Source organism: Streptomyces sp. NPDC002403 (assembly GCF_053593015.1).
Window position 1 is genome coordinate 171,708 of sequence record NZ_JBSFBQ010000008.1, and the last position, 57,416, is coordinate 229,123.

Below are 57,416 nucleotides of genomic sequence, written 5' to 3' on the forward strand. Positions count from 1 at the left end.
TTGCCGAGGATACGGGCGAGGGCGACGCGGTCGTCCTCGGCCTGGGCCAGGGGATAGCCGGTCTCCAGGAAGTACCGCATGGCTTCCGTGGTGCCGTTGTCCAGGGCTTCGTTGGCCTCCCGGATGACCCCCTTGCCGCTGTCCTCGTCCGCCAGGATGCGCAGGATGGCCATCCTGAGCTCGTCGTCGGACATCTCACCGACCGGTGTGCCGGAGCCGTCGGCCGCCGGTGCCGCGGACACGGTGGTGGACGGGGAAGCATTCCCGGCGGCGAAGGCCGGACCGGTCAGCAGAAGCGCCGGGGCCAGAGCGGTGGCCGCGACGGTCAGGGCGGCGCGGGTCAGTCTCATCTGTGGACCTGCCTCAAGGACGTAGTGATCTCGGCGGATCCGGCAGCCGCACGGAGCGTGCCGGGTGCGGGAATCATCTCGTCCGTCCCGGTCGCGGATCACTGTCCGGTTCCGGCAGTTGTCACGACTCTTCGCTGCCGACTGCGTACAGCAGGTCGCGGCCGCGGCCATGCGGTGCGGCACTCGCACCGTGACGACCCCATGGCGACACCCGTGGGCGCTCCATGGGGCCGGGCACGCGGGAGGGGCTTCCCCGCGCGAACGCGGAGAAGCCCCTCGGGCGGAGTCAGGAGGCGTCAGCCGCCGAACTCCTCAAGACCCTTCAGAGCCTGGTCCAGCAGTGCCTGCCGGCCCTCGAGCTCCTTGGCCAGCTTGTCGGCACGGGCGTTGTTGCCCGAGGCGCGGGCCGTGTCGATCTGCGTGCGCAGCTTGTCCACGGCCGCCTGGAGCTGACCGGTCAGACCCGCGGCGCGTGCCCGCGCCTCGGGGTTGGTCCGGCGCCACTCCGACTCCTCGGCCTCCTGGAGCGCCCGCTCCACCGCGTGCATCCGCCCCTCGACCTTCGGGCGGGCGTCACGCGGTACGTGGCCGATGGCCTCCCAGCGCTCGTTGATGGCCCGGAACGCGGCCCTGGCCGCCTTCAGGTCCTTCACCGGCACCAGTCGCTCGGCCTCGACGGCGAGCTCCTCCTTGAGCTTGAGGTTCTCGCCCTGCTCCGCGTCCCGCTCGGCGAAGACCTCGCTGCGGGCGGCGAAGAAGACGTCCTGGGCGCCGCGGAAGCGGTTCCACAGATCGTCCTCGGCCTCGCGCTGGGCGCGGCCCGCCGCCTTCCACTCCGTCATCAGGTCGCGGTAGCGGGCGGCCGTGGTCCCCCAGTCCGTGGAACCGGAGAGCGACTCCGCCTCGACGACCAGCTTCTCCTTGGCCTTGCGGGCCTCCTCGCGCTGGGCGTCCAGCGATGCGAAGTGGGCCTTGCGGCGCTTGGAGAACGCCGAGCGGGCGTGCGAGAAGCGGTGCCACAACTCGTCGTCGGACTTGCGGTCGAGCCGCGGCAGGCCCTTCCACGTGTCGACGAGCGCACGGAGCCGCTCGCCCGCGGAGCGCCACTGCTCGCTCTGCGCCAGCTCCTCGGCCTCGGCGACCAGGGCCTCCTTGGCGTGCTTCGCCTCGTCGGTCTGCTTCGCCTTCTGGGCCTTGCGCTCCTCGCGCCGCGAGTCGACCGTCGCGACGAGCGCGTCGAGCCGCTTGCGCAGCGCGTCGAGGTCACCGACGGCGTGATGCTCGTCCACCTGCAGACGCAGATGCTCGATGGCGGTCGTCGCGTCCTTCGCCGACAGGTCGGTGGTCTTCACCCGCCGTTCGAGGAGGCCGATCTCGACCACAATGCCCTCGTACTTGCGCTCGAAGTAGGCCAGAGCCTCCTCGGGGGAACCCGCCTGCCACGATCCGACGACCTGCTCGCCGTCGGCTGTCCGCACGTACACGGTGCCGGTCTCATCGACACGGCCCCACGGGTCGCTGCTCACAGCGCCTCCTCCACCTGATGCCCGCGAGAGGGTTCGCCCCCCTGGCATCGTCCACAGTTTCCTGGGGCGGGCAGCGCCCGCCCTGCACAACGCCAATCTAGGCGACCGGCCGCCCGGCTGTCCGCACTCGGCGCCGCCGAAAAAAATCCGGCCCGCGCCCGTCGTCACCGCTCGGCCCGGTCCGGCCGCCCTGAGCCGGTCACGACTTGTCGACGGCGGCCTTCGAGATGTTCACGGCCTTCTTCGGCGCACCGTCGGGGGCGCCGCCCTCCGCGCCCGCCGCACCGATGTCCTTGACGGCCTTCAGCGAGGCGTCGTCCATCGTGCCGAACGGGGTGTAGGTGGGCGGCAGCTTGCTGTCCTTGTACACCAGGAAGAACTGGCTGCCACCGGTGTGCGCCTGGCCGGTGTTCGCCATCGCCACCGTACCCGCCGGGTAGGTGACCGTGCCGTCCTTGCCGGCCTTGCCCAGCGCGGTCAGGTTCTCGTCCGGGATCGTGTAGCCGGGGCCGCCGGTGCCGTCGCCCTTGGGGTCGCCGCACTGCAGGACGTAGATGTTCTGCGTGGTCAGCCGGTGACACTTGGTGCCGTCGAAGAAGCCCTTGTCGGCCAGCGACTTGAAGGAGTTCGTGGTGTGCGGGGTCTTCGCCGCGTCCATCGTGAACGCGATGTCGCCCTGGCTCGTCTTGAGCGACATCGCGTACTCGGCCTTCTTGTCGATCTTCATCGCGGGCTCGGGCGCCTCGCTCTCCTTCGGCGACGCGCTGTCCGAAGGGCTCGCACTCGCGGCGGCGTCCGCCTTGTCCTTCTTGCCGTCGTCGTCGAGTGCGAGATACGAGCCCACACCGATGACCGCCACCACGGCCACCGCGGACGCGATGACGACCGTCAGCCGCCTCGTCCTGCGGCGGGCCTCCTCCCGGCGCTGCTGCTGCCGCTCGAACTTCTCCCTGGCGAGCTGCCGCCGCCGCTGATCGCTGCTGACCACCGGGTGATCTCCTTGTAGGTCGTGTGATGGGGCCTTGGCTGCCCCGTACCGTATATGGGTTAGCTGTGGAATGAGGAGCGCCGGTAGGCTCTGAACTGCCGCGACCTCCTCAGTCGCGATCCGCCGTCGGACGACCAATAAGGACGATCGTGCTCATTGCCGGGTTCCCCGCAGGGGCCTGGGGGACCAACTGTTATCTGGTCGCCCCGGCCGCAGGCGAGGAGTGCGTGATCATCGACCCGGGCCACCAGGCCGCGGCCGGAGTCGAGGAAGCGCTGAAGAAGCATCGGCTGAAGCCCGTCGCCGTCGTACTGACCCACGGCCACATCGACCATGTCGCCTCGGTCGTCCCGGTGTGCGGCGCGCACGACGTCCCCGCCTGGATCCACCCGGAGGACCGGTACATGATGAGCGACCCGGAGAAGGCCCTCGGCCGCTCCATCGGGATGCCGCTCATGGGCGAGCTGACGATCGGGGAGCCGGACGACGTCAAGGAGCTGAGCGACGGCGCCCGGCTGAAGCTGGCAGGTCTGGAGTTCGGTGTCGCGCATGCGCCCGGCCATACCAAGGGGTCGGTGACGTTCAGGATGCCCGAGGCCGCGGATGTTCCGCAGATCCTCTTCTCGGGCGACCTGCTCTTCGCCGGCTCCGTCGGACGCACCGACCTGCCGGGCGGCGACCACGCCGAGCTGCTCGAGTCGCTGGCCCGTGTGTGCCTGCCGCTCGACGACTCGACCGTGGTGCTGTCCGGCCACGGCCCCCAGACGACCATCGGCCGCGAGCGCGCCTCGAATCCGTATCTGCACGGCATGGACGCGCCCCGACGAGGAATGTGACGAGAGACATCCCGTGAGCACTTTCAAGGCCCCCAAGGGCACGTACGACCTGACCCCGCCCGACTCCGCCAAGTACCTCGCGGTGCGCGAGGCCATCGCCGCACCCCTGAAGAACTCCGGCTACGGCTACATCGAGACCCCCGGCTTCGAGGACGTCGCGCTCTTCTCGCGCGGTGTCGGTGAGTCCACCGACATCGTGACCAAGGAGATGTACACCCTCACCACCAAGGGCGGCTCCCAGCTGGCGCTGCGCCCCGAGGGCACGGCCTCCGTGCTCCGCGCCGCACTGGAGGCCAACCTCCACAAGCTCGGCAACCTGCCGGTGAAGCTCTGGTACTCCGGCTCGTACTACCGCTACGAGCGCCCGCAGAAGGGCCGTTACCGGCACTTCTCGCAGGTCGGTGCCGAGGCGATCGGTGCCGAGGACCCGGCGCTGGACGCCGAGCTGATCATCCTGGCCGACCAGGCGTACCGCGCGCTGGGCCTGCGGAACTTCCGCATCCTGCTCAACTCGCTGGGCGACAAGGAGTGCCGCCCCGTCTACCGGGACGCGCTCCAGGGCTTCCTGCGCGAGCTCGACCTGGACGAGGAGACCCGCCGCCGCATCGAGATCAACCCGCTCCGGGTCCTCGACGACAAGCGGCCCGAGGTGCAGAAGCAGCTGACCGGTGCCCCGGTGCTGCGCGACTACCTCTGCGACGCCTGCAAGGCGTACCACGAGGAGGTGCGCGACCTGCTCTCGGCGGCGGGCGTGGTGTACGAGGACGACGAGAAGCTCGTGCGCGGCCTCGACTACTACACCCGCACCACCTTCGAGTTCGTCCACGACGGGCTCGGCTCGCAGTCCGCGGTGGGCGGCGGCGGCCGCTACGACGGTCTGTCCGAGATGATCGGCGGACCGGCGCTCCCGTCGGTCGGCTGGGCGCTCGGTGTGGACCGTACGGTGCTCGCGCTGGAGGCGGAGGGGATCGAGCTCGAACTGCCCGCCGCCACCAGTGTCTTCGCGGTGCCGCTGGGCGAGGAGGCCCGCCGGGTGCTCTTCGGCGTCGTCACGCAGCTGCGCCGCGAGGGCGTGGCGGCGGACTTCGCGTACGGGAACCGCGGCCTCAAGGGCGCGATGAAGAGCGCGAACCGGTCGGGAGCCCGCTTCACGGTCGTCGCGGGCGAGCGGGACCTGGCCGAGGGCGTCGTCCAGCTCAAGGACATGGAGTCCGGCGAGCAGACGCCCGTGCCCCTGGCCGACGTGGCCGGGACGATTCGCGAGCGTCTGGTTCAGGCCTAGGACCGTTCGGTCCGTGGTGGCCGGCGGGCGGATTCCCGTTCGCCGGCCACCTGGACAGCCGTCGCGTCAACTCGGCGGCTGCTGATTCATCCGGCCGGACGATGTCGGCCGGGAATGTCGACGGCGGTCGGCGCGGACCGGCTCGACGCCGACCATCGGCACGGTCCCCCTCGTCATGGCTGGCGCGGTGGTGCTCCACGCCCCGACCGGCGCCTGGACACTGACGCCTTCACCCTGCCGGATCCCAGGTCCGGACCGCCGGCGGCGGTCGGTCGGCCCCGGTACTTCCCCGGGCCCCGTACCTCCGCCGCGCGTCCGGCCGTCGCACAGGGTCTCTTCCGGACACCTCAGATCCGTGCCTGCCGTGCGCGGACCTCGGTACACCTTTATGTCCATCGAACAGAGGACCGGTGCCCCGGTGCGGCACAATGACCGTGCCCAGCAGGCCACTCACTGATGGAACGGCGATATGACGACTGCAGCGGTTGACCATCCCTCCTCCGCACAGGACGAGGACGGCGGCAAGAAGACCATCGGCGGCAGCCGGGCGTTCGCACTGCTGCTGGTGATCACCGGCGCCGCCGGACTCCTCGCCGCCTGGGTCATCACGATCGACAAGTTCAAGCTGCTGGAGGACCCCAACTTCACACCGGGGTGCAGCCTCAACCCCGTTGTCGCGTGCGGCAACATCATGAAGAGCGAGCAGGCGGCCGCCTTCGGCTTCCCGAACCCGATGCTCGGCATGGCCACCTACCCCGTGATCATCGGGATCGGGCTGGCACTGCTCGCGGGCGCCCGCTTCCGCAGCTGGTACTGGCTCGGCATGAACGCGGGCACACTGTTCGGCGTCGGCTTCTGCACCTGGCTCCAGTACCAGTCGCTCTACAACATCAACTCGCTCTGCCTCTGGTGCTGCCTGGCCTGGGTCGCCACGATCTTCATGTTCTGCTACATCACCAAGCACAACATCGAGCACCGGATCATTCCCGCGCCGAAGTGGCTGCGCAACGGGCTGACGGAGTTCCACTGGGTGCCGCCCGTCCTGTGGGTCGGCATCATCGGCATGCTGATCCTGACCCGCTGGTGGGACTTCTGGACCAGCTGACCGGATCGCCCGTCCCTCCGGGGCCACCGGGCCCGGAGGGATGTCAGTGCGGTGACATAGGCTTCAAAACGTGGAGCCCGACCTCTTTACCGCAGCCGCCGAAGACCGCCAGGAGAAGGACCCGTCCAGCAGCCCACTGGCTGTCCGGATGCGCCCGCGCACCCTCGACGAGGTCGTCGGCCAGCAGCATCTGCTCAAGCCGGGCTCGCCGCTGCGCCGCCTCGTCGGCGAGGGGAACGGCGGGCCGGCGGGCCCGTCCTCGGTCATCCTCTGGGGCCCGCCCGGCATCGGGAAGACGACCCTGGCGTACGTGGTCAGCAAGGCCACCAACAAGCGCTTCGTCGAGCTCTCCGCCATCACCGCCGGCGTCAAGGAGGTCCGCGCCGTCATCGAGGGCGCCCGCCGCGCCACCGGTGGCTACGGCAAGGAGACCGTCCTCTTCCTCGACGAGATCCACCGCTTCTCCAAGGCGCAGCAGGACTCCCTGCTCCCGGCAGTGGAGAACCGCTGGGTGACGCTGATCGCGGCGACCACCGAGAATCCGTATTTCTCGATCATCTCGCCCCTGCTCTCGCGCTCGCTGCTGCTCACCCTGGAATCGCTCACCGACGACGATCTGCGCGGACTGCTCGGGCGCGCCCTGGCCGACGAGCGCGGGCTCGGCGGCGCGGTGACGCTGCCGGAGGAGGCCGAGGCGCATCTGCTGCGGATCGCGGGCGGCGACGCCCGCCGGGCGCTGACGGCGCTGGAGGCCGCGGCGGGTGCCGCGCTGTCCAAGCAGGAGAAGGAGATCAGCCTCCTGACCCTGGAGGAGACCGTCGACCGCGCGGCCGTCACGTACGACCGGGACGGCGACCAGCACTACGACGTGGCGAGCGCGCTCATCAAGTCCATCCGCGGCTCCGACGTGGATGCCGCACTGCACTATCTGGCCCGGATGATCGAGGCGGGGGAGGACCCCCGGTTCATCGCCCGGCGGCTGATGATCTCGGCCAGCGAGGACATCGGGCTCGCCGACCCCACGGCACTGCCCACCGCCGTCGCGGCCGCCCAGGCGGTCGCCATGATCGGTTTTCCCGAGGCGGCGCTGACCCTGAGCCACGCCACCATCGCGCTGGCCCTCGCCCCCAAGTCCAACGCGGCGACGCTCGCGATCTTCGCCGCCCAGGAGGACGTGCGGAAGGGGCTCGCGGGCCCGGTCCCGGCCCATCTGCGCGACGGCCACTACAAGGGCGCGGCCAAGCTGGGCCACGCCCAGGGCTATGTGTATCCGCACGACGTCCCCGGCGGGATCGCCGCCCAGCAGTACGCACCGGACGCGGTCCGCGACAAGCACTACTACCGGCCCACCCGCTACGGCGCGGAGGCGCGCTACGCCGATGTGGTGGAGCGGGTCCGCGAGCGGCTCGGCCACACGGCCGGCGACGGCGGCTCCGGACCGTCCGAGGGCTGAGGGCGGGCGGCGGCCGCCTCTGCGTTCAGAGCTCCGCCGCCTCGAAGAGCGCGTACATGGCCTGGCGTAGTTCGACCACGTCCCGCACCGGAGCGGGGAACTCGAAGCGCGCGTCGTAGCACCGCCCCCCGGCCTCGCACAGCCGCAGCCGCAGCCCGTACCGGTCCAGTGCGAGCGGCACCACGGACGGCAGATGGGCCGGGCAGCGACCGGCCGCCCGCTCGCCCAGCAGCCCGCACAGCGAAGCCAGCTGCTCGCCGTGGCCCGCGTGCAGATGCTGCAGCAGCTCCGTCTCGTACCCGGCCAGCGGATCGGGTTCCGCGTCCCGCAATTCCTCCGGCCCGACCTCCTGCGCGCCCCACAGATCGTCGACGTACGCCTCGCCCGTCTCCAGCCGGAGCATCATCCGGCCGGGCCCGGACATGCCGGGTACGGTGGTGAGCCGGCCCGAGACCCACGCGCGACCGCGGATCCGGTGCGGGACGGAGACCGGGGCGACGTCCGTGATCTCCAGCACGGCGCTCGGCCCGTCGTCCTCGGCGTGCGCTGCGGCCCGTACGACCGGGGAGTCGGCGGGGAGTTCCAGGAACAGATCCCCGTCCGGACCCACGCTTCTGGACACCGGCATCAGCCGGTCCGAGTCGGCCACGTCCAGCCCGGGGACGAGCAGCACCGACGAGCAGGTACTCTGTACGAGAGTTCGTGTGCGCTCGGCTGCTGACGGCATCCGAGTGTTTTCAAGCCCGCTGGGACGCGGCTGACCACGATCTGATCGGTCCTCCGTCGTATCGGCACCCCGAGGGGTGTCGACGCTGTCAGTGCTGTCCGTGATGTGACTGGTGTTCCCCGGGCGAGACATGCGATCTCCTCAAGTAAGGTGAGCCTAACCTAACCTACAACGGAGGTCTGGAGAACGTGCCTAACCAGTCGCGTCCCAAGGTCAAGAAGAGCCGCGCGCTCGGCATCGCACTGACGCCGAAGGCCGTCAAGTACTTCGAGGCCCGCCCCTACCCGCCGGGCGAGCACGGCCGGGGTCGCAAGCAGAACTCGGACTACAAGGTCCGTCTGCTGGAGAAGCAGCGTCTGCGTGCCCAGTACGACATCAGCGAGCGCCAGATGGCGCGCGCGTACGACCGCGCCAAGAAGGCCGAGGGCAAGACGGGCGAGGCGCTGGTCGTCGAGCTCGAGCGCCGTCTCGACGCGCTGGTCCTGCGTTCGGGCATCGCCCGCACCATCTACCAGGCCCGTCAGATGGTCGTGCACGGTCACATCGAGGTCAACGGTGGCAAGGTCGACAAGCCGTCGTTCCGCGTCCGTCCCGACGACATCGTGATGGTCCGCGAGCGCAGCCGCGACAAGCACCCCTTCCAGGTGGCCCGCGAGGGTGGCTACGCCCCCGACGGCGAGACCCCGCGCTACCTGCAGGTGAACCTGAAGGCCCTGGCCTTCCGCCTTGACCGGGACCCGAACCGCAAGGAAATCCCCGTCATCTGCGACGAGCAGCTCGTCGTCGAGTACTACGCCCGCTGATCCAGGCGTAGCCGCTCTCACCAGCGCTCAGGCCCGCCCCTCCCGGATGTACGGGAGGCGGCGGGCCTCCGCGTTCTCCCGGGGGCCCGGCGGTGTTCCCGGCCGTCGCTCCGGAGTCTCCCGGCGGTCCGCCGGGCCGCTCGCCAGGGCCCTGGCCACCACCGCGTCCGGATCCAGCAGGCCGCCCGTGCGCAGCCCCGACTCGTAGCGGGCGTCGCCCAGCTCCTTGCGGGCCAGCTCCTCGCAGTGGGCCCGGGGCTGCCCGTAGTGCGCCGATCCGAACAGCGGCAGCCCCACCGACGGCCAGATCCGGTCGGCGGCCCCCTGGAGCACGGCAGCCTCCGCCGCATCGCCCTCGACGGCCGTGACCAGCGCCAGCAGCTCCAGCGCGAGCACCGACCCGAGCAGATCGTGGAAGGTGTGGCTGATCGCCAGCGACTGGCAGAGCAGTTCCCGGGCCCGGTCCGGACGGCCGCTCTGCAACGCCGCGAAGGCCAGCACGTACAGTGCGTACGACAGCGCCCACCGCTCCCCGCGGTCCTCGCAGATCTCCCTGACCTCTTCGCAGATGGCGGCCGCCCCGTCCAGGTCCCCGTGGAATCCGACCGCCATCGCGAGCTCGATCTGGGCCATCAGCACATTGCTGTTCAGCTCGCCGAGCTCCCGGTAGCGGCGCAGCGCGTCGCCCAGGAGCTCCTGCGCCCGCGCCATGTCGTCGGTGACCAGCGCCAGACATCCCATCCGGTGCACCGCGTACGCGAGCGCAGTGGAGTCGTCGGCCCGCTCCGCCTCGTCCTGGCACTCCTGCAGCGCGGAGACCGCACCGACCGGGTCGCCCTGGAGCACGGCCACGTACCCCAGCACCCACAGCGCCTTCAGCCGCGAGGAGTCGTACGGGGTCTCCTCCTCCAGTACGTGTTCCAGCCAGTGCCGGCCCTCCGAGAGCCGCCCGCAGCCCACCCAGAGGAACCACAGGGAGCCCGCCAGGTACTGCGCGAGATGCGCCTCGCCCGGAATCTCCAGCGAACACTCCATGGCCCGCCGCAGGTTCGGCAGCTCGCTCTCGGCCCTGGCCGCCACCTCGGCCTGGCGCGGGCTGAACCAGTCGAGCTCGCACCACGTCGCGAGCCCCAGGTACCAGTCCCGGTGCCGGCGCCTCAGCCGGTCCGTGTCATCGGTGGCCGCCAGCCACTCCGCGCCGTACTCCCGGACCGTGTCCAGCATCCGGTAGCGGGTGCCGTGCGCCGTGTCCTCGCGCAGCACGACGGACTGCGCCAGCAGGCCGGAGAGCACATCGAGCACCGACTCGGCCGGCAGATCGGCGCCGCTGCAGATGTACTCGACGGCCTCCAGGTCGAACTGCCCGGCGAACACCGAGAGCCGAGCCCAGAGCAGCCGCTGCTCCGGGGCGCAGAGTTCATGGCTCCAGCCGATGGCCGTACGCAGGGTCTGGTGGCGAGCCGGCGCGCTGCGGCTCGAACCGGTCAGCAGCCGGAAGCGGTCGTCCAGGCGTTGCAGAACCTGGGCCGCGGACAGGGCGCGCAGCCGCCCGGCGGCCAGTTCCAGGGCGAGCGGGATTCCGTCCAGGCGGCGGCAGAGCTCGTGGATCGTCGCCCGGTTGTCGTCGGTCAGCTGGAAGCCGGGCCGTACGGTGACGGCCCGCTCGGTGAAGAGAAGCATCGCGTCCTCGTCCGTCATCGGCGCGAGCGGGAGGAGGAGCTCCCCGTCCAGCTCCAGCGGCAGCCGCCCGACGGCCAGCACCCGCAGTTCCGGGGCCCGGCGCAGCAGCTCCCGCACCAGTCCGGCGCAGGCGTCCACGAGGTGCTCGAAGCCGTCGACCACCAGCAGGAGCCGGCGCCCGGCCAGATGCTCGACGAGGGTCGTGCGGGGCGGTCTGCTGGTGTGATCGGTCAGCCCCAGGGCGTCGACCAGGGCGTGTTCCAGCAGTTCGGGGTCGTGGATGTCGGAGAGCTCAGCCATCCGGACACCGTCGCAGTACCGTTTCTCCAGAAGTGTGGCGACCCTGACGGCGCAGCGCGTCTTGCCCACGCCGCCCACGCCGACCATGGTGACGAGCCTGGACTCGTCCAGTAGCTGGGCGAGACGGACGAGTTCGTTCTCGCGTCCCACGAATCTGTTCAGTTCCGCCGGGAGGGTTCCGAGGGTGGGGATGCTCGGACCGTGGGGGGACGGAACGGTGCGCTGGGGGCGTCGCATGAAACACGCAGAGTACTGGTAAGGAAGCTCTCCGTACAATCTCCTTGTGGCAACGTCCGCCTTTCCCGTCGGTAATGCGGTACGGGGCGCGACCACCGGCGCGATAGGCTCAAGGGACGACGATCGGCTGTTGCGGCGGCCGTCGCCGGACCGAGCAGAGACAGTACAGAGACAGCGACAAGCTAGAGAGCGGTGCACTGTGTCCGGTGGAGAGGTGGCCGGGATCCTGGTGGCCGTCTTCTGGGCGATCCTGGTTTCGTTCCTCGCCGTCGTGCTGGTGAGGCTCGCCCAGACGCTCAGGGCGACCACCAAGCTCGTGGCGGACGTGACCGAGCAGGCCGTCCCGCTGCTCGCCGACGCCTCCGCCACCGTGCGGTCCGCGCAGACCCAGCTCGACAAGGTCGACGCGATCGCCTCGGACGTCCAGGAAGTCACCTCGAACGCCTCCGCGCTCTCCACCACTGTCGCCTCGACCTTCGGCGGCCCGCTCGTGAAGGTCGCCGCGTTCGGCTACGGGGTGCGGCGGGCGATCGGCCGCAAGGCCGCCCCCGAACCGGAACCCGCCCGCCGTTCGGTGCTCGTCGGCCGCACCGTGCCGTCCGCACGCGGCAGGAAGCGCAACGGCAGAAGCTCCCGCGGATCGAAGGACTGACGCAGCCATGTTCCGCCGTACGTTCTGGTTCACCGCCGGCGCCGCCGCCGGTGTCTGGGCCACCACGAAGGTCAACCGGAAGCTCAAGCAGCTGACCCCCGAGAGCCTCGCGGCGCAGGCCGCCGACAAGGCGATCGAGACAGGGCACAAGCTCAAGGACTTCGCCCTGGACGTCCGTGAGTCCATGGCCCGCCGCGAAGCCGAACTGGGCGAGGCGCTGGGCCTGGCGGCACCGGTCGACCAGGACCTCCCGGTCCGCCCGCACTTCGTCGTCGAGGCGTCCGGGCCCGTCGGACCCGACCGGTCCATCGAGACCACCAAGTACCGCAAACTCCCCTACACGTCGTACAACCGGAATGAGGACCACTGATGGAGTCGGCTGAAATTCGTCGCCGCTGGCTGAGCTTCTTCGAGGAGCGCGGTCACACCGTCGTCCCTTCGGCGTCGCTCATCGCGGACGACCCGACTCTGCTGCTCGTCAACGCGGGCATGGTCCCCTTCAAGCCGTACTTCCTCGGTGAGACGAAGCCGCCCGCCCCGCGCGCCACCAGCGTGCAGAAGTGCGTGCGTACGCCGGACATCGAAGAGGTCGGCAAGACCACCCGGCACGGCACGTTCTTCCAGATGTGCGGCAACTTCTCCTTCGGTGACTACTTCAAGGAAGGGGCCATCGGCTACGCCTGGGAGCTGCTCACCAACTCCGTGGCGGACGGCGGCTACGGCCTCGACCCCGAGCGGCTGTGGATCACGGTCTACCTCGACGACGACGAGGCCGAGCAGATCTGGCGCGAGAAGATCGGCGTTCCCGCCGAGCGCATCCAGCGCCTGGGCAAGAAGGACAACTTCTGGTCCATGGGCGTCCCCGGCCCCTGCGGCCCCTGCTCCGAGATCAACTACGACCGCGGCCCCGAGTTCGGCGTCGAGGGCGGCCCGGCCGTCAACGACGAGCGGTACGTGGAGATCTGGAACCTGGTCTTCATGCAGTTCGAGCGGGGCGCCGGTGACGGCAAGGAGGACTTCCCGATCCTCGGCGACCTGCCGTCGAAGAACATCGACACGGGTCTGGGCCTGGAGCGCCTCGCCATGATCCTGCAGGGCGTACGGAACATGTACGAGACCGACACCCTGCGCGTCGTCATGGACAAGGCCACCGAGCTGACCGGTGTCCGCTACGGCGACAAGCACGACTCCGACGTCTCGATGCGCGTGGTCGCCGACCACATCCGCACCTCCGTGATGCTCATCGGCGACGGCGTGACGCCGGGCAACGAGGGCCGCGGGTACGTGCTGCGCCGCATCATGCGCCGTGCCGTCCGCAACATGCGCCTGATGGGTGCCGAGGGACCGGTCGTCAAGGCCCTGGTCGACGTCGTGATCGAGACGATGGGGCAGCAGTACCCGGAGCTGATCACCGACCGCAAGCGGATCGAGACCGTCGCCCTCGCCGAGGAGGCCGCCTTCCTCAAGGCGCTCAAGGGCGGCACCAACATCCTCGACACCGCCGTCACCGAGACCAAGGCCGCCGGCGGCAAGGTCCTCGCCGGCGACAAGGCGTTCCTGCTCCACGACACCTGGGGCTTCCCGATCGACCTCACCCTGGAGATGGCCGCCGAACAGGGCCTCTCGGTGGACGAGGACGGCTTCCGCCGCCTGATGAAGGAGCAGCGGGACCGTGCCAAGGCGGACGCCCGCGCCAAGAAGACCGGTCACGCCGACCTGTCCGCCTACCGCGAGGTCGCCGACAGCTCCGGCACCACCGACTTCACCGGCTACACCGCCACCGAGGGGGAGTCGACCATCGTCGGCCTCCTCGTCGACGGGGTGTCCTCCCCGGCCGCGTCCGAGGGCGACGAGGTCGAGGTCGTCCTCGACCGCACCCCGTTCTACGCCGAGGGCGGCGGCCAGATCGCCGACCAGGGCCGGATCAGGCTCGACACCGGCGCCGTCATCGAGGTCCGCGACGTCCAGAAGCCGGTCCCCGGCGTCCACGTCCACAAGGGCGTCGTCCAGGTCGGTGAGGTCACCGTCGGCGCTCCGGTCCTCGCCTCGATCGACGTCAAGCGCCGCCGCGCCATCGCCCGCGCCCACTCCGCCACCCACCTCACGCACCAGGCCCTGCGCGACGCACTCGGCCCGACGGCCGCCCAGGCCGGTTCCGAGAACCAGCCCGGCCGCTTCCGCTTCGACTTCGGCTCGCCGAACGCCGTTCCCGGCTCGGTCATGACCGACGTCGAGCAGAAGATCAACGACGTGCTCTCGCGCGAACTCGACGTCCAGGCCGAGGTCATGTCGATCGACGAGGCCAAGAAGCAGGGCGCGATCGCCGAGTTCGGCGAGAAGTACGGGGAGCGGGTCCGGGTCGTCACCATCGGGGACTTCTCCAAGGAACTGTGCGGCGGTACGCACGTCCACAACACCGCCCAGCTGGGCCTGGTGAAGCTGCTCGGCGAGTCGTCCATCGGTTCCGGTGTGCGGCGTATCGAGGCCCTCGTCGGCGTCGACGCGTACAACTTCCTCGCCAAGGAGCACACGGTCGTCGCCCAGCTCCAGGAGCTGGTCAAGGGGCGTCCGGAGGAGCTCCCGGAGAAGATCGCCGGAATGCTCGGCAAGCTGAAGGACGCCGAGAAGGAGATCGAGAAGTTCCGCGCGGAGAAGGTCCTCCAGGCCGCCGCCGGACTGGCCGAGTCCGCCAAGGACGTACGCGGCGTCGCCCTGGTCACCGGCCAGGTACCCGACGGCACGACGGCCGACGACCTGCGCAGGCTCGTCCTCGACGTCCGTGGCCGCATCCAGGGCGGCCGCCCGGCCGTCGTGGCCCTGTTCACCACGGCGAACGGCCGCCCGCTGACCGTCATCGCCACCAACGAGGCCGCCCGTGAGCGCGGTCTCAAGGCAGGTGACCTGGTCCGCACCGCGGCCAAGACCCTCGGCGGCGGTGGCGGCGGCAAGCCGGACGTCGCCCAGGGCGGCGGCCAGGACCCGGAGGCCATCGGCGCCGCCGTGTCCGCCGTCGAACGCCTCGTCACCGAGACGGCGTGACGACGGGAATGACGCAGATGCGCCGCGGTCGTCGTCTCGCGATCGATGTCGGGGACGCCCGGATCGGGGTCGCCTCGTGCGACCCCGACGGGATCCTCGCCACGCCGGTGGAGACCGTTCCGGGACGTGATGTCCCGGCGGCCCACCGGCGGCTCGGTCAGATCGTCGAGGAGTACGAGCCGATCGAGATCATCATCGGCCTGCCGCGGTCCCTCGGCGGCGGTGAAGGACCCGCCGCCGCCAAGATCCGGCTCTTCGCGCAGGAGGTCGCCCGCTCCGTCGCACCCATCCCGGTGCGGTTGGTGGACGAGAGGATGACCACAGTGACGGCCAGTCAAGGGCTGCGCGCTTCGGGCGTGAAGTCCAAGAAAGGCCGATCCGTCATCGACCAAGCTGCCGCTGTGGTGATCCTTCAGAACGCTCTGGAGTCCGAACGGGCGTCGGGCCGGGCCCCCGGCGAAGGCGTCGAAGTGGTTGTCTGATCGCGATACGGTAACGTTCCGCGCGATGCGGCGGTGCTTCGAACAGGCACCGCACAGCAAAGAGACGGAAGGTCGTCTCGCGGCTCTAGGGGATCGATGACTGAGTATGGCCGGGGCCCCGGCTCCGAACCGTGGCATCCCGAGGACCCCTTGTACGGGGACCAGGGATGGGGAGGACAGCAGTCCGCCCACGGCCAGAGCCAGTACGGCGGCCAGCAGCAGCCCTACGATCCGTACGCTCAGCAGCAGCAGCAGCAGCCGCACGACCCGTACGCCCAGCAGCAGTATCAGCAGCAGCCCGGCTACGGGGTCCCGCAGGACCCGTACGCGCAGCAGCCCCAGCAACCCCAGCAGCCGCAGTACGACAACGGCGGCTGGGACACCGGGCAGCAGTCGGCCGCGATGCCGTACGACCCCCAGTCGGCCGCCGACCCGTACGGCGGCGGGCAGGGCGGCTACGGCGAGACGTACGACCACTACGGCACACCGGAGGCCTACCCGCCGCCGCAGCCCCCGGGCCGTCGTGAGGCCGCTCCCCAGCAGGCCCCGACGCAGACCCCGGACTGGGACCCCGAGGTCCAGCCGGAGGAGACCCATCCCTTCTTCACGGGCGCCGACGACAACGCCGGCGACAAGGACGACGAGTACGACGACGACCCGCGGGAGACACGTCGCGGCAGCCGGGGCGGCAACGAACGCCGTGGCAAGGGCAAGAAGAAGAGCCGCAGTGGCACCGCCTGTCTGGTCGTCGCGGTGGTCCTGGTCGGCGGCCTCGGCGGGGTGGGCTACTTCGGTTACTCGTACTGGCAGGACAAGTTCGGAGCGGCGCCCGACTACGCGGGCAGCGGCTCCGGGTCGGTCGAGGTGGAGATCCCCAAGGGTGCCTTCGGCTACGACATCGCCAACATCCTGAAGAAGAAGGGTGTCGTCAAGAGCGTCGACGCGTTCGTCTCCGCGCAGAACGAGAACCCCAAGGGGAAGTCGATCCAGGCCGGCGTCTATCTCCTTCACGAGAAGATGTCGGCGGCCGAGGCCGTGAAGTTGATGGTCGACCCGAACAGCCAGAACCTCCTGGTGATTCCCGAAGGACGCCGCAACGTCCAGATCTACGAGCTGATCGACAAGAAGCTGGACCTCAAGGCGGGCACGACCAAGGGCATCGCCAAGTCCGACGCGTCCGAACTCGGCCTGCCCGGCTGGGCGGTCAACGGCAAGGACGTCAAGGACCCGCTGGAAGGGTTCCTGTACCCGGCGGCCTATCCGGTCACCAAGGAGACCAAGCCGGAGACCCTGCTGAAGAAGATGGTCTCCCGCGCCAACGAGGAGTACGACAAGCTCGACCTGGAAGGAGCCGCCAAGAAGTACAAGCTGGACGGCCCCTGGCAGGTCCTCACGGTCGCCAGCCTCGTCCAGGCGGAAGGGCTCACGCACGACGACTTCCGCAAGATGGCCGAAGTCGCCTACAACCGCCTGAAGCCCGACAACGTCGCGACCAACCGCAAGCTCGAATTCGACTCCGCGTTCAATTACCTCAAGAACCAGAGCAAGATCAAGATCGGGTCGAACGAGATCCGGACCAACCCGGACCCGTACAACACCTATTACCACCCGGGCCTTCCGCCGGGCCCGATCAGCAATCCGGGCGACGAAGCCCTGCGGGCCACGCTCAACCCCACCAGCGACGGGTGGATGTTCTTCATCTCGCTCGACGGCAAGAAGACCCAGTTCACCAAGACGGCCGCCGAGCACGAGAAGCTCAATGACAAGTTCAAGGAACAGCATGGCCTCGGCTGACCGGCGCCACCGGGCGGCCGTCCTCGGTTCGCCCATCGCGCACTCGCTCTCGCCGGTGCTGCACCGGGCCGCGTACGCCGAACTCGGCCTCACCCACTGGACGTACGACCGGTTCGAGGTCGACGAGGCCGCGCTCCCCGGCTTCGTCGAGGGGCTCGACTCCACCTGGGCCGGGCTCTCGCTGACCATGCCGTTGAAGCGGGCGGTCATTCCGCTGCTGGACTCCGTCAGCGAGACCGCGGCGTCGGTGGAGGCCGTCAACACCGTCGTCCTCACCGAGGACGGCCGGCGCCGGGGCGACAACACCGACATCCCCGGCATGATCGCCGCCCTGCGCGAACGCGGGGTGGAGAAGACCGAGTCCGCCGCAGTCCTCGGCGCTGGTGCGACCGCCTCGTCGGCGCTCGCCGCGCTGTCCGAGATCTGCACGGGACCGGTCACGGCCTACGTCCGCAGCCGGGAGCGGGGCCAGGAGATGCGCGGCTGGGGCGAACGCCTCGGCGTGGACGTCCGGATCGCCGACTGGGCGGAGGCCGAGCAGGCGCTGCGCGCCCCGCTGGTCGTCGCCACCACTCCGGCCGGTGCCACGGACGCCCTGGCCGCCGCCGTACCGGAACGGCCCGGCACGCTCTTCGATGTGCTGTACGAGCCCTGGCCCACCCGTCTGGCCGCCGCCTGGACGACCCGGAACGGCGCAGTGGTCGGAGGTCTCGACCTCCTGGTGCACCAGGCCGTCCTCCAGGTCGAGCAGATGACCGGCCACGCCCCCGCGCCGCTCGCGGCCATGCGGCGGGCCGGCGAAGAGGCGCTCGCCACCCGCTGACCCCTCGGGCCCGGCCGCGTGATCCGTCCGTCTGCTGGACCGGCGACCGGTTCGGGCTCCCGGTCGTGGGAGGATCGAGGGCGGCGGGCCAGGGCCGCGCACCCGGTCGCGCCGTCGCAGTTCCAGGCGCGAGCATGAGGAGCACCGTTGAGCAGGTTGCGCTGGCTGACCGCGGGGGAGTCGCACGGCCCCGCACTCGTGGCGACGCTGGAGGGTCTTCCCGCCGGCGTCCCGATCACCACGGAGATGGTGGCGGACGCACTCGCCCGGCGGCGGCTCGGTTATGGCCGCGGTGCGCGGATGAAGTTCGAGAAGGACGAGGTCACCTTCCTCGGCGGGGTGCGCCACGGCCTCACCATGGGCTCGCCGGTCGCCGTGATGGTGGGCAACACCGAGTGGCCCAAGTGGGAGCAGGTCATGTCGGCCGACCCGGTCGACCCCGAGGAGCTGGCCGCGCTGGCCCGCAACGCCCCGCTGACCCGCCCGAGGCCCGGCCACGCCGACCTCGCGGGCATGCAGAAGTACGGCTTCGACGAGGCACGGCCGATCCTGGAGCGCGCCAGCGCCCGGGAGACGGCGGCCCGCGTCGCGCTCGGCGCCGTCGCCCGGTCCTACCTCAAGGAGACCGCCGGCATCGAGATCGTCAGCCATGTCGTCGAGCTGGCCGCGGCCAAGGCGCCCTACGGCGTCTACCCGACGCCCGCCGACGTCGAGCGGCTCGACGCCGACCCGGTGCGCTGCCTGGACGCCGACGCGAGCAAGGAGATGGTCGCGGAGATCGACCAGGCCCACAAGGACGGCGACACCCTCGGCGGCGTCGTCGAGGTGCTGGCGTACGGGGTGCCCGTCGGACTCGGCTCGCACGTCCACTGGGACCGCCGTCTCGACGCCCGGCTCGCCGCCGCCCTCATGGGCATCCAGGCCATCAAGGGGGTCGAGGTCGGTGACGGTTTCGACCTGGCCCGGGTCCCCGGCTCCAAGGCGCACGACGAGATCCTGGTCACCGAGGACGGCATCAAGCGCGCCTCCGGCCGCTCCGGCGGCACCGAGGGCGGCCTGACCACCGGCGAGCTGCTGCGGGTCCGTGCCGCGATGAAGCCCATCGCCACCGTGCCGCGCGCACTCGCCACCGTCGACGTCGTCACCGGCGAACCCGCCAAGGCCCACCACCAGCGCTCCGATGTCTGCGCCGTTCCGGCCGCGGGCATCGTCGCCGAGGCGATGGTCGCGCTGGTCCTGGCCGACGCCGTCGCGGAGAAGTTCGGCGGCGACAGCGTCGCCGAGACCCACCGCAACGTGCAGTCGTACCTCGACCACCTCCAGATCCGATGAGCGGCCCGCTGATCGTCCTCGTCGGCCCGATGGGCGTCGGCAAGTCCACGGTCGGTGAGCTGCTCGCCGGCCGGCTCGGCACCGGCTACCGGGACACCGACGCGGACGTCGTGGCCACGGCCGGCAAGCCGATCGCGGAGATCTTCTACGACGAGGGCGAGGAGCACTTCCGGGAGCTGGAGCGACAGGCGGTGCACACAGCCGTCGCCGAGCACACCGGTGTCCTCTCCCTCGGCGGCGGCGCGGTGCTCGACGACACGACCCGCGCCCTGCTCGCCGGCCGCCCCGTCGTCTATCTCTCGATGGATGTCGAGGAGGCGGTCAGGCGGGTCGGCCTGAACACCGCCCGCCCGCTCCTGGCGGTCAACCCGCGCCGGCAGTGGCGCGAGCTGATGGACGCCCGCCGCCACCTGTACACCGAGGTGGCCCGGGTGACCGTCGCCACCGACGAGCGCACCCCCGAAGAGGTCGCCCAGGCGATCCTCGACGCACTGGAACTGCCGGAGGACGGCCCCGTCGCCCCCGGCCGGGAGAACACACCATGACCGAGCAGGGCCCCACCCGCATCCGGATCGCAGGCAGCGCGGGCACCGACCCGTACGAGGTACTGGTCGGCCGTCAGCTGCTGGGCGAGCTGCCCGCGCTCATCGGCGACCGTGCCAAGCGCGTCGCGGTGCTGCACCCCGAGGCACTCGCCGAGACCGGTGAGGCGGTCCGCCAGGACCTCGCCGAGCAGGGCTACGAGGCCATCGCGATCCAGCTGCCGAACGCCGAGGAGGCCAAGACCGTCGAGGTCGCGGCGTACTGCTGGAAGGCGCTCGGCCAGACCGGCTTCACCCGCACCGACGTGATCGTCGGCGTCGGCGGCGGAGCCACCACCGACGTGGCCGGATTCGTCGCGGCGAGCTGGCTGCGCGGGGTGCGCTGGATCGCCGTGCCGACGACCGTGCTCGGCATGGTCGACGCGGCCGTCGGAGGCAAGACCGGCATCAACACCGCCGAGGGCAAGAACCTCGTCGGCGCCTTCCACCCGCCGGCCGGGGTCCTCTGCGACCTCGCGGCGCTGGACTCGCTGCCCGTCCACGACTACGTCAGCGGCATGGCCGAGGTCATCAAGGCCGGTTTCATCGCCGACCCGGCCATCCTCGACCTCGTCGAGGCGGACCCGGAGGGCGCCCGCACGCCGACCGGACCGCACACCGCCGAGCTGATCGAACGCGCCATCCGGGTCAAGGCCGAGGTCGTCTCCAGCGACCTGAAGGAATCCGGACTGCGGGAGATCCTCAACTACGGCCACACCCTGGCCCACGCCATCGAGAAGAACGAGCGCTACAAGTGGCGGCACGGCGCCGCCGTCTCGGTCGGCATGGTCTTCGCCGCCGAGCTGGGCCGGCTGGCCGGACGTCTCGACGACGCCACCGCCGACCGGCACCGCGCCGTCCTGGAGTCCGTCGGACTGCCGCTCACCTACCGTGGCGACCAGTGGCCCAAGCTGCTGGAGAACATGAAGGTCGACAAGAAGTCCCGCGGCGACCTGCTGCGCTTCATCGTCCTCGACGGCCTCGGCAAGCCCACCGTCCTGGAGGGCCCCGACCCGGCCGTGCTGCTCGCCGCCTACGGGGAGGTGTCGGCATGACCCGCCGGGTACTCGTCCTCAACGGCCCGAACCTCGGCCGGCTCGGCTCCCGCGAGCCGGACGTGTACGGCGCCACGTCCTACGCCGGACTCGTCGAGACCTGCCAGGCGCTCGGCAAGGAGCTCGGCTTCGACGTCGACGTCCGCGAGACCAACGACGAGGGCGAGATGATCCGCTGGCTCCACGAAGCCGCGGACGGTTCAATTCCGGTCGTTCTCAACCCGGGTGCGTTCACCCACTACTCGTACGGGATGCGGGACGCGGCGGCCCAGCGCACCGCCCCGCTGATCGAGGTGCACATCTCGAACCCCTACGCGCGGGAGGAGTTCCGCCACAACTCCGTGGTCGCGCCGGTCGCCACGGGGACCGTGGCCGGATTCGGCATCGGTTCCTACCGCCTCGCGCTGCGCGCCCTCGCGGACGAGCAGACCGACTGACGGACCGGAGTTTCCCGGCCGACCGGGCACCGTGGCGCGTCCCCGACCGTTGTTCCAGCGGCGGCCGGGGACGGTACGGTTGCCGTTCCACCAGCGCCAGTTGCCTGTACGAGACGGAGTGGCACCGGATGCAGCACGCAGTGGGGGCCCCGCTGCCGCCGCCCCAAGGCCCCGGAAACGGACCTGTCGGCTGGTCGCACCAGGCCCAGCACCCCGGCCACCCCGGTCCGCCGGGGCCGCCGCCCACCACCCCGCCCACGCCCGGCGGGTGGAGCGGGCCGGCCCCGCACCACGCCCCGGGGCCTCCCACGAGGGAGACCACGGGACACGTCCAGCTGCCGCCCGGCGGCCCCGTCCCGCTGCCCGCACCGCCCGCCGAGCCCGGCACCGGCAGCGCGACCCTCGCCGTCCTCCTGATCGGTCCGGCGGGCGCCGGCAAGACCACCGTGGCCAAGCTCTGGGCCAGCCGCCGCCGGGTGCCCACCGCCCATGTCAGCCTCGACGACGTCCGTGAATGGGTCTGCTCCGGCTTCGCCGACCCGCAGTCCGGGTGGAACGACCACTCCGAGGCCCAGTACCGCCTGGCCCGCCGCACCTGCGGCTTCGCCGCCCGGAACTTCCTCGCCAACGGCATCTCCTGCATCCTCGACGACGCGGTCTTCCCCGACCGGCCGGTCGTCGGCCTCGGCGGCTGGAAGCGCCATGTCGGCCCCGGACTCCTGCCCGTCGTCCTGCTGCCCGGCCTGGAGATCGTGCTGGAGCGCAACGCCGCCCGCAGTGGCAACCGCCGCCTGTCGGACGAGGAGGTCGCCAGGATCCACGGCAGGATGGCCGGCTGGTACGGCTCAGGCCTGCCGATCATCGACAACTCGACGTACGACGTGGAGACCACCGCCCGCGTCCTGGACGACATACTCGCCCGCTCCATAGCCAGCCCCCCGGCCTGGTGAACCACTGCCGGACGGCGCTCCCGGCCGGCGGCCGCCCCCCCGGTCGGGTGCGCTGACCGAGCAGGCCCGCGCCACCGCTCGTAGGCTCGTGACATGTCAGAGGTGTACGCCGTCCGCCGCGGGCTGCTCCGCGACCGGTGCGCCGCCGTCGGATCCGCGGCCGCTCTGGTCTCCCGCCCCGCCAACGTCCGCTATCTCGCGGGCGGGGCGCCCCCGGGGGCCGTGCTGCTGCTCGGACCCGGCGGGGACGTCCTGCTCACCCCCCGCGCCCCGAGCGGTGATCCCGCCGACGGCCGCACCGACGAACAGCTGCGGCTGTCGCTGCTGCCGGGCTCCGACGGCGATCCGGTGGTCGCGGCCGCCGATCTTGCCGCCTCCTCGGGCGCGGAGTCCCTCGCCGTCGAGGAGCACCATCTGACGGTCTCCCGCCACCGGGCCATGGGCTCGGTCGCCCCCCGCCTGAGGCTGGCCGACCTAGGTGCCACCGTCGAGCAGCTGCGGGTGGTCAAGGACGAGGAGGAGATCGCCTGTCTGCGGATCGCCGCCGAGATCACCGACCAGGCCCTGGGCGAACTCCTGGAATCCATCCTGGTGGGCCGCACCGAACGGCATCTCGCCCTGGAGCTGGAGCGCCGGCTGGTGGACCACGGCGCGGACGGTCCCGCCTTCGCCACCTCTGTCGCCACCGGCCCCAACTCCGGGCAGGGCCGCCACCGCCCCTCGGACCGCCGGGTCGAGGAGGGAGATTTCCTCTCCGTCTGCCTGGGCGCGAACTACCGTGGCTACCGCTGCGAGATCGGCCGCACCTTCGTCATCGGGACGACGCCCGCCGACTGGCAGATCGAGCTCTACGACCTGGTTTTCGCCGCTCAGCGGGCCGGGCGCGAGGCTCTCGTGCCGGGCGCCGCCTACCGCGACGTGGACCGCGCGGCCCGGTATCTCCTGGACTCCGCGGGGCACGGCGGGGGCCTGGCGCCCTGGACCGGGCACGGGGTGGGACTCGAAATCGACGAGGACCCGCAGTTGGCACCTGCGGCCATGGGTAAACTGGACGCTTGTGTGCCGGTCACCGTCGAACCGGGGGTCCACCTCCCGGGCCGGGGCGGGGTCCGGATCGATGACACGCTCGTCGTGCGCCCCGAGGCGGACGGCGGACCCGAGCTACTCACCATTACGACCAAGGAGCTGCTCGCGCTCTAGCGCGCATCCTCGGTCGTTCCACCAGCTTCAGTCCAGGAGATTCCGCAACCGTGGCTTCCACGAACGACCTCAAGAACGGCATGGTGCTCAAGCTCGACGGAGGCCAGCTCTGGTCCGTCGTCGAGTTCCAGCACGTCAAGCCCGGCAAGGGCCCGGCCTTCGTGCGCACCAAGCTCAAGAACGTGCTCTCCGGCAAGGTCGTCGACAAGACGTTCAACGCCGGTGTGAAGGTCGAAACGGCCACCATCGACCGTCGCGACATGCAGTTCTCGTACATGGACGGCGAGTACTTCGTCTTCATGGACATGGACACCTACGACCAGCTCATGGTCGACCGCAAGTCCGTCGGTGACGCCGCCAACTTCCTGATCGAGGGCTTCACCGCCTCCGTGGCGCAGCACGAGGGCGAGGTGCTCTACGTCGAGCTCCCGGCCGCCGTCGAGCTCGTCATCCAGGAGACCGAGCCGGGCGTCCAGGGCGACCGCTCCACCGGTGGCACCAAGCCCGCCACCCTGGAGACCGGCTACCAGATCCAGGTACCGCTCTTCATCACCACCGGTGAGAAGGTCAAGGTCGACACCCGCACCAGCGACTACCTCGGCCGGGTGAACAGCTAACCGTGGCTGCCCGGAACAAGGCCCGCAAGCGCGCCTTCCAGATCCTCTTCGAGGCCGACCAGCGCGGCGAATCCGTGCAGACGGTCCTCGCGGACTGGGTGCGGCACTCGCGGGCCGACAACCGTCAGCCGCCGGTCACCGAGTACACGATGGAGCTCGTCGAGGGGTACGCGCAGTACGCGGACCGGATCGACGACCTCATCGTGACCTACGCGGTGGACTGGGAGATCGACCGCATGCCGGTCGTCGACCGGAACATCCTGCGGCTCGGTGCGTACGAGCTGATCTGGGTGGACGGCACCCCGGACGCGGTGGTGATCGACGAGGCGGTCCAGCTCGCCAAGGAGTTCTCCACCGACGACTCCCCGTCCTTCGTGAACGGGCTGCTGGCCCGCTTCAAGGACCTCAAGCCGAACCTCCGCCGCGAGCAGTAGCCGACGGCGGCGTTCAGCCGACGAAGGGCCCATGGTCTGCGGACCGTGGGCCCTTCGGCATGCGGCGGACCGGCACGCACGGACCGTCGCACATCAGCCGGCGCACACGAAAAAGCCGTGCCGGCGCGGTCACCCGAAGGAGTGAACCCGCGCCGAACACGGCGGTACGTTTCTTCAGTGGGGCCTCAGCCCTCTTCGTGGGCCACGGCACGACGCGCGTCGGCGTCCAGCACGCCCCAGCTGATCAGCTGCTCCGTGAGCACCGACGGCGACTGGTCGTAGATCACGGCCAGTGTGCGCAGGTCGTCCTGGCGGATCGAGAGCACCTTGCCGTTGTAGTCACCGCGCTGGCTCTGGATCGTCGCCGCGTAGCGCTGCAGCGGACCGGCCTTCTCCGGCGGGACGTGGGCGAGGCGCTCCAGGTCCAGGACCAGCTTCGGCGGCGGCTCGGCGGCCCCTCCGGGCGTCGTGCCGGGCAGGAGCTCCTGCACCGGGACCCCGTAGAAGTCCGCGAGCTCGGCCAGGCGCTGCACGGTCACGGCGCGGTCGCCGCGCTCGTACGAACCGACGACGACGGCCTTCCAGCGGCCCTGGGACTTCTCCTCCACGCCATGGAGGGAGAGGCCCTGCTGGGTGCGGATGGCACGGAGTTTGGCCCCGAGCTGTTTTGCGTATTCGCTGGACATAAGGCTCCCCGGACGCTGGGACATTTCGCGGCTCCGCCGCGTTGCTGGTAACTCACTGTGAGGTTACGCAGCGTTACTTGGATGCGTCAAGCCGAATGGTCCGGACCGGCCCTTCCCGGGGGTGGGATCGGAGGCCGGCGCAAGCCCTGGTAACGTGGTTGACGCAATTTCGACGTCCTTTAAGGTCCGTCCCGTGAGGCGGAGAAGGAGGTCCGTTTCTTATGGACGCACAGCACGAAGCCACCGGCAATGCGGCACGCCCCGTTCTGGAGGCTCCCGACATCGCCCGGGTACTGACCCGGATCGCCCACGAGATCGTCGAACGTGCCAAGGGCGCCGACGACGTGGTGCTCCTCGGCATTCCGACGCGGGGCGTCTTCCTCGCCCGCCGGCTCGCCGAGAAACTCGAAGAGATCACCGGCGGAAAGATGCCGGTCGGCTCCCTCGACATCACCATGTACCGCGACGACCTGCGGCTGCGCCCGGCGCGCGCCCTGGCCCGCACCGACATCCCCGGCGAGGGCATCGAAGGCCGCCTGGTCGTCCTCGTCGACGACGTCCTCTTCTCGGGCCGCACGATCCGTGCCGCGCTCGACGCCCTGGGCGACATCGGCCGGCCCCGCGCGGTGCAGCTCGCGGTCCTCGTCGACCGCGGTCACCGCGAACTCCCGATCCGTGCCGACTACGTCGGCAAGAACCTCCCCACGTCGCTGCGGGAGACGGTCAAGGTCCAGCTCGCCGAGGAGGACGGCCGGGACGCCGTGCTGCTCGGTGTCGAGCGGACCGCCCCGACGGGCGAGCAGTAGCCGCACCGCACCCGTACGGCCCGGCCACGAGCCGTACGGCCGCTTCCGCACGCCCGCATGCCTGAACCCCTCCAGCCCCCGGAGAACACCCAGATGAAGCGCCACCTCATCTCGGCCGCCGATCTCACCCGCGACGACGCCGTCCTGATCCTCGACACCGCCGAGGAGATGGCCAGGGTCGCGGACCGGCCGATCAAGAAGCTCCCCACCCTGCGCGGCCGTACCGTCGTCAACCTCTTCTTCGAGGACTCGACCCGTACCCGCATCTCCTTCGAGGCAGCCGCCAAGCGCCTGTCCGCCGACGTCATCAACTTCTCCGCGAAGGGCTCGTCCGTCTCCAAGGGCGAGTCGCTCAAGGACACCGCGCTGACCCTGGAGGCGATGGGCGCCGACGCCGTCGTCATCCGGCACGGCGCCTCCGGGGCCCCGTACCGCCTCGCCACCTCCGGCTGGATCGACGGCGCCGTCGTCAACGCCGGTGACGGCACCCACGAGCACCCCACCCAGGCCCTCCTGGACGCCTTCACGATGCGCCGCCGCCTGGTCGGCGCCGACAGCGGACTGGGCCGGGACCTCGAAGGCCGCCGGATCACCATCGTCGGCGACATCCTGCACAGCCGGGTGGCCCGCTCCAACGTCCACCTGCTGAACACGCTCGGCGCCCACGTCACCCTGGTGGCCCCGCCGACCCTCGTCCCCGTCGGCGTCGAGCAGTGGCCCTGCGAGGTCAGCTACGGCCTCGACGAGGTGCTGCCGAAGTCCGACGCGGTGATGATGCTGCGTGTGCAGCGTGAACGGATGAACGCCGCGTACTTCCCGACCGAGCGCGAGTACTCCCGCCGCTACGGCCTGAACGGCGACCGGATGGCGAAGATGCCCGCGCACGCCGTCGTCATGCACCCCGGCCCGATGGTGCGTGGCATGGAGATCACCGCCGAGGTCGCCGACTCCGACCGGTGCACGGCCGTCGAGCAGGTCGCCAACGGCGTCTCGATCCGCATGGCCGTCCTGTACCTGCTGCTGGGCGGGTACGAATCCGCCGCCCCGTTCCGTACCGAGGAGAACAAGTAACCATGAGCAAGATCCTTATCCGCGGCGCGAAGATCCTCGGCGGCGAACCCCAGGACGTCCTCATCGACGGCGAGACCATCGCCGAGGTCGGCACGGACATCGAGGCCGGTGACGCACGCGTCGTCGAGGCCGGGGGCCAGATCCTGCTGCCCGGCCTGGTCGACCTCCACACCCACCTGCGCGAGCCGGGCCGGGAGGACTCCGAGACCGTCCTCACCGGCACCAAGGCGGCGGCCGTCGGCGGCTTCACCGCCGTGCACGCCATGGCCAACACCTTCCCGGTCGCCGACACCGCCGGTGTCGTGGAGCAGGTCTGGCGGCTCGGCAAGGAGTCCGGCTACTGCGACGTGCAGCCGATCGGCGCCGTGACGGTGGGCCTGGAGGGCAAGAAGCTCGCCGAGCTCGGCGCCATGCACGACTCGGCCGCCGGGGTGAAGGTCTTCTCCGACGACGGCAAGTGCGTCGACGACGCGGTGATCATGCGCCGCGCGCTGGAGTACGTGAAGGCCTTCGGCGGCGTCGTCGCCCAGCACGCCCAGGAGCCCCGTCTCACCGAGGGCGCCCAGATGAACGAGGGCGTCGTCTCCGCGGAACTCGGTCTCGGCGGCTGGCCCGCCGTCGCCGAGGAGTCGATCATCGCCCGCGACGTCCTGCTCGCCGCCCACGTCGGCTCCCGGGTGCACATCTGCCACCTGTCGACCGCCGGCTCCGTCGAGATCGTCCGCTGGGCCAAGTCCAAGGGCTGGAGCGTCACCGCCGAGGTGACCCCGCACCACCTGCTCCTCACCGACGAGCTCGTACGCTCCTACAACCCGGTCTACAAGGTGAACCCGCCGCTGCGCACCGAGGCCGACGTCATGGCCCTGCGCGAGGCGCTCGCCGACGGCACCATCGACTGCGTCGCCACCGACCACGCCCCGCACCCGCACGAGGACAAGGACTGCGAGTGGGCCGCCGCCGCCATGGGAATGGTGGGCCTGGAGACCGCGCTGTCCGTGGTCCAGCAGACGATGGTCGACACCGGGCTCATCGACTGGGCGGGTGTCGCCGACCGGATGTCGTTCCGCCCGGCCGCCATCGGACGGCTCGACGGGCACGGCCGGCCCGTCTCGGCGGGCGAACCCGCCAACCTCACGCTCGTCGATCCGGCTTACCGTGGTGTCGTGGACCCCGCGGGCTTCGCCTCCCGCAGCCGCAACACTCCGTACGAGGGGCGTGAGCTGCCGGGCCGAGTGACCCACACCTTCCTGCGGGGCCGTGCAACGGTCGTCGACGGGAAGCTCGCGTGACATCACTCATCCCCCTGTACCACCTCGCCGCCGAGCAGAAGTCGGCCGAGGTGACCGACTGGTCCGCCCGGATCAGCTGGGTCGTCGGACTGCTCGTCCTGATCGCCTTCGTCTACTGGCTGATGCGCCAGGGATGGAAGTGGCGGGGCAGCCTCCAGTCCGACCTGCCGGAACTCCACTCCACCCCCGAAGGGTTCGCGGACGGCGAGAAGCTGCTCACGCTGACCGGCCGGTACCACGCCTCGACCACCGCCGGGCAGTGGCTCGACCGGATCGTGGCCCACGGCCTCGGCACCCGCAGCCGCGTCGAGCTGACCCTGACCGATCAGGGCCTCGACGTCGTACGCCCCGGCGCGGCCGACTTCTTCGTGCCGGCCGCCGCACTGCGCGGGGCCCGGCTCGACAAGGGCATCGCGGGCAAGGTCCTCCCCGAGGGCGGCCTGCTGATCATCACCTGGGCCCACGGCGACAAGCTGATCGACTCCGGCTTCCGCTCCGACCGCTCGGCCGAGCACCCGGCCTGGGTCGAGGCCATCGACCAACTCACCAGAACTACGGAAGGCACCGCACGATGACGATCTCCACCCGGGGAGCCGCCAAAGCTCCCGCCGTACTCGTCCTGGAGGACGGCCGCGCCTTCCGCGGCCGCGCCTACGGGGCCGTGGGGGAGACCTTCGGCGAGGCGGTTTTCTCCACCGGCATGACCGGCTACCAGGAGACGCTGACCGACCCCTCGTACCACCGCCAGGTCGTCGTGATGACCGCCCCGCACGTCGGGAACACCGGGGTGAACGACGAGGACCCCGAGTCCGGACGGATCTGGGTCTCCGGCTACGTCGTCCGCGACCCCGCCCGGGTGCCCTCCAACTGGCGCTCGCGGCGCTCGCTGGACGAGGAGCTGGAGCGCCAGGGCGTCGTCGGCATCAGCGGCATCGACACCCGCGCCCTCACCCGCCACCTGCGCGAGCGCGGCGCCATGCGCGTCGGCATCTTCTCCGGCGACGCGATCGCCGACGAGGCCACGCTGCTGGCGCGGGTCCAGCAGGCCCCCGAGATGGTGGGCGCCGACCTCTCCGCCGAGGTCGCCACCAAGGAGACGTACGTCGTCCCCGCGATCGGCACCAAGAAGTTCACCGTCGCCGCGATCGACCTCGGCATCAAGGGCATGACCCCGCACCGGATGGCCGAACGCGGCATCGAGGTGCATGTGCTGCCCGCCACCGCCACCCTGGAGGAGGTGTACGCGGTCGAGCCCGACGGCGTGTTCTTCTCCAACGGCCCCGGCGACCCGGCCACCGCCGACCACCCGGTCTCCGTCATGCAGGGCGTCCTGGAGCGGAGGACCCCGCTCTTCGGCATCTGCTTCGGCAACCAGATCCTGGGCCGCGCCCTCGGCTTCGGCACCTACAAGCTGAAGTACGGCCACCGCGGCATCAACCAGCCCGTGCAGGACCGCACGACCGGCAAGGTCGAGGTCACCGCGCACAACCACGGCTTCGCCGTCGACGCCCCGCTCGACAAGGTGTCCGAGACGAAGTTCGGCCGCGCCGAGGTCTCCCACGTCTGCCTGAACGACCAGGTCGTCGAGGGGCTCCAGCTCCTGGACCAGCCGGCCTTCAGCGTCCAGTACCACCCCGAAGCAGCCGCCGGCCCGCACGACGCCGCGTACCTCTTCGACCGTTTCGTATCCCTGATGGAGGGCCAGCGTGCCTAAGCGCTCCGATATCCAGTCCGTCCTGGTCATCGGCTCCGGCCCGATCGTCATCGGCCAGGCCGCCGAGTTCGACTACTCCGGAACCCAGGCCTGCCGCGTCCTCAAGTCCGAGGGCCTGCGCGTCATCCTGGTGAACTCCAACCCGGCGACGATCATGACCGACCCGGAGATCGCCGACGCCACGTACGTCGAGCCGATCACCCCCGAGTTCGTCGAGAAGATCATCGCCAAGGAGCGCCCCGACGCGCTGCTCCCGACCCTGGGCGGCCAGACCGCGCTCAACACCGCGATCTCCATGCACGAGAACGGTGTCCTGGAGAAGTACGGCGTCGAGCTCATCGGCGCCAACGTCGAGGCCATCAACAAGGGCGAGGACCGCGACCTCTTCAAGGGCGTCGTCGAGGCCGTCAACGCCAAGATCGGCCACGGCGAGTCCGCCCGCTCGGTCATCTGCCACTCCATGGACGACGTCCTCGCGGGCGTCGAGACGCTCGGCGGCTACCCCGTCGTCGTCCGCCCGTCCTTCACCATGGGCGGCGCCGGCTCCGGCTTCGCGCACGACGAGGACGAGCTGCGCCGCATCGCCGGACAGGGCCTGACGCTCTCGCCGACCACCGAGGTGCTCCTGGAGGAGTCCATCCTCGGCTGGAAGGAGTACGAGCTGGAGCTGATGCGCGACAAGAACGACAACGTCGTGGTCGTCTGCTCCATCGAGAACTTCGACCCGATGGGTGTCCACACCGGTGACTCGATCACCGTCGCCCCGGCGATGACGCTCACCGACCGCGAGTACCAGCGGCTGCGCGACATCGGCATCGCGATCATCCGCGAGGTCGGCGTCGACACCGGCGGCTGCAACATCCAGTTCGCCATCGACCCCGCCGACGGCCGGGTCATCGTGATCGAGATGAACCCGCGCGTCTCCCGCTCCTCGGCGCTCGCCTCGAAGGCCACCGGCTTCCCGATCGCCAAGATCGCCGCCAAGCTGGCCGTCGGCTACACGCTCGACGAGATCCCCAACGACATCACCGAGAAGACCCCGGCCTCCTTCGAGCCGACCCTCGACTACGTCGTCGTCAAGGCGCCCCGGTTCGCCTTCGAGAAGTTCCCCTCCGCCGACTCCACCCTCACCACCACCATGAAGTCGGTGGGCGAGGCCATGGCGATCGGCCGCAACTTCACCGAGGCCCTCCAGAAGGCGCTGCGCTCGCTGGAGAAGAAGGGCTCGCAGTTCGCCTTCACCGGTGAGCCCGGCGACAAGGCCGAGCTGCTGGCCGAGGCGGTCCGCCCGACCGACGGCCGGATCAACACCGTCATGCAGGCGATCCGGGCCGGCGCCACCCAGGAAGAGGTCTTCGACGCCACGAAGATCGACCCCTGGTTCGTCGACCAGCTCTTCCTGATCAAGGAGATCGCCGACGAGCTCGCCGCCGCCGACAAGCTCGGCCCCGAGCTGCTCGCCGAGGCCAAGCGGCACGGCTTCTCCGACGCGCAGATCGCCGACATCCGCAGCCTGCGCGAGGACGTCGTGCGCGAGGTGCGGCACGCGCTGGGCATCCGCCCGGTCTACAAGACGGTCGACACCTGCGCCGCCGAGTTCGCCGCGAAGACGCCGTACTTCTACTCCAGTTACGACGAGGAGAGCGAGGTCGCGCCCCGCACCAAGCCGGCGGTGATCATCCTCGGCTCCGGCCCCAACCGCATCGGCCAGGGCATCGAGTTCGACTACTCCTGCGTCCACGCCTCCTTCGCGCTGAGCGACGCGGGCTACGAGACCGTGATGGTCAACTGCAACCCGGAGACCGTCTCCACCGACTACGACACCTCCGACCGCCTGTACTTCGAGCCGCTGACGCTCGAGGACGTGCTGGAGATCGTGCACGCGGAGACGCTCGCCGGCCCGGTCGCCGGTGTCGTCGTCCAGCTCGGCGGCCAGACCCCGCTGGGCCTGTCGCAGGCGCTCAAGGACAACGGCGTGCCGGTCGTCGGCACCTCCCCGGAAGCCATCCACGCCGCCGAGGACCGCGGCGCCTTCGGCCGCGTCCTGGCCGAGGCCGGGCTCCCGGCCCCCAAGCACGGCACGGCCACCACCTTCGACGAGGCCAAGGCCATCGCCGACGAGATCGGCTACCCCGTCCTCGTGCGCCCCAGCTACGTGCTCGGCGGCCGCGGCATGGAGATCGTGTACGACGAGGCCCGGCTCTCCTCGTACATCGCCGAGTCCACCGAGATCAGCCCCACCCGGCCGGTCCTGGTCGACCGCTTCCTCGACGACGCGATCGAGATCGACGTCGACGCGCTCTACGACGGCACCGAGCTCTACCTCGGCGGCGTCATGGAGCACATCGAGGAAGCCGGCATCCACTCCGGCGACTCCGCCTGCGCGCTGCCCCCGATCACGCTCGGCGGCCACGACATCAAGCGGCTGCGGGCCTCCACCGAGGGCATCGCCAAGGGCGTCGGCGTACGCGGGCTGATCAACATCCAGTTCGCGCTCTCCGGCGACATCCTCTACGTCCTGGAGGCCAACCCGCGCGCCTCGCGCACCGTCCCCTTCACCTCGAAGGCGACCGCGGTCCCGCTCGCCAAGGCCGCGGCCCGCATCTCGCTGGGCGCGACCATCGCCGAGCTGCGCGCGGAGGGCCTGCTCCCGGCCGACGGCGACGGCGGCACCCTCCCGATGGACGCGCCGATCTCCGTCAAGGAGGCCGTCATGCCGTGGTCGCGCTTCCGCGACATCCACGGCCGCGGCGTCGACACCGTCCTCGGCCCGGAGATGCGCTCCACCGGCGAGGTCATGGGCATCGACTCGGTCTTCGGCACGGCGTACGCGAAGTCGCAGGCCGGCGCCTACGGCCCGCTGCCCACCAAGGGCCGCGCCTTCATCTCGGTCGCCAACCGCGACAAGCGCTCGATGATCTTCCCGGCGCGCGAACTCGTCGCCCACGGCTTCGAGCTGCTCGCCACCTCCGGCACCGCCGAGGTCCTCAAGCGCAACGGCATCAACGCCACGATCGTGCGCAAGCAGTCCGAGGGCGTGGGCCCGCAGGGCGAGAGGACCATCGTCCAGCTGATCCACGACGGCGAGGTCGACCTCATCGTCAACACGCCGTACGGGACGGGCGGCCGCCTCGACGGCTACGAGATCCGTACCGCGGCCGTGGCCCGGTCCGTGCCGTGCCTGACGACGGTCCAGGCGCTCGCCGCCGCCGTCCAGGGCATCGACGCGCTCACCCACGGAGGCGTCGGCGTCAGTTCCCTCCAGGAACACGCGGAACATCTGACCGCGGCCCGCGACTAGCAGACCGGCAGGGGGACACCGGAAACGGTGTCCCCCTCTCTGTGAGGACACCCCCGATGTACAAGTTCTTCTTCCGGCTGGTCTTCAAGCGGATGGACCCGGAGCAGGCCCACTACCTGGCCTTCCGGTGGATCCGCCTCGCCGCCCGCATCCCCGTGCTGCGCACCTTCGTCGCCGCCGTGCTCGCGCCCCGGTACAAGGAGCTGCGGACCGAGGCCCTCGGCCTGCGGATGCACGGCCCCTTCGGCCTCGCCGCCGGTTTCGACAAGAACGCCGTCGCGATCGACGGCATGTCGATGCTCGGCTTCGACCACATCGAGATCGGCACGGTCACCGGCGAGCGGCAGCCCGGCAACCCCAGGAAGCGCCTCTTCCGCCTCGTCGCGGACCGCGCGCTGATCAACCGCATGGGCTTCAACAACGAGGGTTCGGCCGCCGTCGCCGCCCGGCTGGCCGCCCGCAGGCCGGTCTTCCGGACCACGGTCGGCGTCAACATCGGCAAGACGAAGGTCGTGCCGGAGGCCGAAGCGGCCGGCGACTACGTGAAGTCCACCGAGCGGCTCGCCGCCCACGCCGACTACCTGGTCGTGAACGTCTCCTCGCCCAACACGCCCGGGCTGCGCAACCTCCAGGCCACCGAGGCGCTGCGGCCCCTGCTCAGCGCCGTGCGCGAGGCCGCCGACCGCACCGTCACCGGACGGCGGGTCCCGCTGCTCGTCAAGATCGCCCCGGACCTCGCGGACGAGGACGTCGACGCGGTCGCCGACCTCGCGGTCGAGCTGGGCCTGGACGGCATCATCGCGACCAACACCACCATCGCCCGCGACGGCCTCGGCCTGAAGTCCTCGCCGTCCCTGACCGGGGAGACCGGTGGGCTCTCCGGTGCCCCCCTCAAGGCACGCTCCCTGGAGGTGCTGGCCCGCCTCTACGCCCGCGTGGGCGACCGGATCACCCTGGTCGGTGTCGGGGGCATCGAGAACGCCGAGGACGCCTGGCAGCGCATCCTGGCCGGCGCCACGCTCGTCCAGGGCTACAGCGCCTTCATCTACGAGGGGCCGTTCTACGCCCGCGCCATCCACAAGGGCCTGGCCGCGCGCCTGGCCGCCTCCCCGTACGCCACCCTCGCCGAAGCCGTCGGCGCAGAAACCAGGAAGGCCACCGCATGAGCCCCGAACCGTTCGGCGCGCGCCTGCGCCGCGCCATGGACACCCGCGGTCCGCTGTGCGTCGGCATCGACCCGCACGCCTCGCTGCTCACCGCCTGGGGCCTGAACGACGACGTCGCCGGGCTCGAACGCTTCACCCGTACGGTCGTGGAGGCGCTGGCCGACCGGGTCGCCGTGCTCAAGCCGCAGTCCGCGTTCTTCGAGCGCTTCGGCTCGCGCGGCATCGCCGTCCTGGAGAAGGCGGTCGAAGAGGCGCGGGCGGCCGGCGCGCTCGTGCTGATGGACGCCAAGCGCGGCGACATCGGCTCCACCATGGGCGCCTACGCGGCGACCTACCTGGAGAAGGACTCGCCGCTGTTCTCGGACGCGGTCACCGTCTCGCCGTACCTCGGCTTCGGCTCGCTGCGTCCGGCGCTCGACGCCGCGGTCCTCTCCGGCGCGGGCGTCTTCGTACTCGCCCTCACCTCCAACCCGGAGGGTGCCGAGGTGCAGCGCGCCACCGCCGCCGACGGCCGTTCGCTGGCCCAGCTCATGCTCGACCACATGGCCGCCGAGAACGAGGGGATGACCCCGCTCGGCTCCGTCGGCGCGGTGGTCGGTGCCACGCTCGGGGACGCGGGAGCGAACCTGGCGATCAACGGCCCCCTGCTCGCTCCCGGGATCGGGGCGCAGGGCGCGACGCCCGCGGATCTGCCCGGTGTGTTCGGCGCCTCGGTGGGCAATGTGGTGCCCAGTGTGAGCCGCGGCGTGCTGAGCCAGGGACCGGACGTGGCGGGGCTGCGGGAGGCCGCCGAACGGCTCACGGACGAGATCCGGGCGGCCGTGGCGGGTAGGTGATCATGCCACGTAACAGGGTGTTGACTCTTTCCTGACCAAAAAACTCGGTTGTTATGCCTGAAATGTCCTGGTCGGCCAAGGCTGACCAGGACTTTTCGTTGGTTCTCGCTGACTCCGGCGGCCTTGGCCGCTAGTCTCCGTCGAGAGCCGACGTACACAAGTTGTCCGTCGCTCACCTGGTGTGGAGCGTTCAGCTTCCTCACCGGTCCGTATCCGACAGATCGACATCCGAGGTGACGTAGGCGTGGCTCTTCCGCCCCTTACCCCTGAACAGCGCGCAGCCGCGCTCGAAAAGGCCGCCGCGGCTCGCCGGGAGCGGGCCGAGGTCAAGAATCGACTCAAGCACTCCGGCGCCTCCCTCCACGAGGTCATCAAGCAGGGCCAGGAGAACGACGTCATCGGCAAGATGAAGGTCTCCGCCCTCCTGGAGTCCCTGCCGGGCGTGGGCAAGGTCCGCGCCAAGCAGATCATGGAGCGGCTCGGCATCTCCGAGAGCCGCAGGGTCCGGGGTCTCGGCTCCAACCAGATCGCATCCCTGGAGCGCGAGTTCGGCGGCAGCGCCGCCTGACGTTCTCAGGCACTCCTGAGAACCTGGATAATCGCTCCATGGCTGCAACATCCCGGGGGACGTCCCCCGTACCCCCGGACGTACGTCCGCGGCTGACCGTGCTCTCCGGCCCCTCCGGGGTCGGCAAGAGCACGGTCGTCGCTCATATGCGCAAGGTCCACCCCGAGGTCTGGCTCTCGGTGTCGGCGACGACCCGCAAGCCGCGCCCCGGTGAGCGCAACGGTGTCCACTACTTCTTCGTGGACAACGAGGAGTTCGACAAGCTGATCGCCAACGGCGAGCTGCTGGAGTGGGCCGAATTCGCGGGCAACCGCTACGGCACGCCCCGCCGCGCCGTGCTCGACCGCCTGGAGGCGGGCGAGCCGGTGCTGCTGGAGATCGATCTCCAGGGCGCCCGGCTGGTCCGGCAGTCGATGCCGGACGCACAGCTGGTCTTCCTGGCCCCGCCGAGCTGGGAGGAGCTGGTCCGCCGGCTCACCGGCCGCGGGACCGAGGCGCCCGAGGTGATCGAGCGCCGGCTCGGCGCCGCCAAGGTGGAACTGGCCGCCGAGGCCGAGTTCGATACGACACTGGTCAACACCTCCGTCGAGGACGTGGCCCGTGAGCTGCTAGCCTTGATGCTGGAGGTTTCCGGCCAACGTGCCGACAGCGACTGACGAAGTCGGCGCACAGGCCACCGCGGATCTCCGCACCGTCAAAGATTTCTTTGATCTTTACCCCCTTCGGAAGGCAGAGAGTGTCCTCTTCCATCACCACGCCCGAGGGCATCATCAACCCGCCGATTGATGAGCTCCTCGAGGCCACCGACTCGAAGTACAGCCTCGTGATCTACGCCGCCAAGCGCGCGCGCCAGATCAACGCGTACTACTCGCAGCTCGGCGAGGGTCTCCTGGAGTACGTCGGTCCGCTCGTCGACACCCACGTGCACGAGAAGCCGCTCTCGATCGCGCTCCGCGAGATCAACGCGGGCCTGCTCACCTCCGAGGCCATCGAGGGCCCCGCGCAGTAAGCAGGAATTGCACCTTCACCTCAGGCCCGGCGGCCACGGCTGCCGGGCCTGAGGTGTGTCCGGGGCGACAGCATCGGACCTGCCGCGGTGAGGCAGCATGGGGGTGTTCGTATCCGAGTGCGGGGAGACGCAGTGGACAAGCCGAAGGTCGTTCTGGGGGTCAGCGGGGGCATCGCCGCGTACAAGGCGTGCGAACTGCTGCGCCGGCTGACCGAGTCCGGTCATGACGTGCGCGTCGTACCGACCGAGTCGTCACTGCACTTCGTGGGCGCGGCCACCTGGTCGGCGCTCTCCGGCCACCCGGTCTCCACCGAGGTCTGGAACGACGTCCACGAGGTGCCGCACGTCCGGATCGGGCAGGGCGCCGATCTGGTGGTCGTCGCCCCCGCCACCGCCGACATGCTCGCCAAGGCGGCCCACGGCCTCGCCGACGACCTGCTCACCAACACACTCCTCACCGCCCGCTGTCCGGTCGTCTTCGCGCCCGCCATGCACACCGAGATGTGGGAGCACCCCGCCACCCAGGAGAACGTCGCCACCCTGCGCCGCCGGGGCGCCGTCGTCATCGAGCCCGCCGTCGGCCGGCTCACCGGCGTCGACACCGGCAAGGGCCGGCTGCCCGATCCCGGGGAGATCTTCGAGGTCTGCCGCCGGGTGCTGGCCCGCGGGCCCGTCGAACCCGACCTGGCCGGCCGCCACGTGGTCATCAGCGCCGGCGGCACGCGCGAGCCGCTCGACCCGGTGCGCTACCTCGGCAACCGCTCCTCCGGCAAGCAGGGCTACGCCCTGGCCCGCACCGCGGTCGCCCGCGGTGCCCGGGTCACCCTCGTCGAGGCCAACACCGGCCTGCCCGACCCGGCCGGCGCCGACGTGCTGCACGCGGGGACCGCCGTACAGCTCCGCGAGGCCGTGCTGAAGGCCGCCGCGGACGCCGACGTGGTCGTGATGGCGGCGGCGGTCGCCGACTTCCGCCCCGCCGAGTACGCCACGGGGAAGATCAAGAAGAAGGACGGCCAGGACCCCGCGCCCATCACGCTCGTCCGCAACCCCGACATCCTCGCCGAGGTGGCCGGCGAACGCGCCAGGCCGGAGCAGATCGTCGTCGGATTCGCCGCCGAGACCGACAACGTCCTCGCCAACGGCCGGGAGAAGCTCCGCCGCAAGGGCTGCGACCTCCTCGTGGTCAACGAGGTGGGGGAGCGCCGGACCTTCGGCTCCGAGGAGAACGAGGCGGTCGTGCTCGCGGCCGACGGCGGTGAGACCCAGGTGCCGTACGGGCCCAAGGAGGCGCTCGCCGACACGGTCTGGGATCTCGTGTCGTCGCGTCTCGGATGAAATTCTTGTGTCACGCCCGCAGTCGGTCCGAAACCCTTGAAATATGGGCGTAAATGGCATTGTCCGGGGTGGCGCGGCCCCCGTCGGCAGGCCGTGCCGCAGGTCACAGAACTCCCAAAGGGCGAGACATGTTGTCCGCCGAACGAAAGCGACCGATAAACTGGGGCCGGACCATGCCGGGCGCAGCTCCCGGCGGTCCGCCAAATGATCAGCCAGCAGCCGCTGCAACCCCAGGGAGCGATGTGTCCCGCCGTCTCTTCACCTCGGAATCCGTCACCGAGGGTCACCCCGACAAGATCGCTGACCAGATCAGCGACACCATTCTCGACGCACTGCTGCGCGAGGACCCCAGGTCCCGCGTCGCCGTCGAGACCCTGATCACGACCGGTCTGGTGCATGTTGCGGGTGAGGTCACGACCAAGGCCTACGCCGACATTCCGACCCTCGTACGCAACAAGGTCCTGGAGATCGGCTACGACTCCTCGAAGAAGGGCTTCGACGGCGCCTCCTGCGGTGTCTCGGTGTCCATCGGGGCGCAGTCTCCCGACATCGCGCAGGGTGTCGACACCGCGTACGAGAAGCGGGTCGAGGGCGATGAGGACGAGCTCGACAAGCAGGGCGCCGGCGACCAGGGCCTGATGTTCGGCTACGCCTGCGACGAGACGCCCGAGCTCATGCCGCTCCCGATCCACCTCGCGCACCGGCTCTCCCGCCGGCTCTCCGAGGTCCGCAAGAACGGGACCATCCCGTACCTGCGCCCCGACGGCAAGACCCAGGTCACCATCGAGTACGACGGCGACAAGGCCGTCCGTCTCGACACGGTCGTCGTCTCCTCGCAGCACGCCAGCGACATCGACCTCGACTCGCTGCTCGCGCCCGACATCCGCGAGTTCGTCGTCGAGCACGTGCTCGGACAGCTGATCGAGGACGGCATCAAGCTCGACACCGACGGCTACCGGCTGCTGGTCAACCCGACCGGGCGCTTCGAGATCGGCGGCCCGATGGGTGACGCCGGCCTGACCGGCCGCAAGATCATCATCGACACCTACGGCGGCATGGCCCGCCACGGCGGCGGTGCCTTCTCGGGCAAGGACCCGTCGAAGGTGGACCGCTCGGCCGCGTACGCCATGCGCTGGGTCGCCAAGAACGTCGTCGCCGCGGGCCTCGCCGCCCGTTGCGAGGTGCAGGTCGCGTACGCGATCGGCAAGGCGGAGCCGGTCGGCCTGTTCGTCGAGACGTTCGGCACCGCCGCCATCGACACCGAGAAGATCGAGCACGCCATCGGCGAGGTCTTCGACCTCCGCCCGGCCGCGATCATCCGCGACCTCGACCTGCTCCGCCCGATCTACGCCCAGACCGCGGCCTACGGCCACTTCGGCCGGGAGCTCCCCGACTTCACCTGGGAGCGCACCGACCGCGTGGACGCGCTGCGCGAGGCGGCCGGACTGTAGGACCGCCGCCTTTCGTCCGTACGCCGGGGCCCGGAGACCGCACGCGGTGTCCGGGCCCCGGTGTGTCCGGCCCCCGTACTCCCGCACCGGGGCCACTGTCAGTGCTGTCTGGTAGGGATGTGGCTGTGAGCAGCGACAACGAGCGATCCGCGGACCCCGGGGACGGGGCCCCGGAGCAGCTTGCGCTGATCCGGGAGACGGTGCGCAGGGCCAAGGTGCCGCGTGCCAAGCCGCGGACCTGGCGCGGTGCCGCGCTCGCCAAGGAGCTGCCGGTCGCCCGGGTACTGGTCAACAAGGGCCTGCTCCACCTCGACCAGTACTTCGACTACGCGGTGCCCGAGGAGCTCGACGCCGAGGCACGGCCCGGGGTGCGGGTGCGGGTGCGCTTCGGGGCCGGAGGACGCAATGTGCGCGGCGGCCGGCGCGAGGGCGGCGGGCTGATCGACGGATTCCTCATCGAGCGGCGCGCCGAATCGGACTACCCGGGCGCCCTCGCGGCGCTCGCCTACGTCGTATCGCCCGAACCGGTGCTGGGGCCCGATCTGCTCGCGCTCTCCCGCGCCGTCGCCGACCGCTACGCCGGCACCCTCGCCGATGTGCTCCAGCTCGCCGTCCCGCCCCGGAACGGCAGGGCCGAGTCCAGGCCCTCGCCCGAGCCGCTGCCACCGCTGCCCGCGCCGTCGGCGGGCAGCTGGGAGCGGTACGCCCAGGGGCCGGCGTTCCTGCGGGCGCTGGCCGAGGGCGGGGCGCCCCGGGCCGTCTGGACCGCGCTGCCCGGACCCCACTGGCCCGAGGAGATCGCCAGGGCCATGGCCGCGACCCTCGCTTCCGGGCGCGGCGCCCTCGTCGTCGTCCCGGACGGCCGGGCCGCCGCGCGGGTGGACGCCGCGCTCACCGGGCTGCTCGGCCCGGGACGCCACGCGCTGCTGACCGCCGACTCCGGGCCGGAGAAGCGGTACCGGGAGTGGCTCGCCGTGCGTCGCGGCTCGGTGCGCGCGGTCGTCGGGACCAGAGCGGCCATGTTCGCACCGGTCGCCGATCTCGGCCTGGTCGCCGTCTGGGACGACGGGGACGCCAGCCACAGCGATGACAACGCCCCCTTCCCGCACGTCCGCGAGGTGCTCGAACTGCGGGCCGCGCACGGCCGGTGCGCGTTCCTGCTCGGCGGCACGAACTGCACGGTGGAGGCCGCCCAGCTGGTGGAGAGCGGCTGGGCGCTGCCGCTGCGCGCGGAGCGGGAGCAGCTGCGGATCGCGGCGCCCCTGGTGCGCACGGTCGGCGACGGGGAGCTGGCGCGGGACGGTGCCGCGAGGGCCGCACGGCTGCCCAGCCTGGCCTGGCAGACCGTACGGGACGGGCTGCGCAGCGGCCCCGTCCTGGTCCAGGTGCCACGCCGGGGCTACGCGCCGCGGCTGGCCTGCGAGCGCTGCCGCGAGCCCGCCCGCTGCCGGCACTGCGCCGGACCGCTCCAGGCACCGGACCAGCGCGGCCTCGACTGCGCCTGGTGCGGGCGGGCCGAGACCGCCTGGCACTGCGTCGCCTGCGGTTCCAACCGGCTGCGGGCCCAGATCGTCGGCGCCCGCCGGACGGCCGAGGAGCTCGGCCGGGCGTTCCCCGCCGTGCCGGTGCGGACCTCCGGCCGCGACCACATCCTCGACTCGGTGCCGGACGTGCCGGCACTGGTCGTCAGCACACCCGGCGCCGAGCCCGTGGCGGAGGGCGGCTACGCGGCCGCGCTGCTGCTGGACGGCTGGGCGATGGTCGGCCGCCCCGATCTGCGGGCGGGAGAGGAGGCGCTGCGCCGGTGGACGGCCGCGGCCTCGCTGGTGCGGGGGCAGCCGGAGGGCGGCACGGTGGTGGTCGTCGCCGAGCCGACGCTGCGGCCGGTACAGGCCCTGGTGCGCTGGGATCCGGTCGGACATGCCCGCCGTGAGCTGGCGGAGCGGGCCGAGCTCGGCTTCCCCCCGGTGTCCCGGATGGCCTCGGTGACCGGTGCGCCGGAAGCGCTGGCCGCCTTTCTCGCGGCGGCCGAGCTGCCGCCGGAGGCCGAGGTGCTGGGCCCGGTCCCGGTGCCGGCCGGCGGACCGGGCAGGCCCCGCAGGCCGGGGGACTCACCGCCCGGGGAGTCCTGGGAGCGGGCGCTGCTCAGGGTGCCGCCGGGCAGTGGGGCGGCGCTGGCGGCCGCGCTGAAGGCCGCGCAGGCGGCGCGGATGTCCCGGGGGAGCGGCGAGCAGGTCCGGATCAGGGTGGATCCGCCGGACATCGGGTGACGGCGGGGCATGAGGCTGCCCCGCCGTGCGGCGGGCGCGGCGGGGCAGTGGTGGACGGGTCGGTCAGCCGTTGCGCGGGCCGGGGAAGACGCCGGGGCGCAGGTCCTCGCGCCGTGCCGGACGGTCCACCGACGGCTGCGGCGGCATGGAGCGGGCGGCGGGTACGGCGGGCAGCGCGGGTGTGCTGCCGGAGCCGGGCACGATGGGCAGGGCGCGCGGCACCGCGGTCTCCCCGGCGGCTTCGGCCGGCCCGGGCTGCCGGGCGTTGCGGCGAGCGCCGTAGCGGCGGTGCACCGCCTGCTTGGTGACCCCGAGCGCGGAGCCCACCGCGTCCCAGGAGAAGCCCAGCGAGCGGTCGAAGTCGACCGCGGCGGTGACCAGGGTCTCCACGCTGTCGCGCAGTTCCTGGGCCAGTCTGACGGTGGGGGCCGGGGCCCTGCCGTAGACGACGAAGCCCGTGGACGGGCCGGAGCGGCGCGGGCGGTAGACGTTGCCCAGTTGGGCGGTGAGCGTGCGCAGCGCGTCCACCTGCCGCCGGACCCGCTCGATGTCCCGCACCAGCAGATGCAGACTGGCCCTCGCTTGGGCGTCGTGGGTTGCGTGGTCGGCCATGAAGAAGCCTCTCGAACCGGCGTTGAAAGGGATCGGGCCGCACCGTGGCGGCTCGCTTCGGTCAATCTCTCTTGACCAACGCCTCAGCTGTGGATCTGGTCACGCTTCAGGGGCGCGTGCGCCTTTCAAAGGGGCGCACGGCCATGCGTACGCCCCCCGGCCGCCCAGCCCATAGACTTGTGCGTTGCTCGTCACCGCACGTTCCGGCCCGAGAGGCAGTCAGCCACCCATGAAGCTCGTCTTCGCAGGCACCCCCGAGGTAGCCGTACCCGCCCTGGACGCCCTGATCGCCTCCGAGCGGCACGAGGTGGCCGCCGTCGTGACCCGGCCCGACGCCCCTGCCGGGCGGGGCCGCCGGCTGGTCGCCAGCCCGGTCGCCGAGCGTGCCGAGGAGGCCGGCATCGAGGTGCTCAAGCCCAACCGGCCGCGCGACGAGGACTTCCTCGCCCGGCTGCGGGAGATCGCCCCGGACTGCTGTCCGGTCGTCGCCTACGGGGCGCTGCTCCCCAAGGAGGCGCTGGCCGTCCCCGCCCGCGGCTGGGTCAACCTCCACTTCTCGCTGCTGCCCGCCTGGCGCGGCGCGGCCCCCGTGCAGCACGCGGTCATGGCGGGGGACGAGGTGACCGGCGCGTCGACCTTCCTGATCGAGGAGGGGCTCGACTCCGGTCCGGTGTACGGCGTCCTCACCGAGGAGGTGCGCCCCACCGACACCAGCGGCGACCTGCTGACCCGGCTGGCGTTCGCCGGCGCGGGGCTGCTCGCCGCGACGATGGACGGCATCGAGGACGGCACGCTGCACGCCGTGCCGCAGCCGGCGGAAGGCGTCACCCTCGCCCCGAAGATCACCGTCGAGGACGCCCAGGTGCAGTGGTCGGCGCCCGCCCTGCGGGTCGACCGCGTGGTGCGCGGCTGCACCCCCGCCCCCGGCGCCTGGACGCTCTTCCGGGGGGAACGGCTGAAGCTGGTCCAGGTGGTGCCCGTCCTGGACCGCGCCGATCTGGCGCCCGGCGAGCTGTCCGCGGCCAAGAACAACGTCCACGTGGGCACCGGATCGCACGCCGTCGAGCTGCTCTGGGTCCAGCCGCAGGGCAAGAAGCCGATGCGGGCCGCGGACTGGGCCCGCGGGGTGCGGATCGCCCACGGCGAGCTGCTGGGCAGCTGAGTCCTTCCGGGGCCGGGGCGGCGACGTAGGCTGGGAGGGTTCGCCCCCTCACCATCAGCGGAGCACCTTTCACGTGAACGACCAGCAGCGTCGCCGTCCCGCCAAACCGCATCGCCGCCCCAGGAAGGACCCGGTCCGCTTCCTCGCCTTCGAAGCCCTCAGGGCCGTCGACGAACGGGACGCGTACGCCAACCTCGTCCTGCCCCCGCTGCTGAAGAAGGCACGCGCCAAGGGCGACTTCGACAGCCGGGACGCGGCGCTGGCGACGGAGCTGGTCTACGGCACGCTGCGCCGCCAGGGGACGTACGACGCGATCGTCGCGGCCTGCATCGACCGGCCGCTGCGCGAGGTCGACCCGCCGGTCCTGGACGTGATCGACATGGGCGTGCACCAGCTGCTCGGCACCCGTATCCCCACCCACGCCGCGGTCTCCGCCAGCGTGGAGCTGGCCCGGGTGGTGCTCGGTGAGGGACGGGCCAAATTCGTCAACGCCGTGCTGCGCAAGGTCTCCGCGGACGACCTCGACGGCTGGGTGGCCCGGGTGGCGCCGTCGTACGAGGAGGACCCCGAGGACCACCTCGCGGTCGTGCACTCGCATCCGCGCTGGGTCGTCTCGGCCCTGTGGGACGCGCTCGGCGGCGGCCGGGCCGGCATCGAGGACCTCCTCGAAGCGGACAACGAAAGGCCGGAGGTCACCCTGGTCGCCCGCCCCGGCCGCTCCACCACCGACGAGCTGCTCACCGCCCTCGGTGACGAGAACGGCCTGCCGGGCCGCTGGTCGCCCTATGCCGTGCGGATGGCGGAGGGCGGCGAGCCCGGCGCGCTGACCGCCGTCCAGGAGGGCCGGGCCGGGGTCCAGGACGAGGGCAGCCAGCTGGTGGCCGCCGCCCTCGCCAACGCGCCGGTGGAGGGCAGCGACAGCCGCTGGCTCGACGGCTGTGCCGGCCCCGGCGGCAAGGCCGCCCTGCTCGCCGCGCTCGCCGCCGAACGGGGCGCCGCCCTGCTCGCCGCCGAGAAGCAGCCGCACCGCGCCCGGCTCGTCGGGCGCGCACTGGCCGGCAACCCCGGTCCGTACCAGGTGATCACCGCCGACGGCACCCGCCCGCCGTGGCGGCCCGGCAGCTTCGACCGGGTCCTGATGGATGTGCCGTGCTCGGGCCTCGGTGCCCTGCGCCGCCGCCCGGAGGCCCGCTGGCGCCGCCGCAAGGAGGACCTGGAGAACTTCGCCCCGCTCCAACGCGCCCTGCTGCGCGAGGCGTTGAAGGCTGTACGGGTCGGCGGCGTCGTCGGCTACGCGACCTGCTCGCCGCATCTCGCGGAGACCCGGGTCGTCGTCGACGACGTGCTCAAGGGGCGGGGCGGTCAGCCCGTCGAGGCCGAGTGGGTGGACGCCCGCCCGCTGATGCCGGACGTGCCCGCGCTGGGCGACGGCCCCGACGTCCAGCTCTGGCCGCATCTGCACGGCACGGACGCGATGTACCTGGCCCTGTTGCGGCGTACCGCCTGAGAAGCCTGCCGGACGGGTGATCTCCTCCGCCCGGTCGGAGGTCCCCGGCGGGATCCGAACCGGCCGATGCGGGCCCGCGGCCTCCCGGGGCGCCCGCCGAGGGCCCGAAAAGCCCGTATCGCGCGGTCGGGGCGCCTCGATCGCGCGAACTGTAATGATCCCGTGAGGCTTTGGCCCGTACCAGGGCGGGGAAGCGGCGCGGAACATGGCAGGCTTGGGACATGGCCCAGATCAACCCCAGCATCCTGTCCGCCGACTTCGCCCGTCTCGCCGAGGAGGCGAAGGCGGTCGAAGGCGCCGACTGGCTCCACGTCGATGTGATGGACAACCACTTCGTGCCCAACCTGACCCTCGGCGTGCCGATCGTCGAATCGCTCAGCCGGGCCACGAAGACCCCGCTGGACTGCCATCTGATGATCGAGGACCCCGACCGCTGGGCGCCCCGGTACGTCGAGGCCGGCGCCGGTTCCGTCACCTTCCACGCGGAGGCGGCGGCGGCCCCCGTACGGCTGGCGCGGGAGATCCGGGCCAAGGGGGCCCGTGCCTCCATGGCGCTCAAGCCCGCGACGCCCGTCGAGCCGTACGAGGACCTGCTCCCCGAACTCGACATGCTGCTGATCATGACGGTGGAGCCGGGCTTCGGTGGCCAGGCCTTCCTGGACATCATGCTGCCGAAGATCCGCCGCACCCGTGAGCTGATCTCCAAGCACGGCCTCGAACTGTGGCTCCAGGTCGACGGCGGCGTCTCCGCCTCCACCATCGAGCGGTGCGCCGAGGCCGGTGCGGATGTCTTCGTCGCGGGTTCGGCGGTGTACGGGGCGGCGGACCCGGCCGAGGCGGTGCGGGCCCTGCGCGCCCAGGCGGACGGGGCCACCGCCTCGGCGGCCTGGGCGTGCGGCCACTGACACCGGAACCGACGCCCGCCGCCGATCACGGGTCGGCCGGGCCAAGGGCAGATGAACGCGGTCCGACGGGACCGGTCAGGGAACGCCGGATCTGACAGGATGAACGGCGTATCGAGAGTGTGAACAGCAGTGAGGAGATCGCGGTGTCTGCAATGTCGGCGGGCCGGTCCGCCCTGCGGATGGGGCCCGCGGAGCTGGTGCAGGCGGCGGCCATGGCCCGCCGCTTCTACCTCGAGGGAAAGTCGAAGATCCAGATCGCCGAGGAGTTCGGCGTCAGCCGCTTCAAGGTGGCCCGGGTCCTGGAGACGGCTCTTGAGCGCGATCTCGTACGGATCGAGATCCGCGTCCCCGCCGAGCTGGATGCCGAGCGCTCCGACGCGCTCCGCGCCCGCTACGGGCTGCGTCACGCGGTCGTCGTCGAGTCCCCGGCCGAGGAGCAGGACGACGCACCGGACCCGGAGAACCTGGGCGAGGTCGCGGCCGATCTCCTCGGCGAACTGGTGAACGAGGGCGATGTGCTCGGGCTGGCCTGGGGCCGGTCCACCATCCACATGGCCGCGGCGCTCGACCGGCTGCCGCCGTGCACGGTCGTCCAGCTCACCGGGGTGTACGACGCGGGGACGGCCGAGCGCGGCTCCGTCGAGGCGGTCCGGCGGGCCGCCCAGGTGTCCGGCGGCGAGGCCCACCCCATCTACGCCCCGATGCTGCTGCCCGATCCTGCCACGGCTGCCGCGCTGCGCCACCAGACCGGTATCGCCCGCGCCTTCGAGTACTTCGACAAGGTGACGGTCGCGGCGGTCTCCATCGGCTCCTGGGAGCCGGGCATCTCGACCGTCCACGACATGCTCAGCGACGAGGAGCGGGCGCACTACGCCTCGCTCGGCGTCGCGGCGGAGATGTCGGCGCACCTCTTCGACACCGAGGGCCGGCGGGTCGGCCGGGACCTGGGGGAGCGGTGCATCACGGTCGAGGCCGACCGGCTGCGCCGGATCCCCGAGGTGGTGGCGATCGCGGGCGGTCAGCGCAAGGCCGCGGCGATCGGGGCGGTGCTGAGGTCCGGGCTCGTCACCAGCCTGGTGACGGACACCGCGGCGGCCGACTATCTGCTGACGGAGTCGGCGGCGCCGCAGCGGCCTGCGCTGGAGCGTGCCGACCCGGACGGGGACTGAGCGGCCCCACGACCGCCCGCACACGCGACCGCCCGGACAGCGCGCGCTGTCCGGGCGGTCGCGTCCACGGGCGGGGCCTCAGTCCCGGGCCACGCCCAGGACCGTGGCCTCCAGATACTCCTCCGGCTGCTCGTACTGACTCACATCGGCCGGGTTGTAGCGCGGCGTCTGCCGTGACCAGTCGAGATTGCCGCGCATCCAGCTCCGCATGCCGTCCAGGTACGGCGTGAGCATCCAGGACAGCTGCGGGTACGCGGCCAGCAGCTCGGACTCGGCGGTCATGAAGCGCTCCGTCTCCGCCGTGGTCCGGGCGCAGACGTGTTCGAGCGCCTCCCGCTCGCCGTAGCCGCGGTGGTGCCGGACCAGATGGACGAGATTGTGGATCTCGCCGAGCACCTGTTCCTTCTCGTACGAATACACGTCATTGGCCCAGCACACGACGTTGCACGAGGCTTCCAGCGCGGTGATGAAGCGGGAGTCGTTGTGGATCGACTCGGGAGCCTCGATCCCGGCCACGATCTCTATCAGGTCCATGCAGACATGTATCGCACCGGTGTGACGGCGCTTGGCGATGTACGTCTCCTCCGACGGCACCACGCCGGCGGCCCGGTTCCCCGCCTCCCACGTGGTGGTCGTCGTGAGGTACGTGGTGAGGTGCCATGCGAACCGGGTGCGCCAGTGCGGGGCGGCGGTCGGTGTCGTCCGCTCCCACAGGTCGGCCAGGGCGACCACGGCGGCGGGGAGCTGCCCGTCCGGCAGGGTGCCGGGGGTGTCGTCCTCGATCACGGTCCGCATCAGCTCGACCACGTCGCGCACCCGCTCGGGGCTGCGGCCGAGATGGCCGTCGTCGAGCTGGTCGTCGACGAGAAACAGCCATACGAACCAGTCGGCGACGAGGTCGAGATTCTTGCTGTCCGCGGTCGGATACACCATGCCGACGAACGATCCGAAGTCCGCCTGCACGAAGCGGTCCCTGGCTGAATCACGGTGTACCAGACCGGTGTTGCGCGTCCATTCGTCGAGGTGGACTCGGGTGTGCCCGACGTTCGGGTTGGTTCGCTGGGGGAACGGGCAGTAGATGTCCGGCAGTTCGCTCTCCACGGGTGGGTCGTGATCCTCTCCGGTCGTACGTGTGACGGAAGTTGTGACCTTCCGGCTGTTCCTCCGGGGCGTAGACAAGACCCACGGGACCTGCGGGTTTTGAAGCTACCCGACCCCTTGTCACCAGGTCCAGGGCAGATGATCGCGAATGATTCCCCCGTCCTTCGGGTAAGGTCCGCCGGCAAGGCAGGTTCCGCCTGCCCGGGACGCCCGTCCGGTTCCCTTGGAGGAACGTACGAACGCGGGTGCCTTTTGTTGTGTCTTCCTGGAAGCGACTCGCTCCGTTTCATATGAAAAAATGAGCGTTATGCGTTTTCTTGAGCCCGGTACTGGTCGTTACACAGACTCCCCCTCGGTCCCGTACGACCTCACGTACGACGACGTCTTCATGGTCCCGGGCCGTTCGGCAGTCGGTTCCCGCCAGGGTGTCGACCTCTCCTCGCCCGACGGCACCGGCACCACCATCCCTCTCGTCGTGGCGAACATGACGGCCATCGCGGGCCGCCGGATGGCCGAAACGATCGCCCGCCGCGGTGGGCTCGTCGTCATCCCGCAGGACATCCCGATCGAGGTCGTCACCGACGTCATCTCCTGGGTGAAAACGCGACACCTGGTGCTCGACACGCCGATCGTGCTGGCCCCGGGCCAGACGGTCGCCGACGCCCTGTCGCTGTTGCCGAAGCGCGCGCACGGCGCGGGCGTCGTCGTCGACGAGGAGCAGCGGCCCGTCGGTGTCGTCACCGAGCACGACCTGGCCGGCGTCGACCGCTTCACCCAGCTCTCCGAGGTCATGTCCAAGGACCTGGTGCTGCTCGACTCGGACATCGACCCGCGCGACGCGTTCAACAAGCTGGACGGCGCCAACCGCAAGCTCGCCCCCGCGGTCGACGCGGACGGCCGGCTCGTCGGCATCCTCACCCGTAAGGCCGCACTGCGCGCCACCCTGTACACCCCCGCCACCGACGCCGCGGGCAGGCTGCGGATCGCCGCCGCCGTCGGGATCAACGGCGATGTCGCGGGCAAGGCCAAGCAGCTCCTGGACGCGGGCGTCGACACCCTCGTCGTGGACACCGCCCACGGCCACCAGGAGTCCATGATCAACGCGGTCCGGGCCGTCCGCGCGCTCGACCCGCAGGTCCCGATCGTCGCGGGCAACATCGTCGCCGCCGAGGGGGTGCGCGACCTCGTCGAGGCCGGCGCGGACATCATCAAGGTCGGTGTCGGACCCGGCGCCATGTGCACCACCCGGATGATGACGGGTGTGGGCCGGCCCCAGTTCTCCGCCGTTCTGGAGTGCGCCGCCGAGGCGAAGAAGTACGGCAAGCACGTCTGGGCGGACGGTGGTGTCCGGCACCCGCGCGATGTCGCCATGGCGCTCGCCGCCGGTGCGTCCAACGTGATGATCGGCTCCTGGTTCGCCGGCACGTACGAGTCGCCCGGCGACCTCCAGCAGTCCGCCGACGGCCGCTTCTACAAGGAGTCCTTCGGCATGGCGTCGGCGCGCGCCGTGAAGAACCGCACGTCGGACGAGTCCGCGTACGACCGGGCCCGCAAGGCGCTCTTCGAGGAGGGCATCTCCACCTCGCGGATGTTCCTGGATGCGGCCAGGCCGGGCGTCGAGGACCTGATCGACTCGATCATCGCGGGCGTCCGCTCCTCCTGCACCTACGCCGGTGCGGGCTCGCTGGCCGAGTTCGCCGAGAAGGCGGTCGTCGGGGTGCAGAGCGCCGCCGGATACGCCGAGGGCAAGCCGCTGCACGCCAGCTGGAGCTGATCCCGCAGTGCCGCGACGCCGGTGCCCCTCCAGGCCGTTCGGGCCGGGAGGGGCACCGGCGTCTCGGGGTGCTTCCGGCGGAGGGCACGGATGTCCGGTTCCGGACCTCGGTGCACCCCCAATTGCCGGTCCGCCTAAGTAACATGAATCCCAATCAGTTGCCCGTTCCTCCGTGGTAAGGGATCTCATGTCCTTCTTCACCGACCTGGCCCATCAGTACATCGACGGAGAGTGGAGGTCGGGCAAGGGTTCCTGGGACATCATCGACTTCAATCCGTACAACGGGGAGAAGCTCGCCTCGATCACGGTCGCCACGGCCGACGAGGTGGACCAGGCCTACCGGTCCGCGCAGGACGCCCAGCGGGCCTGGGGCGACACCAACCCGTATGCCAGGCGGATGGTGCTGGAGCGGGCGCTGCGCATCGTCGAGGAGCGGGAGTCCGAGATCGGTGACGCGATCGTCGCGGAGCTGGGCGGCACCCGGCTGAAGGCGGCCTTCGAGCTGCATCTCGCCAAGGAGTTCCTGCGGGAGTCGGTCCAGCTCGCGCTGCGGCCCACCGGGCAGATGCTGCCCTCGCCGACCGAGGGCAAGGAGAACCGCGTCTACCGGGTGCCCGTCGGCGTCGTGGGCGTCATCAGCCCCTTCAACTTCCCCTTCCTGCTGTCGCTGAAGTCGGTCGCCCCCGCCCTGGCGCTCGGCAACGCGGTGGTGCTCAAGCCGCACCAGAACACCCCGGTCTGCGGCGGGACGCTGGTGGCGAAGGTGTTCGAGGAGGCCGGGCTGCCGGCCGGCCTGCTCAACGTCGTGGTCACCGACATCGCCGAGATCGGCGACGCCCTGCTGGAGCACCCCGTCCCGCAGGTCATCTCCTTCACCGGCTCGGACAAGGTGGGGCGGCACGTCGCCACGGTCTGCGCGGCGAACCTCAAGCGCGCCGTGCTCGAACTGGGCGGCAACAGCGCGCTGATCGTCCTCGACGACGCCGATCTGGACTACGCCGTGGACGCGGCCGTGTTCAGCCGGTACGTGCACCAGGGACAGGTCTGCATGGCGGCCAACCGGATCCTGGTCGACCGGGCGGTGGAGAAGGAGTTCACCGAGAAGTTCGTCGCCAAGGTCGCCTCGCTGCCGGTCGGCGACCCGGCCGACCCGGAGACCGTGATCGGCCCGCTGATCAACTCCTCGCAGGCCGAGGCGATCTCCTCGCTCGTCGAGCAGACCGTGGCGGCCGGTGCGACGGCCCTGCTGCACGGCCGGACCGAGGGCAATCTGGTGAGCCCGTCCGTGCTGACCGGCCTGGCCGCCGATTCCCCCGTCCTGTCCCAGGAGATCTTCGGCCCGGTCGCGCTCATCGTGCCGTTCGACGGCGAGGACGAGGCCGTCCGGATCGCCAACGACACCCCGTACGGGCTGAGCGGTGCGGTGCACACCGGCGACATCGAGCGCGGCGTACGGGTCGGGCAGCGCATCCACACCGGCATGATCCACATCAACGACGGCACGGTCCACGACGAGCCGATCGTGCCCTTCGGCGGCGAGAAGAGCTCCGGCCTCGGCCGGCTGAACGGCGACGCGATGGCCGAGGCCTTCACCACCCAGAAGTGGATCTCGGTGCAGCACGGCCGCTCGCGGTTCCCGTTCTGACCGGTCACGCCCTGCTGTGAGCGCGCCCGGCCGGGCGCGCCATGGTCTACTTCGGGGGCGGCCCGTGCCGCCCCCGACACCGGCCATCGCAGAGAAGTGAACCGCCCGAAGTGCGCCTGAACGACCTCGACGAACGCATCGTCCACGCCCTCGCCGAAGACGCCCGGCGCTCCTACGCCGACATCGGCGCGATGATCGGCCTGTCCGCCCCCGCCGTGAAGCGCCGGGTGGACCGGCTGCGCGCCGAGGGCGCCATCACCGGCTTCACGGTCCGGGTGGACCCGGCGGCGCTGGGCTGGGAGACCGAGGGGTTCATCGAGATCTACTGCAGCCGCAACACCTCGCCCGAGGCGATCAAGCAGGGACTCGCGCGCTATCCGGAGATCGCGTCGGCCTCCACGGTGACGGGGGAGGCCGACGCGATCGTGCAGGTCTTCGCCGCGGACATGCGCCACTTCGAGCAGGTCCTGGAGCGGATCGCGGGCGAACCGTACGTGGAGCGGACGAAGTCCGTGCTGGTGCTGTCGCCGCTGCTGCGGCGGTACTCCTCGGGTGCGCCGGAGTAGCTCCCGCGCACCGGACCGCATGAGACCTGGGTCACCCTTTTGACCTGCGCAGACGCCCCACGCAATGAATCGCCGCGCACGGCCGTCGGCGCGCAATGGATCGACGGTGTACGCGCAACGCTCGCGCCTTGTCCGGTGCGAGCGGCGGACCGTACCTTCGATACGTCCCCGCCAGCCCGCACCGTCCGAGGTCAGCCATGCCGCCGTTGCGCACCGCCCTGCTCCAGAACTCCGGACGACCCGGGCACGTGGCCGAGAACATCGAGGTGCTCGACGGCGCCGCGCGGCGAGCGGCGGATGCCGGGGCGCGGCTCCTGGTCTGCCCCGAACTCTTCCTGACCGGATACGCGATCGGCGCCGATGTGCCCCGGCTGGCCGAGCCGGCCGACGGGCCGTCCGCCCTGGCCGTCGGCGAGATCGCCGCACGGCACGGGCTCGCCGTCCTCTACGGCTACCCGGAGCGCGCGGGCGAGCAGATCTTCAACGCCGCGCAGCTCATCGGCCCGGACGGCACGGCGCTCGCCGGCTACCGCAAGACCCACCTCTTCGGCGGCTTCGAGCAGGAGTGGTTCACCCCGGGCGAGCAGACCGTGGTCCAGGCCGAACTGGACGGCGTACGCATCGGGATCATGATCTGCTACGACGTGGAGTTCCCGGAGAACGTCCGCGCCCACGCCCTCGCGGGCACCGATCTGCTCCTGGTGCCCACCGCGCAGATGCACCCCTTCCAGTTCGTCGCCGAGTCCGTCGTGCCCGTCCGGGCCTTCGAGAACCAGATGTACGTGGCGTACGTCAACAGGACCGGCCCGGAGGGCGAGTTCGAGTTCGTCGGGCTGAGCTGCCTGGCCGGCCCCGACGGCGCCGTCCGCAGCCGCGCCGGACGCGGCAAGGAACTGGTCGTCGGCGAGGTGGACCCCGCGCTGCTCAGCGCCTCGCGGACCGCGAACCCGTATCTGCACGACCGCCGCCCCGGTCTGTACGGCTCCCTCGTCTGAGCCCGCCCTCCCCGTTCCAGTTCTTCATCCGCGCAAGGAGTCCGTACCCCATGACGTCCACGGTGCCCAACGCCGTCCAGCACACCGACGCCACCGAGCCGATCACCATGTTCGGGCCGGACTTCCCCTACGCGTACGACGACTTCCTGGCGCACCCCGCCGGGATCGGGCAGATACCCGCGACCGGGCACGGCACCGAGGTGGCCGTCATCGGCGGCGGGCTCTCCGGCATCGTGGCCGCGTACGAGCTGATGAAGATGGGGCTCAGGCCCGTCGTCTACGAGGCGGACCGGATCGGCGGACGGCTGCGCACCGTCGGCTTCGAGGGCTGCGATCCGCAGCTCACCGCCGAGATGGGCGCGATGCGCTTCCCGCCGTCCTCCACCGCGCTCCAGCACTACATCGACCTGGTCGGCCTGGAGACGAAGCCGTTCCCCAACCCGCTCTCCGCGGCCACCCCCTCGACCGTCGTCGACCTCAAGGGCGAGTCGCACTACGCGCGGACCATCGACGACCTGCCGCAGGTCTACCGCGATGTGATGGACGCCTGGAACCGCTGCCTGGAGGAGGGCGCGGACTTCTCCGACATGAACCGCGCGATGCGTGAGCGCGACGTGCCGCGCATCCGGGAGATCTGGGCGGAGCTCGTCAAGAAGCTCGACAACCAGACCTTCTACGGATTCCTCTGCGACTCCGACGCCTTCAAGTCGTTCCGGCACCGGGAGATCTTCGGCCAGGTCGGCTTCGGCACCGGCGGCTGGGACACCGACTTCCCCAACTCCATCCTGGAGATCCTGCGCGTCGTCTACACCGAGGCGGACGACCACCACCGGGGAATCGTCGGCGGCAGTCAGCAGCTCCCGCTGCGGCTCTGGGACCGCGAGCCGCAGAAGATCGTCCACTGGCCGCTCGGTACGTCGCTGTCCTCGCTGCACGACGGTGGGCCGCGCCCCGCCGTGACCCGGCTGAACCGCACCGCCGGCAACCGGATCACCGTCACCGACTCCACCGGCGACATCCGTACCTACCCGGCCGCGATCTTCACCGGGCAGTCCTGGCTGCTGCTCTCGAAGATCGACTGCGACGACGCGCTCTTCCCGATCGACCACTGGACGGCGATGGAGCGCACCCACTACATGGAGTCGTCCAAGCTCTTCGTCCCCGTCGACCGGCCGTTCTGGCTGGACAAGGACGCGGCCACGGGGCGGGACACCATGTCGATGACGCTCACCGACCGGATGACCCGGGGGACGTACCTCCTGGACGACGGCCCCGACCGGCCCGCCGTCATCTGTCTCTCGTACACCTGGTGCGACGACAGCCTGAAGTGGCTGCCGCTCTCCCCGAACGAGCGCATGGACGTCATGCTCAAGTCGCTCGGCGAGATCTACCCGGACGTCGACATCAGGAAGCACGTCATCGGCAACCCGGTGACGGTGTCCTGGGAGAACGAGCCCTGGTTCATGGGGGCGTTCAAGGCCAACCTGCCGGGCCACTACCGCTACCAGCGGCGGCTGTTCACCCACTTCATGCAGGACCGGCTGCCCGCCGACCGCCGGGGTCTGTTCCTCGCGGGCGACGACATCTCCTGGACGGCCGGATGGGCCGAGGGCGCCGTACAGACCGCGCTCAACGCCGTCTGGGGCGTGATGACCCAGTTCGGCGGCGCGACCGATGCGACGAACCCCGGCCCCGGCGACGTCTTCGACGACATCGCCCCGGTCGAACTCCCGGAGGACTGAGGGGCGTTACGGATTCCGTTACGCGGGCCGGCAGACGCTGCGCTGCCGGCCGAGGCCCGAGATCTCGACCTCCATCACATCGCCCGGACCCAGGTAGGGGAAGCGGCCGGACAGCGCCACGCCCTGCGGGGTACCGGTGTTGATGATGTCGCCCGGCTCCAGCACCAGATACTGCGACAGGTGGTGCACCAGATGCGCCACGCTGAAGATCATGTCCGCGGTGCTGGAGTCCTGACGCGGCTCGCCGTTGACATGGCTGCGCAACCGCAGCTGCTGCGGGTCGCCGACCTCGTCGGCGGTCACCAGCACCGGGCCGAGCGGGTTGAAGGTGGCGCAGCTCTTGCCCTTGGACCACTGCCCGCCGGATTCCTCCAGCTGGAAGGCGCGTTCGGAGACGTCGTTGCTGACGGCGTAGCCCGCGATGTGCGCGGCGGCGTCGGCGGGGGAGTCCAGGTAGGAGGCGCGGCGGCCGATGACGACGGCCAGCTCCACCTCCCAGTCCGTCTTCTTCGAGCCGCGCGGGATCAGCACGTCGTCGTACGGGCCGACGACGGTGTTCGGCGACTTGTAGAAGAGGATCGGCTGCTCGGGCGGCTCGGCGCCCGACTCCGCCGCGTGGGCCGCGTAGTTCTGGCCGATGCAGAGCAGTGCGGAGGGCCGGGCCACGGGGGCGCCGATCCGCAGGCCCGTGATGTCGGTCTCCGGGAGCACCGGCTCGGCGGGCACCAGATGCGGGTTGTCGGCGAGCGCGGCGAGGAACGCGCCGTCGATGTCGTCGGTGATGCCGGACAGGTCGTGGTGACGGCCCTCGGGGCAGACGAGGACCGGGCGCTCGTGGCCCGGCTCGCCGATGCGCATCAGTCGCATGAAGTGAAATCTCCTGAACGGTACGGGGGTCGAGGGCTCGATGAGCCCTTAATGCAGGCGAGTGAGGGCGTCCGCGGTGACGGCGTGGGCCGGGGGGCGCCCGGCGAGCAGCCGCAGCACCTCGTCGACCGCGCTCGCGCCGAGCCGCTGCCGGCACTCGACGCTGCCCGCCGCCTGGTGCGGGGTGAGCAGTACGTTCGGCAGGGCACGGAAGGGGTGGCCGGCGGGCAGCGGCTCGGCGTCGAAGACATCGATCGCCGCGTCCAGCCGGCCCGTGGCCAGCTCGGCGAGGAGCGCGTCCTCGTCGACCAGCCAGGACCTGGCGGTGTTCACCAGACCCGCCCCGTCCGGCATCAGCGCCAGCTGCGCGGCACCGATCATCCGGCGGGTCTCCTCGGTGACCGGCGCGTGCACGGCCACGATCCTGCTGCGCGAGAGCAGCGTTTCGAGGGGTACGGACTCGACGCCGAGCTCCTCGGCGTCCGCGTCGGACAGGTACGGGTCGGTGACGCTCACCCGGGCGCCCATCGCCCGCACCAGGGCGATGTAGGCGCGCCCGGTGCGGGAGGCGCCGATCACGCCGATGTCGCTGCCGTGGATCTCGTGGCGCGGCGGCGCCTCGCTCGCCGCATCCCACTCCAGCCCGCCGCGCAGGGCGTGGTCGAAGCGGTGGACGCGGTGGAGCAGCGAGAGCGTGAACGCGAGGGCCACCTCGGCGACCGGGCGGGCCATCTCGTCACCGGCCTGGGTGACCAGGATGCCCCGCCGGAAGACCTCCTCGGTGACATAGGGAGCGACCGCGGAACCGGTGTGCGCCACCAGCTCCAGCCGGTCGGCCGACGCCAGGAGCCCGGCGTCCACCTGCGGCGCCCGCCACGAGGTGATCAGCGCACGGGCGCCGGGCAGCGCGGCCGCGACCGCGGCCCGGTCGCAGTGGTCGTCGACGACGGTGAGCGCGGCCGCCCGCTCCAGCTCCCGCCACACGCCGGCGGTGAAGAACTGGGCCCGCAGCCGAGGCGGTACGGCGACGACCACCCGGGAGCGGTCGGCAGGGTCAGGAGAGCCAGGCATCGAGGTGCTCCGCAACGAAGGCGTCATCGGTCAGCCAAGGGTAGGCCGCGGCCACCCGGCTGATCTCCTCGGCCTGTCCGGGGGAGAGCGTCTCGGCCGGGTCCAGGCACCGGAT

The 57,416-nt window shown here is 71.1% G+C and carries 53 protein-coding genes (1 of these 53 only partly in view); 42 read left to right on the plus strand and 11 right to left on the minus strand.

The window, feature by feature from the left end:
• The 3 genes from ACWCPY_RS12790 to ACWCPY_RS12800 all read right to left on the minus strand — a co-directional run.
• Positions 1-350 (minus strand): ALF repeat-containing protein (locus tag ACWCPY_RS12790; RefSeq protein WP_451264311.1); only part of this gene is annotated, 350 nt, incomplete at its 3' end.
• Positions 351-646: 296 nt separating this feature from the next.
• Positions 647-1,876, minus strand: coding sequence for a DUF349 domain-containing protein (locus tag ACWCPY_RS12795; RefSeq protein WP_451264312.1), 1,230 nt, complete (start codon positions 1,874-1,876; stop codon positions 647-649).
• Between the two features lie 199 nt (positions 1,877-2,075).
• Positions 2,076-2,864 carry a peptidylprolyl isomerase gene (locus ACWCPY_RS12800; protein WP_451264313.1) on the minus strand — a complete coding sequence of 263 codons (789 nt, stop codon included), beginning with the start codon at positions 2,862-2,864 and terminating at the stop codon, positions 2,076-2,078.
• A 149-nt stretch (positions 2,865-3,013) separates the two neighbouring features.
• Here ACWCPY_RS12800 and ACWCPY_RS12805 point away from each other — a divergent pair, with 149 nt between their 5' ends.
• The 4 genes from ACWCPY_RS12805 (at position 3,014) to ACWCPY_RS12820 (ending at position 7,540) form a co-directional block, all read left to right on the plus strand.
• Positions 3,014-3,700 (plus strand): MBL fold metallo-hydrolase, encoded by a 687-nt coding sequence (locus tag ACWCPY_RS12805; RefSeq protein WP_362442136.1) that lies wholly within the window; start codon positions 3,014-3,016, stop codon positions 3,698-3,700.
• 13 nt (positions 3,701-3,713) lie between these two features.
• Positions 3,714-4,982 carry a histidine--tRNA ligase gene (gene hisS, locus ACWCPY_RS12810; protein WP_451264314.1) on the plus strand — a complete coding sequence of 423 codons (1,269 nt, stop codon included), beginning with the start codon at positions 3,714-3,716 and terminating at the stop codon, positions 4,980-4,982.
• Positions 4,983-5,451: 469 nt separating this feature from the next.
• Positions 5,452-6,087: a vitamin K epoxide reductase family protein gene (locus ACWCPY_RS12815; RefSeq protein WP_451264315.1), complete on the plus strand. Its 636-nt coding sequence runs from the start codon at positions 5,452-5,454 to the stop codon at positions 6,085-6,087.
• A 70-nt stretch (positions 6,088-6,157) separates the two neighbouring features.
• Positions 6,158-7,540, plus strand: coding sequence for a replication-associated recombination protein A (locus ACWCPY_RS12820; RefSeq protein WP_451264316.1), 1,383 nt, complete (start codon positions 6,158-6,160; stop codon positions 7,538-7,540).
• Between the two features lie 25 nt (positions 7,541-7,565).
• Here the strand turns inward: ACWCPY_RS12820 and ACWCPY_RS12825 are convergent, their stop codons facing one another.
• Positions 7,566-8,267, minus strand: coding sequence for a DUF2470 domain-containing protein (locus tag ACWCPY_RS12825; RefSeq protein WP_451264317.1), 702 nt, complete (start codon positions 8,265-8,267; stop codon positions 7,566-7,568).
• A 188-nt stretch (positions 8,268-8,455) separates the two neighbouring features.
• On the opposite strand from ACWCPY_RS12825, the gene rpsD reads away from it, so the two are divergent.
• On the plus strand, positions 8,456-9,070 hold the full coding sequence (gene rpsD, locus ACWCPY_RS12830) for a 30S ribosomal protein S4 (protein ID WP_072484525.1): 615 nt from the start codon (positions 8,456-8,458) through the stop codon (positions 9,068-9,070).
• A gap of 27 nt (positions 9,071-9,097) precedes the next feature.
• Here rpsD and ACWCPY_RS12835 read toward each other — a convergent pair whose 3' ends face one another.
• On the minus strand, positions 9,098-11,287 hold the full coding sequence (locus ACWCPY_RS12835; protein ID WP_451264318.1) for an ATP-binding protein: 2,190 nt from the start codon (positions 11,285-11,287) through the stop codon (positions 9,098-9,100).
• Between the two features lie 214 nt (positions 11,288-11,501).
• Between ACWCPY_RS12835 and ACWCPY_RS12840 the strand changes: the two genes are divergently transcribed.
• From ACWCPY_RS12840 to nusB, 14 genes are all read left to right on the plus strand, one after another.
• Positions 11,502-11,939, plus strand: a complete 438-nt coding sequence (locus ACWCPY_RS12840; RefSeq protein WP_403774271.1) for a DUF948 domain-containing protein — start codon at positions 11,502-11,504, stop codon at positions 11,937-11,939.
• A gap of 7 nt (positions 11,940-11,946) precedes the next feature.
• Complete coding sequence (locus ACWCPY_RS12845) at positions 11,947-12,309, plus strand: DUF6167 family protein (RefSeq protein ID WP_451264319.1); 363 nt, start codon at positions 11,947-11,949, stop codon at positions 12,307-12,309.
• Entirely contained in the window at positions 12,309-14,978 is a 2,670-nt protein-coding gene (gene alaS / locus ACWCPY_RS12850) for an alanine--tRNA ligase (protein ID WP_451264320.1), read from the plus strand. The genes ACWCPY_RS12845 and alaS overlap by 1 nt, the downstream gene beginning before the upstream one ends.
• On the plus strand, positions 14,975-15,460 hold the full coding sequence (gene ruvX, locus ACWCPY_RS12855; RefSeq protein WP_072484529.1) for a Holliday junction resolvase RuvX: 486 nt from the start codon (positions 14,975-14,977) through the stop codon (positions 15,458-15,460). The genes alaS and ruvX overlap by 4 nt, the downstream gene beginning before the upstream one ends.
• Before the next feature lie 96 nt (positions 15,461-15,556).
• Positions 15,557-17,254: an endolytic transglycosylase MltG gene (gene mltG / locus ACWCPY_RS12860; protein WP_451264321.1), complete on the plus strand. Its 1,698-nt coding sequence runs from the start codon at positions 15,557-15,559 to the stop codon at positions 17,252-17,254.
• Positions 17,241-18,077 carry a shikimate dehydrogenase gene (locus tag ACWCPY_RS12865; protein WP_451264322.1) on the plus strand — a complete coding sequence of 279 codons (837 nt, stop codon included), beginning with the start codon at positions 17,241-17,243 and terminating at the stop codon, positions 18,075-18,077. Before mltG ends, ACWCPY_RS12865 begins: the two co-directional genes overlap by 14 nt.
• Positions 18,078-18,224: 147 nt before the next feature.
• A complete protein-coding gene (gene aroC / locus ACWCPY_RS12870; RefSeq protein WP_406252172.1) occupies positions 18,225-19,409 on the plus strand; it encodes a chorismate synthase in 1,185 nt (394 codons plus the stop codon).
• A complete protein-coding gene (locus ACWCPY_RS12875) occupies positions 19,406-19,954 on the plus strand; it encodes a shikimate kinase (protein ID WP_451264323.1) in 549 nt (182 codons plus the stop codon). Before aroC ends, ACWCPY_RS12875 begins: the two co-directional genes overlap by 4 nt.
• A complete protein-coding gene (aroB, locus tag ACWCPY_RS12880) occupies positions 19,951-21,045 on the plus strand; it encodes a 3-dehydroquinate synthase (protein WP_451264324.1) in 1,095 nt (364 codons plus the stop codon). The genes ACWCPY_RS12875 and aroB overlap by 4 nt, the downstream gene beginning before the upstream one ends.
• On the plus strand, positions 21,042-21,482 hold the full coding sequence (aroQ, locus tag ACWCPY_RS12885; protein ID WP_451264325.1) for a type II 3-dehydroquinate dehydratase: 441 nt from the start codon (positions 21,042-21,044) through the stop codon (positions 21,480-21,482). Before aroB ends, aroQ begins: the two co-directional genes overlap by 4 nt.
• 128 nt (positions 21,483-21,610) lie before the next feature.
• A complete protein-coding gene (locus ACWCPY_RS12890) occupies positions 21,611-22,432 on the plus strand; it encodes a Pro-rich N-terminal domain-containing protein (RefSeq protein WP_451264326.1) in 822 nt (273 codons plus the stop codon).
• Positions 22,433-22,525: 93 nt separating this feature from the next.
• The gene (locus ACWCPY_RS12895) at positions 22,526-23,632 is read left to right on the plus strand and encodes an aminopeptidase P family protein (protein WP_451264327.1); all 1,107 of its coding nucleotides are present in this window, start codon (positions 22,526-22,528) and stop codon (positions 23,630-23,632) included.
• A 50-nt stretch (positions 23,633-23,682) separates the two neighbouring features.
• Entirely contained in the window at positions 23,683-24,249 is a 567-nt protein-coding gene (gene efp / locus ACWCPY_RS12900) for an elongation factor P (RefSeq protein WP_329817706.1), read from the plus strand.
• 2 nt (positions 24,250-24,251) lie between these two features.
• On the plus strand, positions 24,252-24,683 hold the full coding sequence (nusB, locus tag ACWCPY_RS12905) for a transcription antitermination factor NusB (RefSeq protein WP_072484538.1): 432 nt from the start codon (positions 24,252-24,254) through the stop codon (positions 24,681-24,683).
• Positions 24,684-24,868: 185 nt separating this feature from the next.
• Here the strand turns inward: nusB and bldD are convergent, their stop codons facing one another.
• A complete protein-coding gene (gene bldD / locus ACWCPY_RS12910; RefSeq protein WP_014044812.1) occupies positions 24,869-25,369 on the minus strand; it encodes a transcriptional regulator BldD in 501 nt (166 codons plus the stop codon).
• Positions 25,370-25,590: 221 nt separating this feature from the next.
• Here bldD and pyrR point away from each other — a divergent pair, with 221 nt between their 5' ends.
• The 14 genes from pyrR to ACWCPY_RS12980 all read left to right on the plus strand — a co-directional run bounded on the left by pyrR (position 25,591) and on the right by ACWCPY_RS12980 (position 42,185).
• Positions 25,591-26,175: a bifunctional pyr operon transcriptional regulator/uracil phosphoribosyltransferase PyrR gene (gene pyrR, locus ACWCPY_RS12915; RefSeq protein ID WP_072484539.1), complete on the plus strand. Its 585-nt coding sequence runs from the start codon at positions 25,591-25,593 to the stop codon at positions 26,173-26,175.
• A gap of 93 nt (positions 26,176-26,268) precedes the next feature.
• Positions 26,269-27,246 carry an aspartate carbamoyltransferase catalytic subunit gene (locus tag ACWCPY_RS12920; RefSeq protein ID WP_451264362.1) on the plus strand — a complete coding sequence of 326 codons (978 nt, stop codon included), beginning with the start codon at positions 26,269-26,271 and terminating at the stop codon, positions 27,244-27,246.
• A gap of 2 nt (positions 27,247-27,248) precedes the next feature.
• Entirely contained in the window at positions 27,249-28,535 is a 1,287-nt protein-coding gene (locus ACWCPY_RS12925; protein WP_451264328.1) for a dihydroorotase, read from the plus strand.
• Positions 28,532-29,110: a PH-like domain-containing protein gene (locus ACWCPY_RS12930; protein WP_451264329.1), complete on the plus strand. Its 579-nt coding sequence runs from the start codon at positions 28,532-28,534 to the stop codon at positions 29,108-29,110. The genes ACWCPY_RS12925 and ACWCPY_RS12930 overlap by 4 nt, the downstream gene beginning before the upstream one ends.
• Positions 29,107-30,249, plus strand: coding sequence for a glutamine-hydrolyzing carbamoyl-phosphate synthase small subunit (carA, locus tag ACWCPY_RS12935; protein ID WP_451264330.1), 1,143 nt, complete (start codon positions 29,107-29,109; stop codon positions 30,247-30,249). Before ACWCPY_RS12930 ends, carA begins: the two co-directional genes overlap by 4 nt.
• A complete protein-coding gene (gene carB, locus ACWCPY_RS12940) occupies positions 30,242-33,550 on the plus strand; it encodes a carbamoyl-phosphate synthase large subunit (protein ID WP_451264331.1) in 3,309 nt (1,102 codons plus the stop codon). The genes carA and carB overlap by 8 nt, the downstream gene beginning before the upstream one ends.
• A gap of 56 nt (positions 33,551-33,606) precedes the next feature.
• Entirely contained in the window at positions 33,607-34,716 is a 1,110-nt protein-coding gene (locus ACWCPY_RS12945; RefSeq protein ID WP_451264332.1) for a quinone-dependent dihydroorotate dehydrogenase, read from the plus strand.
• Positions 34,713-35,552 carry an orotidine-5'-phosphate decarboxylase gene (gene pyrF, locus ACWCPY_RS12950; RefSeq protein WP_451264333.1) on the plus strand — a complete coding sequence of 280 codons (840 nt, stop codon included), beginning with the start codon at positions 34,713-34,715 and terminating at the stop codon, positions 35,550-35,552. The genes ACWCPY_RS12945 and pyrF overlap by 4 nt, the downstream gene beginning before the upstream one ends.
• A gap of 244 nt (positions 35,553-35,796) precedes the next feature.
• Positions 35,797-36,120, plus strand: coding sequence for an integration host factor (locus ACWCPY_RS12955; protein WP_014157387.1), 324 nt, complete (start codon positions 35,797-35,799; stop codon positions 36,118-36,120).
• A gap of 38 nt (positions 36,121-36,158) precedes the next feature.
• A complete protein-coding gene (gmk, locus tag ACWCPY_RS12960; protein ID WP_403773466.1) occupies positions 36,159-36,776 on the plus strand; it encodes a guanylate kinase in 618 nt (205 codons plus the stop codon).
• 80 nt (positions 36,777-36,856) lie between these two features.
• On the plus strand, positions 36,857-37,129 hold the full coding sequence (gene rpoZ / locus ACWCPY_RS12965; RefSeq protein ID WP_003970369.1) for a DNA-directed RNA polymerase subunit omega: 273 nt from the start codon (positions 36,857-36,859) through the stop codon (positions 37,127-37,129).
• A gap of 132 nt (positions 37,130-37,261) precedes the next feature.
• Positions 37,262-38,464 carry a bifunctional phosphopantothenoylcysteine decarboxylase/phosphopantothenate--cysteine ligase CoaBC gene (coaBC, locus tag ACWCPY_RS12970; protein WP_451264334.1) on the plus strand — a complete coding sequence of 401 codons (1,203 nt, stop codon included), beginning with the start codon at positions 37,262-37,264 and terminating at the stop codon, positions 38,462-38,464.
• A 242-nt stretch (positions 38,465-38,706) separates the two neighbouring features.
• Positions 38,707-39,915 (plus strand): methionine adenosyltransferase, encoded by a 1,209-nt coding sequence (gene metK, locus ACWCPY_RS12975; protein ID WP_329817673.1) that lies wholly within the window; start codon positions 38,707-38,709, stop codon positions 39,913-39,915.
• A gap of 125 nt (positions 39,916-40,040) precedes the next feature.
• Positions 40,041-42,185, plus strand: a complete 2,145-nt coding sequence (locus ACWCPY_RS12980; RefSeq protein WP_451264335.1) for a primosomal protein N' — start codon at positions 40,041-40,043, stop codon at positions 42,183-42,185.
• Positions 42,186-42,248: 63 nt separating this feature from the next.
• On the opposite strand, the gene ACWCPY_RS12985 is transcribed toward ACWCPY_RS12980, so the two are convergent.
• A complete protein-coding gene (locus ACWCPY_RS12985) occupies positions 42,249-42,797 on the minus strand; it encodes a hypothetical protein (RefSeq protein WP_451264336.1) in 549 nt (182 codons plus the stop codon).
• A gap of 229 nt (positions 42,798-43,026) precedes the next feature.
• On the opposite strand from ACWCPY_RS12985, the gene fmt reads away from it, so the two are divergent.
• The 4 genes from fmt to ACWCPY_RS13005 all read left to right on the plus strand — a co-directional run bounded on the left by fmt (position 43,027) and on the right by ACWCPY_RS13005 (position 47,540).
• The gene (fmt, locus tag ACWCPY_RS12990) at positions 43,027-43,959 is read left to right on the plus strand and encodes a methionyl-tRNA formyltransferase (protein ID WP_451264337.1); all 933 of its coding nucleotides are present in this window, start codon (positions 43,027-43,029) and stop codon (positions 43,957-43,959) included.
• Positions 43,960-44,032: 73 nt separating this feature from the next.
• Positions 44,033-45,466 carry an RsmB/NOP family class I SAM-dependent RNA methyltransferase gene (locus ACWCPY_RS12995; protein WP_451264338.1) on the plus strand — a complete coding sequence of 478 codons (1,434 nt, stop codon included), beginning with the start codon at positions 44,033-44,035 and terminating at the stop codon, positions 45,464-45,466.
• Positions 45,467-45,687: 221 nt separating this feature from the next.
• The gene (gene rpe, locus ACWCPY_RS13000; RefSeq protein ID WP_451264339.1) at positions 45,688-46,371 is read left to right on the plus strand and encodes a ribulose-phosphate 3-epimerase; all 684 of its coding nucleotides are present in this window, start codon (positions 45,688-45,690) and stop codon (positions 46,369-46,371) included.
• Positions 46,372-46,523: 152 nt separating this feature from the next.
• Entirely contained in the window at positions 46,524-47,540 is a 1,017-nt protein-coding gene (locus ACWCPY_RS13005; RefSeq protein ID WP_072484555.1) for a sugar-binding transcriptional regulator, read from the plus strand.
• Positions 47,541-47,618: 78 nt separating this feature from the next.
• On the opposite strand, the gene ACWCPY_RS13010 is transcribed toward ACWCPY_RS13005, so the two are convergent.
• Positions 47,619-48,641, minus strand: a complete 1,023-nt coding sequence (locus ACWCPY_RS13010) for a terpene synthase family protein (RefSeq protein WP_451264340.1) — start codon at positions 48,639-48,641, stop codon at positions 47,619-47,621.
• A gap of 307 nt (positions 48,642-48,948) precedes the next feature.
• Between ACWCPY_RS13010 and ACWCPY_RS13015 the strand changes: the two genes are divergently transcribed.
• From ACWCPY_RS13015 to ACWCPY_RS13035, 5 genes are all read left to right on the plus strand, one after another.
• Positions 48,949-50,415: a GuaB1 family IMP dehydrogenase-related protein gene (locus tag ACWCPY_RS13015; RefSeq protein ID WP_451264341.1), complete on the plus strand. Its 1,467-nt coding sequence runs from the start codon at positions 48,949-48,951 to the stop codon at positions 50,413-50,415.
• A gap of 187 nt (positions 50,416-50,602) precedes the next feature.
• Positions 50,603-52,060: an aldehyde dehydrogenase family protein gene (locus ACWCPY_RS13020; RefSeq protein WP_451264342.1), complete on the plus strand. Its 1,458-nt coding sequence runs from the start codon at positions 50,603-50,605 to the stop codon at positions 52,058-52,060.
• Between the two features lie 110 nt (positions 52,061-52,170).
• On the plus strand, positions 52,171-52,626 hold the full coding sequence (locus ACWCPY_RS13025; protein ID WP_189543760.1) for an Lrp/AsnC family transcriptional regulator: 456 nt from the start codon (positions 52,171-52,173) through the stop codon (positions 52,624-52,626).
• Positions 52,627-52,823: 197 nt separating this feature from the next.
• On the plus strand, positions 52,824-53,621 hold the full coding sequence (locus ACWCPY_RS13030; protein WP_451264343.1) for a carbon-nitrogen hydrolase family protein: 798 nt from the start codon (positions 52,824-52,826) through the stop codon (positions 53,619-53,621).
• A gap of 50 nt (positions 53,622-53,671) precedes the next feature.
• The gene (locus ACWCPY_RS13035) at positions 53,672-55,363 is read left to right on the plus strand and encodes a flavin monoamine oxidase family protein (protein WP_451264344.1); all 1,692 of its coding nucleotides are present in this window, start codon (positions 53,672-53,674) and stop codon (positions 55,361-55,363) included.
• Positions 55,364-55,381: 18 nt separating this feature from the next.
• Here ACWCPY_RS13035 and ACWCPY_RS13040 read toward each other — a convergent pair whose 3' ends face one another.
• The 3 genes in view from ACWCPY_RS13040 to ACWCPY_RS13050 are tightly spaced (at most 48 nt apart) and all read right to left on the minus strand, a layout consistent with a single transcriptional unit that may run on beyond the window.
• Positions 55,382-56,230, minus strand: coding sequence for a fumarylacetoacetate hydrolase family protein (locus ACWCPY_RS13040; RefSeq protein WP_451264345.1), 849 nt, complete (start codon positions 56,228-56,230; stop codon positions 55,382-55,384).
• A 48-nt stretch (positions 56,231-56,278) separates the two neighbouring features.
• Positions 56,279-57,301, minus strand: a complete 1,023-nt coding sequence (locus tag ACWCPY_RS13045; protein WP_451264346.1) for a hydroxyacid dehydrogenase — start codon at positions 57,299-57,301, stop codon at positions 56,279-56,281.
• Positions 57,285-57,416, minus strand: partial view of a dihydrodipicolinate synthase family protein gene (locus tag ACWCPY_RS13050; protein ID WP_451264347.1) — the final stretch only. Its footprint extends 924 nt past the window's final position; only the last 132 of its 1,056 coding nucleotides appear in the window; its start codon lies off the right edge, out of view; its stop codon occupies positions 57,285-57,287. Before ACWCPY_RS13050 ends, ACWCPY_RS13045 begins: the two co-directional genes overlap by 17 nt.

What these genes read in the sequence shown, in the direction of transcription:
- ACWCPY_RS12815 (WP_451264315.1), top strand. Translation starts at nt 5,452, where the DNA reads ATGACGACTGCAGCGGTTGACCATCCCTCCTCCGCACAGGACGAGGAC.
- ACWCPY_RS12825 (WP_451264317.1), bottom strand. Translation starts at nt 8,267, where the DNA reads ATGCCGTCAGCAGCCGAGCGCACACGAACTCTCGTACAGAGTACCTGC.
- ACWCPY_RS12835 (WP_451264318.1), bottom strand. Translation starts at nt 11,287, where the DNA reads ATGCGACGCCCCCAGCGCACCGTTCCGTCCCCCCACGGTCCGAGCATC.
- ACWCPY_RS12845 (WP_451264319.1), top strand. Translation starts at nt 11,947, where the DNA reads ATGTTCCGCCGTACGTTCTGGTTCACCGCCGGCGCCGCCGCCGGTGTC.
- alaS (WP_451264320.1), top strand. Translation starts at nt 12,309, where the DNA reads ATGGAGTCGGCTGAAATTCGTCGCCGCTGGCTGAGCTTCTTCGAGGAG.
- mltG (WP_451264321.1), top strand. Translation starts at nt 15,557, where the DNA reads ATGACTGAGTATGGCCGGGGCCCCGGCTCCGAACCGTGGCATCCCGAG.
- ACWCPY_RS12865 (WP_451264322.1), top strand. Translation starts at nt 17,241, where the DNA reads ATGGCCTCGGCTGACCGGCGCCACCGGGCGGCCGTCCTCGGTTCGCCC.
- ACWCPY_RS12875 (WP_451264323.1), top strand. Translation starts at nt 19,406, where the DNA reads ATGAGCGGCCCGCTGATCGTCCTCGTCGGCCCGATGGGCGTCGGCAAG.
- aroB (WP_451264324.1), top strand. Translation starts at nt 19,951, where the DNA reads ATGACCGAGCAGGGCCCCACCCGCATCCGGATCGCAGGCAGCGCGGGC.
- aroQ (WP_451264325.1), top strand. Translation starts at nt 21,042, where the DNA reads ATGACCCGCCGGGTACTCGTCCTCAACGGCCCGAACCTCGGCCGGCTC.
- ACWCPY_RS12890 (WP_451264326.1), top strand. Translation starts at nt 21,611, where the DNA reads ATGCAGCACGCAGTGGGGGCCCCGCTGCCGCCGCCCCAAGGCCCCGGA.
- ACWCPY_RS12895 (WP_451264327.1), top strand. Translation starts at nt 22,526, where the DNA reads ATGTCAGAGGTGTACGCCGTCCGCCGCGGGCTGCTCCGCGACCGGTGC.
- bldD (WP_014044812.1), bottom strand. Translation starts at nt 25,369, where the DNA reads ATGTCCAGCGAATACGCAAAACAGCTCGGGGCCAAACTCCGTGCCATC.
- pyrR (WP_072484539.1), top strand. Translation starts at nt 25,591, where the DNA reads ATGGACGCACAGCACGAAGCCACCGGCAATGCGGCACGCCCCGTTCTG.
- ACWCPY_RS12920 (WP_451264362.1), top strand. Translation starts at nt 26,269, where the DNA reads ATGAAGCGCCACCTCATCTCGGCCGCCGATCTCACCCGCGACGACGCC.
- ACWCPY_RS12925 (WP_451264328.1), top strand. Translation starts at nt 27,249, where the DNA reads ATGAGCAAGATCCTTATCCGCGGCGCGAAGATCCTCGGCGGCGAACCC.
- carA (WP_451264330.1), top strand. Translation starts at nt 29,107, where the DNA reads ATGACGATCTCCACCCGGGGAGCCGCCAAAGCTCCCGCCGTACTCGTC.
- ACWCPY_RS12945 (WP_451264332.1), top strand. Translation starts at nt 33,607, where the DNA reads ATGTACAAGTTCTTCTTCCGGCTGGTCTTCAAGCGGATGGACCCGGAG.
- pyrF (WP_451264333.1), top strand. Translation starts at nt 34,713, where the DNA reads ATGAGCCCCGAACCGTTCGGCGCGCGCCTGCGCCGCGCCATGGACACC.
- gmk (WP_403773466.1), top strand. Translation starts at nt 36,159, where the DNA reads ATGGCTGCAACATCCCGGGGGACGTCCCCCGTACCCCCGGACGTACGT.
- ACWCPY_RS12985 (WP_451264336.1), bottom strand. Translation starts at nt 42,797, where the DNA reads ATGGCCGACCACGCAACCCACGACGCCCAAGCGAGGGCCAGTCTGCAT.
- fmt (WP_451264337.1), top strand. Translation starts at nt 43,027, where the DNA reads ATGAAGCTCGTCTTCGCAGGCACCCCCGAGGTAGCCGTACCCGCCCTG.
- rpe (WP_451264339.1), top strand. Translation starts at nt 45,688, where the DNA reads ATGGCCCAGATCAACCCCAGCATCCTGTCCGCCGACTTCGCCCGTCTC.
- ACWCPY_RS13005 (WP_072484555.1), top strand. Translation starts at nt 46,524, where the DNA reads ATGTCGGCGGGCCGGTCCGCCCTGCGGATGGGGCCCGCGGAGCTGGTG.
- ACWCPY_RS13015 (WP_451264341.1), top strand. Translation starts at nt 48,949, where the DNA reads ATGCGTTTTCTTGAGCCCGGTACTGGTCGTTACACAGACTCCCCCTCG.
- ACWCPY_RS13020 (WP_451264342.1), top strand. Translation starts at nt 50,603, where the DNA reads ATGTCCTTCTTCACCGACCTGGCCCATCAGTACATCGACGGAGAGTGG.
- ACWCPY_RS13030 (WP_451264343.1), top strand. Translation starts at nt 52,824, where the DNA reads ATGCCGCCGTTGCGCACCGCCCTGCTCCAGAACTCCGGACGACCCGGG.
- ACWCPY_RS13035 (WP_451264344.1), top strand. Translation starts at nt 53,672, where the DNA reads ATGACGTCCACGGTGCCCAACGCCGTCCAGCACACCGACGCCACCGAG.
- ACWCPY_RS13040 (WP_451264345.1), bottom strand. Translation starts at nt 56,230, where the DNA reads ATGCGACTGATGCGCATCGGCGAGCCGGGCCACGAGCGCCCGGTCCTC.
- ACWCPY_RS13045 (WP_451264346.1), bottom strand. Translation starts at nt 57,301, where the DNA reads ATGCCTGGCTCTCCTGACCCTGCCGACCGCTCCCGGGTGGTCGTCGCC.